General features: G+C 41.2%; 53 protein-coding genes and 2 pseudogenes (1 of these 55 running past the window's edge). 18 read left to right on the forward strand and 37 right to left on the reverse strand.

Annotation, left to right across the window (positions count from 1 at the left end):
• Window positions 1-236: pseudogene (locus L2764_RS04615) on the forward strand (IS256 family transposase); the annotation flags it as partial.
• A gap of 228 nt (window positions 237-464) precedes the next feature.
• Window positions 465-1,211 (forward strand): SDR family oxidoreductase, encoded by a 747-nt coding sequence (locus tag L2764_RS04620; RefSeq protein ID WP_248939071.1) that lies wholly within the window; start codon window positions 465-467, stop codon window positions 1,209-1,211.
• Between the two features lie 83 nt (window positions 1,212-1,294).
• Here L2764_RS04620 and L2764_RS04625 read toward each other — a convergent pair whose 3' ends face one another.
• Together L2764_RS04625 and L2764_RS04630 are read right to left on the reverse strand one after the other, a co-directional pair.
• Entirely contained in the window at window positions 1,295-1,714 is a 420-nt protein-coding gene (locus tag L2764_RS04625; protein WP_248939072.1) for a VOC family protein, read from the reverse strand.
• Window positions 1,715-1,772: 58 nt separating this feature from the next.
• A complete protein-coding gene (locus tag L2764_RS04630) occupies window positions 1,773-2,381 on the reverse strand; it encodes an NADPH-dependent FMN reductase (protein ID WP_248939073.1) in 609 nt (202 codons plus the stop codon).
• A gap of 186 nt (window positions 2,382-2,567) precedes the next feature.
• Here L2764_RS04630 and L2764_RS04635 point away from each other — a divergent pair, with 186 nt between their 5' ends.
• Both L2764_RS04635 and L2764_RS04640 read left to right on the forward strand, forming a co-directional pair.
• Window positions 2,568-3,185 carry a helix-turn-helix transcriptional regulator gene (locus tag L2764_RS04635; protein WP_248939074.1) on the forward strand — a complete coding sequence of 206 codons (618 nt, stop codon included), beginning with the start codon at window positions 2,568-2,570 and terminating at the stop codon, window positions 3,183-3,185.
• Between the two features lie 108 nt (window positions 3,186-3,293).
• The gene (locus tag L2764_RS04640) at window positions 3,294-4,055 is read left to right on the forward strand and encodes a pseudouridine synthase (RefSeq protein ID WP_248939075.1); all 762 of its coding nucleotides are present in this window, start codon (window positions 3,294-3,296) and stop codon (window positions 4,053-4,055) included.
• Between the two features lie 126 nt (window positions 4,056-4,181).
• Here L2764_RS04640 and L2764_RS04645 read toward each other — a convergent pair whose 3' ends face one another.
• The 6 genes and pseudogenes from L2764_RS04645 to pepA form a co-directional block, all read right to left on the reverse strand.
• The gene (locus tag L2764_RS04645; RefSeq protein ID WP_248939076.1) at window positions 4,182-5,717 is read right to left on the reverse strand and encodes an MFS transporter; all 1,536 of its coding nucleotides are present in this window, start codon (window positions 5,715-5,717) and stop codon (window positions 4,182-4,184) included.
• Between the two features lie 543 nt (window positions 5,718-6,260).
• Window positions 6,261-7,511, reverse strand: a complete 1,251-nt coding sequence (locus tag L2764_RS04650; RefSeq protein ID WP_248939077.1) for an aminoglycoside phosphotransferase family protein — start codon at window positions 7,509-7,511, stop codon at window positions 6,261-6,263.
• Between the two features lie 212 nt (window positions 7,512-7,723).
• A pseudogene (locus L2764_RS04655) lies at window positions 7,724-8,061 on the reverse strand (valine--tRNA ligase); the annotation flags it as partial.
• Window positions 8,062-8,279: 218 nt separating this feature from the next.
• Window positions 8,280-11,156, reverse strand: coding sequence for a valine--tRNA ligase (locus L2764_RS04660; RefSeq protein ID WP_248939079.1), 2,877 nt, complete (start codon window positions 11,154-11,156; stop codon window positions 8,280-8,282).
• Window positions 11,157-11,171: 15 nt separating this feature from the next.
• Window positions 11,172-11,642, reverse strand: coding sequence for a DNA polymerase III subunit chi (locus L2764_RS04665; RefSeq protein WP_248939080.1), 471 nt, complete (start codon window positions 11,640-11,642; stop codon window positions 11,172-11,174).
• A 231-nt stretch (window positions 11,643-11,873) separates the two neighbouring features.
• Complete coding sequence (gene pepA / locus L2764_RS04670; RefSeq protein ID WP_248939081.1) at window positions 11,874-13,391, reverse strand: leucyl aminopeptidase; 1,518 nt, start codon at window positions 13,389-13,391, stop codon at window positions 11,874-11,876.
• A gap of 223 nt (window positions 13,392-13,614) precedes the next feature.
• On the opposite strand from pepA, the gene lptF reads away from it, so the two are divergent.
• Window positions 13,615-14,727 (forward strand): LPS export ABC transporter permease LptF, encoded by a 1,113-nt coding sequence (gene lptF, locus L2764_RS04675; protein WP_248939082.1) that lies wholly within the window; start codon window positions 13,615-13,617, stop codon window positions 14,725-14,727.
• On the forward strand, window positions 14,724-15,782 hold the full coding sequence (gene lptG / locus L2764_RS04680; RefSeq protein ID WP_248939083.1) for an LPS export ABC transporter permease LptG: 1,059 nt from the start codon (window positions 14,724-14,726) through the stop codon (window positions 15,780-15,782). Before lptF ends, lptG begins: the two co-directional genes overlap by 4 nt.
• A gap of 64 nt (window positions 15,783-15,846) precedes the next feature.
• On the opposite strand, the gene L2764_RS04685 is transcribed toward lptG, so the two are convergent.
• The 10 genes from L2764_RS04685 to L2764_RS04730 all read right to left on the reverse strand — a co-directional run bounded on the left by L2764_RS04685 (window position 15,847) and on the right by L2764_RS04730 (window position 24,816).
• On the reverse strand, window positions 15,847-16,395 hold the full coding sequence (locus L2764_RS04685) for an RDD family protein (protein WP_248939084.1): 549 nt from the start codon (window positions 16,393-16,395) through the stop codon (window positions 15,847-15,849).
• Window positions 16,396-16,406: 11 nt separating this feature from the next.
• Window positions 16,407-16,664, reverse strand: coding sequence for a DUF2960 domain-containing protein (locus L2764_RS04690; RefSeq protein WP_248939085.1), 258 nt, complete (start codon window positions 16,662-16,664; stop codon window positions 16,407-16,409).
• A 139-nt stretch (window positions 16,665-16,803) separates the two neighbouring features.
• Complete coding sequence (locus L2764_RS04695) at window positions 16,804-17,439, reverse strand: DUF2913 family protein (RefSeq protein WP_248939086.1); 636 nt, start codon at window positions 17,437-17,439, stop codon at window positions 16,804-16,806.
• 112 nt (window positions 17,440-17,551) lie between these two features.
• Entirely contained in the window at window positions 17,552-18,796 is a 1,245-nt protein-coding gene (locus tag L2764_RS04700; RefSeq protein WP_248939087.1) for a dicarboxylate/amino acid:cation symporter, read from the reverse strand.
• 336 nt (window positions 18,797-19,132) lie between these two features.
• Window positions 19,133-20,431, reverse strand: a complete 1,299-nt coding sequence (locus L2764_RS04705) for a DEAD/DEAH box helicase (protein ID WP_248939088.1) — start codon at window positions 20,429-20,431, stop codon at window positions 19,133-19,135.
• 292 nt (window positions 20,432-20,723) lie between these two features.
• Window positions 20,724-21,134, reverse strand: coding sequence for a GFA family protein (locus tag L2764_RS04710; RefSeq protein ID WP_248939089.1), 411 nt, complete (start codon window positions 21,132-21,134; stop codon window positions 20,724-20,726).
• A gap of 92 nt (window positions 21,135-21,226) precedes the next feature.
• A complete protein-coding gene (locus L2764_RS04715; protein WP_248939090.1) occupies window positions 21,227-23,014 on the reverse strand; it encodes an aminopeptidase P family protein in 1,788 nt (595 codons plus the stop codon).
• A gap of 213 nt (window positions 23,015-23,227) precedes the next feature.
• Window positions 23,228-23,698 carry a BamJ family beta-barrel-assembly machinery protein gene (bamJ, locus tag L2764_RS04720; RefSeq protein ID WP_248939091.1) on the reverse strand — a complete coding sequence of 157 codons (471 nt, stop codon included), beginning with the start codon at window positions 23,696-23,698 and terminating at the stop codon, window positions 23,228-23,230.
• A gap of 99 nt (window positions 23,699-23,797) precedes the next feature.
• Window positions 23,798-24,040, reverse strand: a complete 243-nt coding sequence (locus L2764_RS04725; protein ID WP_248939092.1) for a DUF1294 domain-containing protein — start codon at window positions 24,038-24,040, stop codon at window positions 23,798-23,800.
• 299 nt (window positions 24,041-24,339) lie between these two features.
• Window positions 24,340-24,816: a hotdog fold domain-containing protein gene (locus L2764_RS04730; protein WP_248939093.1), complete on the reverse strand. Its 477-nt coding sequence runs from the start codon at window positions 24,814-24,816 to the stop codon at window positions 24,340-24,342.
• A 278-nt stretch (window positions 24,817-25,094) separates the two neighbouring features.
• Here L2764_RS04730 and L2764_RS04735 point away from each other — a divergent pair, with 278 nt between their 5' ends.
• The gene (locus L2764_RS04735; RefSeq protein ID WP_248939094.1) at window positions 25,095-26,024 is read left to right on the forward strand and encodes a polyprenyl-phosphate transporter; all 930 of its coding nucleotides are present in this window, start codon (window positions 25,095-25,097) and stop codon (window positions 26,022-26,024) included.
• Between the two features lie 309 nt (window positions 26,025-26,333).
• Here L2764_RS04735 and L2764_RS04740 read toward each other — a convergent pair whose 3' ends face one another.
• Complete coding sequence (locus tag L2764_RS04740) at window positions 26,334-26,678, reverse strand: DUF3634 family protein (protein WP_248939095.1); 345 nt, start codon at window positions 26,676-26,678, stop codon at window positions 26,334-26,336.
• Window positions 26,679-26,921: 243 nt separating this feature from the next.
• On the opposite strand from L2764_RS04740, the gene L2764_RS04745 reads away from it, so the two are divergent.
• Complete coding sequence (locus tag L2764_RS04745) at window positions 26,922-28,370, forward strand: NAD-dependent succinate-semialdehyde dehydrogenase (RefSeq protein ID WP_248939096.1); 1,449 nt, start codon at window positions 26,922-26,924, stop codon at window positions 28,368-28,370.
• 33 nt (window positions 28,371-28,403) lie between these two features.
• Entirely contained in the window at window positions 28,404-29,678 is a 1,275-nt protein-coding gene (gabT, locus tag L2764_RS04750; RefSeq protein WP_248939097.1) for a 4-aminobutyrate--2-oxoglutarate transaminase, read from the forward strand.
• Window positions 29,679-29,704: 26 nt separating this feature from the next.
• Here gabT and L2764_RS04755 read toward each other — a convergent pair whose 3' ends face one another.
• The 7 genes from L2764_RS04755 to leuS all read right to left on the reverse strand — a co-directional run bounded on the left by L2764_RS04755 (window position 29,705) and on the right by leuS (window position 37,246).
• A complete protein-coding gene (locus L2764_RS04755; protein WP_248939098.1) occupies window positions 29,705-30,241 on the reverse strand; it encodes an MATE family efflux transporter in 537 nt (178 codons plus the stop codon).
• Between the two features lie 16 nt (window positions 30,242-30,257).
• On the reverse strand, window positions 30,258-30,785 hold the full coding sequence (locus L2764_RS04760) for a hypothetical protein (RefSeq protein WP_248939099.1): 528 nt from the start codon (window positions 30,783-30,785) through the stop codon (window positions 30,258-30,260).
• Between the two features lie 268 nt (window positions 30,786-31,053).
• The gene (locus tag L2764_RS04765; protein WP_248939100.1) at window positions 31,054-31,761 is read right to left on the reverse strand and encodes a hypothetical protein; all 708 of its coding nucleotides are present in this window, start codon (window positions 31,759-31,761) and stop codon (window positions 31,054-31,056) included.
• A gap of 409 nt (window positions 31,762-32,170) precedes the next feature.
• On the reverse strand, window positions 32,171-32,794 hold the full coding sequence (gene nadD / locus L2764_RS04770) for a nicotinate-nucleotide adenylyltransferase (RefSeq protein WP_248939101.1): 624 nt from the start codon (window positions 32,792-32,794) through the stop codon (window positions 32,171-32,173).
• Window positions 32,795-32,846: 52 nt separating this feature from the next.
• Window positions 32,847-33,875, reverse strand: a complete 1,029-nt coding sequence (holA, locus tag L2764_RS04775) for a DNA polymerase III subunit delta (protein WP_248939102.1) — start codon at window positions 33,873-33,875, stop codon at window positions 32,847-32,849.
• A 113-nt stretch (window positions 33,876-33,988) separates the two neighbouring features.
• A complete protein-coding gene (locus L2764_RS04780) occupies window positions 33,989-34,483 on the reverse strand; it encodes an LPS-assembly lipoprotein LptE (RefSeq protein WP_248939103.1) in 495 nt (164 codons plus the stop codon).
• A gap of 186 nt (window positions 34,484-34,669) precedes the next feature.
• Window positions 34,670-37,246 carry a leucine--tRNA ligase gene (gene leuS, locus L2764_RS04785; RefSeq protein ID WP_248939104.1) on the reverse strand — a complete coding sequence of 859 codons (2,577 nt, stop codon included), beginning with the start codon at window positions 37,244-37,246 and terminating at the stop codon, window positions 34,670-34,672.
• 122 nt (window positions 37,247-37,368) lie between these two features.
• Between leuS and L2764_RS04790 the strand changes: the two genes are divergently transcribed.
• Both L2764_RS04790 and L2764_RS04795 read left to right on the forward strand, forming a co-directional pair.
• Window positions 37,369-37,869 (forward strand): zinc ribbon-containing protein, encoded by a 501-nt coding sequence (locus L2764_RS04790; RefSeq protein ID WP_248939105.1) that lies wholly within the window; start codon window positions 37,369-37,371, stop codon window positions 37,867-37,869.
• A 147-nt stretch (window positions 37,870-38,016) separates the two neighbouring features.
• On the forward strand, window positions 38,017-39,285 hold the full coding sequence (locus L2764_RS04795; protein WP_248939106.1) for a BamA/TamA family outer membrane protein: 1,269 nt from the start codon (window positions 38,017-38,019) through the stop codon (window positions 39,283-39,285).
• Between the two features lie 83 nt (window positions 39,286-39,368).
• On the opposite strand, the gene lnt is transcribed toward L2764_RS04795, so the two are convergent.
• The 6 genes from lnt to L2764_RS04825 form a co-directional block, all read right to left on the reverse strand.
• Window positions 39,369-41,006: an apolipoprotein N-acyltransferase gene (lnt, locus tag L2764_RS04800; protein ID WP_248939107.1), complete on the reverse strand. Its 1,638-nt coding sequence runs from the start codon at window positions 41,004-41,006 to the stop codon at window positions 39,369-39,371.
• A 37-nt stretch (window positions 41,007-41,043) separates the two neighbouring features.
• Window positions 41,044-41,919 (reverse strand): CNNM family magnesium/cobalt transport protein CorC, encoded by an 876-nt coding sequence (gene corC, locus L2764_RS04805; protein ID WP_248939108.1) that lies wholly within the window; start codon window positions 41,917-41,919, stop codon window positions 41,044-41,046.
• A 27-nt stretch (window positions 41,920-41,946) separates the two neighbouring features.
• Entirely contained in the window at window positions 41,947-42,411 is a 465-nt protein-coding gene (ybeY, locus tag L2764_RS04810) for an rRNA maturation RNase YbeY (RefSeq protein WP_248939109.1), read from the reverse strand.
• On the reverse strand, window positions 42,401-43,444 hold the full coding sequence (locus L2764_RS04815) for a PhoH family protein (RefSeq protein ID WP_248939110.1): 1,044 nt from the start codon (window positions 43,442-43,444) through the stop codon (window positions 42,401-42,403). The genes ybeY and L2764_RS04815 overlap by 11 nt, the downstream gene beginning before the upstream one ends.
• A 184-nt stretch (window positions 43,445-43,628) precedes the next feature.
• Window positions 43,629-45,056: a tRNA (N6-isopentenyl adenosine(37)-C2)-methylthiotransferase MiaB gene (gene miaB / locus L2764_RS04820; protein WP_248939111.1), complete on the reverse strand. Its 1,428-nt coding sequence runs from the start codon at window positions 45,054-45,056 to the stop codon at window positions 43,629-43,631.
• Window positions 45,057-45,360: 304 nt separating this feature from the next.
• Window positions 45,361-46,191, reverse strand: a complete 831-nt coding sequence (locus L2764_RS04825) for a hypothetical protein (RefSeq protein WP_248939112.1) — start codon at window positions 46,189-46,191, stop codon at window positions 45,361-45,363.
• Between the two features lie 550 nt (window positions 46,192-46,741).
• Between L2764_RS04825 and L2764_RS04830 the strand changes: the two genes are divergently transcribed.
• Window positions 46,742-47,512, forward strand: coding sequence for a class II aldolase/adducin family protein (locus L2764_RS04830; RefSeq protein ID WP_248939113.1), 771 nt, complete (start codon window positions 46,742-46,744; stop codon window positions 47,510-47,512).
• 127 nt (window positions 47,513-47,639) lie between these two features.
• Window positions 47,640-48,815, forward strand: coding sequence for a mandelate racemase/muconate lactonizing enzyme family protein (locus L2764_RS04835; RefSeq protein ID WP_248939114.1), 1,176 nt, complete (start codon window positions 47,640-47,642; stop codon window positions 48,813-48,815).
• 31 nt (window positions 48,816-48,846) lie between these two features.
• Here the strand turns inward: L2764_RS04835 and L2764_RS04840 are convergent, their stop codons facing one another.
• The 5 genes from L2764_RS04840 to L2764_RS04855 all read right to left on the reverse strand — a co-directional run bounded on the left by L2764_RS04840 (window position 48,847) and on the right by L2764_RS04855 (window position 52,448).
• Window positions 48,847-49,743 (reverse strand): amidohydrolase family protein, encoded by an 897-nt coding sequence (locus tag L2764_RS04840; RefSeq protein ID WP_248939115.1) that lies wholly within the window; start codon window positions 49,741-49,743, stop codon window positions 48,847-48,849.
• A gap of 139 nt (window positions 49,744-49,882) precedes the next feature.
• The gene (locus L2764_RS04845; RefSeq protein ID WP_248939116.1) at window positions 49,883-50,608 is read right to left on the reverse strand and encodes an SDR family NAD(P)-dependent oxidoreductase; all 726 of its coding nucleotides are present in this window, start codon (window positions 50,606-50,608) and stop codon (window positions 49,883-49,885) included.
• A 123-nt stretch (window positions 50,609-50,731) separates the two neighbouring features.
• Window positions 50,732-51,190, reverse strand: coding sequence for a GtrA family protein (locus tag L2764_RS28155; RefSeq protein WP_376708375.1), 459 nt, complete (start codon window positions 51,188-51,190; stop codon window positions 50,732-50,734).
• Window positions 51,187-52,116 (reverse strand): NAD-dependent epimerase/dehydratase family protein, encoded by a 930-nt coding sequence (locus L2764_RS04850; protein WP_248939117.1) that lies wholly within the window; start codon window positions 52,114-52,116, stop codon window positions 51,187-51,189. Before L2764_RS04850 ends, L2764_RS28155 begins: the two co-directional genes overlap by 4 nt.
• Window positions 52,117-52,220: 104 nt before the next feature.
• Window positions 52,221-52,448 (reverse strand): hypothetical protein, encoded by a 228-nt coding sequence (locus L2764_RS04855; protein WP_248939118.1) that lies wholly within the window; start codon window positions 52,446-52,448, stop codon window positions 52,221-52,223.
• 221 nt (window positions 52,449-52,669) lie between these two features.
• On the opposite strand from L2764_RS04855, the gene L2764_RS04860 reads away from it, so the two are divergent.
• From L2764_RS04860 to L2764_RS04880, 5 genes are all read left to right on the forward strand, one after another.
• On the forward strand, window positions 52,670-52,876 hold the full coding sequence (locus L2764_RS04860) for a hypothetical protein (RefSeq protein ID WP_248939119.1): 207 nt from the start codon (window positions 52,670-52,672) through the stop codon (window positions 52,874-52,876).
• Between the two features lie 278 nt (window positions 52,877-53,154).
• Entirely contained in the window at window positions 53,155-54,321 is a 1,167-nt protein-coding gene (locus L2764_RS04865) for an NAD-dependent epimerase/dehydratase family protein (protein ID WP_248939120.1), read from the forward strand.
• Between the two features lie 99 nt (window positions 54,322-54,420).
• A complete protein-coding gene (locus L2764_RS04870) occupies window positions 54,421-55,734 on the forward strand; it encodes a condensation domain-containing protein (protein ID WP_248939121.1) in 1,314 nt (437 codons plus the stop codon).
• 191 nt (window positions 55,735-55,925) lie between these two features.
• Window positions 55,926-56,729, forward strand: a complete 804-nt coding sequence (locus L2764_RS04875) for a glycosyltransferase (RefSeq protein ID WP_248939122.1) — start codon at window positions 55,926-55,928, stop codon at window positions 56,727-56,729.
• A gap of 229 nt (window positions 56,730-56,958) precedes the next feature.
• Window positions 56,959-57,671: the 5' portion of an FAD-dependent oxidoreductase gene (locus L2764_RS04880; RefSeq protein WP_248939128.1), read on the forward strand. 523 nt of this gene lie beyond the right edge of the window; only the first 713 of its 1,236 coding nucleotides appear in the window; its start codon is at window positions 56,959-56,961; the stop codon falls past the right edge of the window.

A 57,671-nucleotide genomic window follows, 5' to 3' on the forward strand; every position in this document is an offset into this window, starting at 1 on the left:
TAGAATCGACCTTTGCGACGGTGCGATTACGGACACATAAGGTAAAAAGCTGTGGTAGTCGTAAGACAACATTAATGATGGTGTTTAAACTGGCGCAATCAGCAGAAAAAAAGTGGTATCGCCTGCGAGGTTTTAAGCTGCTTGCTGATGTCATATCAGGTATTCAATTTAAAGATGGTGAGCGGATCACTCAAGATCAAACAGAACATCACGATTCATTGATACACCACATTTGACAATAACTCATGTCATTAATGCAGGAGCAATTAACGCCCTTGCCTAAAAGACTTTAAATTCCAGCTGGATCCTGCACTTTCAATGAGCTTGTGTACACACCAAGCTTATTGAAGATGCGGTTGAGTGTAACGAAGGAGGGAGAATGAACCAAATGTCAGGGTATATTTACATTCCGATTAATTATCAGTAGCCTACTTACTCATCATTTTAAGAGTAAAGATAAATTAATGAGAAAGAATATATTGATCACTGGGGCGAGTTCTGGGCTAGGTAAAGGGATGGCTGTTGAGTTTGCCAAAAAAGGACGAAATTTAGCCTTATGTGCCAGACGTATTGACCTATTAGAAAGTTTGAAACAGGAGTTACTCGCTTTAGATCCCAATATTCATATTATTGTGAAACAACTTGATGTGAATGAGCATCAACAAGTCTTTGAAGTCTTTAACGCGTGTCACGAAGAACTGGGTGGGCTCGATCGTATTATTATCAATGCAGGCATTGGTAAGGGGGTCACTATTGGCACGGGCTATTTTAGAATTAATAAACAGACCGCTCAGACCAATTTCATTGCTGCATTAGCGCAGGCAGAAGCCGCAATGGAGATTTTTAGAAAACAAAACTCAGGGCATCTAGTGACGATTTCTTCATTTAGTGCCCTAAGAGGTTTTAGGCGAGCGCTCACCGTTTATGCTGCAACAAAAGCGGCCTTATCATCTTTAACGGAAGGGATCAGAATTGATGTGATGGGTACACTGATTAAAGTGACGTGTGTTCATCCTGGTTTTATTCGCAGTGAAATGAACGAAAAAGTAAAAAAAGTGCCTTTTATGGTCGATACAGAGACGGGTTGCCGTGCTATAGTAAAGGGCATTGAAGCTGAAAAATCGACTTGCTACGCGCCGCGTTGGCCCTGGGCTTGGATGCAGTTACTGGTGCGTATTGTGCCCGCCAAATATTTAAAAGCGATGAGTTGATACATCATTGTCAGATGATCTCAATGAAAGACTAGATTAACTTCCATTGAGATTATGCTGCTTGATTTAAATCTATATCTTGGTTAATCATATTGATTTCGTTGACTGGGGACATCGCTTTTATATTGCACGAATTCGACTTCGTAACCATCAGGATCGATGTAATAGACGTTTTCTCTATAAGGATTGTCAGCACCTTCTTTATCGACGCCATAGCCAATGATTTTCAACCGATCGATGACGCCTTGAAGATCATGAGTGACAAAAGCAAAGTGGGCGAGGCCGATTTGATGTCCACTTAAGTTACGATTTTCACCTTCACCATTATCATTGAGACTCAAGTATTGATAGTCATCACCAAAATGGACCCAATTTCTGGGTTTACCATGCCAACTGGCTTCTCCACCGCCTCTGACTTGCCAATGCGGGAAAATGGCTTGATAAAAAGCCAGTGATTTGGGGATATCGTTGACAACGAGGTTGATATGTTCGAGTTGGATCATGATTTTCTCCTTAAAATTTAAATGAGCTTTCCTGTTTAATTATTTCTTTTACAATAGATTACATGCCGTAACTGTATTCTTGCTGTTTAGGGTAAGGTATCGCTGAGTGTTGGGTTCGTATTTGCCCAAGTGCTGTTGAATACTGATGTAGCATATGCAAACTGTAATCGATCCTTTCCCTTAACTGTTGATCTCGCTCATCATGGAATACCTGCTCATTTAAGACTTCGGTGACATTACGGATAATGAGATGATCCGGTGTCGCGACCAGTTTATTATTTTTTAATGCATTCATACGCAGCTCTGCAATCGGGTATGCCCCACTAATACCACTGCACACGGCGACTAACAACACCGGTTTATGGGCAGTATCTTGACTATCACACATGAGTAAGAAATTTTTTATTAATGGGGATGCCATTCCTCCCCATTCTGGTGTAATTAAGATGAGGGCATTGGCTTGTTTGACTTGATGACGAATGAAAGGCCAAGTGCTGTCGGTGGCAACTTTACTTGTGCTTTCACCGTCCCAAAAAGGCAGTTGATAACGACAGAGTTCTAAGTGATTTATCTCGTCGAATCGATGATTTGTGTCTGATAAGTAGCGTGCTACTTTTGCGCTTTGAGAGGCTTCTCTTTGACTGCCGCTAATAATTAATAATTTCATCTTTAGTAATGTTTTTTTGTTTACTTGTGTTATATAAGGTAAATACTTTACCAAGTAAAGTAAAGAAAAAAGTTTACATAATTGTTATTTGGGTAATAATAAGCGTGAAATGACTAATCAGGAGTCGATGGCTTGAAGTCGAAGGTCTGAAGCCTCAGAGAATGAATTGAATGATGAGGATATAGGATGAAAACCAGTGAGAAAATTTTACAAACGCTGAAAATAAAAGGGCCACAAACTGCTAAAGTGTTAGCTGATGAGCTTGCACTCACCACTATGGGGGTTAGGCAACATCTTCAAGGATTAGAAGAGAGCGGCGATGTGGTTTTTGAAGACAAAAAAGCCTTACGAGGGCGTCCGACTCGTTATTGGTCACTGACGACACAAAGTAACAGTCACTTTAGCGATCGTCATCCTGAATTGACGGTGCAGCTGATTGATTCTGTTAAAACCATTTTTGGGGATGAGGGGCTAGAACAATTAATCGAGCATCGGGAGTTAGCTTCACTTGAGTTGTATTTAGCAGCCATGAAAAAGAAAGACAGTTTATTGGATAAGTTATCTGTGCTTGAGAAATTACGAACAGATGAAGGTTATATGGCCAGTATTGAGCAAGAAGGGGATATTTTTTGGCTGCTCGAAAATCATTGTCCTATTTGTGCTGCGGCGAGTCAGTGTTTGAATTTTTGTCGTTCAGAATTACAACTGTTTCAACGTTTATTTGAGGGGATTGCGGCAGTGAGCCGCGAAGAGCATATTATTGAAGGTGCGAGGCGTTGTGCCTATAAAGTTGTGCCCGTTTAAGCTGGGTAGGTTATTGATAAAGTATGAACTGCTGTGAAATGCAAGTATGGTTGTTTTGATCTACTGACTTAATGGAGTCTTTTTAAAGTGTATTTTGTGTGAGGTACTATGAAGTCGAAACGAGGCCGTTTGGATCGATTTGTGAGTCGCAGGCTTAATGTCAGTTGTAATCAAGTGAGAGTGATGCTGGCAAAAAGTCAAGTGAGGGTGGATGGCAAGGTGGCAAAAGACAGAGATTTACTGATTGATGAGTTTGCTCATATCTGTGTGGATGAGCACATATTACAAGATAATCAGCCTCGATATGTGATGTTGCACAAACCGATTGGTGTCGTGAGTGCGACGCGAGATGATCAGCACAAAACGGTCATTGATTGTTTAGGCATTAATTATGTAGAAAAGGGCTTAGCAAGCAGCTTAGAAGAGGGCTTAGAAAAAGGGATGAGTGCAGATGAAAACGATTTGCATATTGTGGGAAGACTGGATCTAAACACCTCTGGACTTGTATTGTTAACCAATGATGGTCGCTGGTCTAAGGCGTTGATGTCTCCAGAGAATAAAGTCGAAAAGGTGTACCGAGTCACACTGCAAAATCCGCTTACTCAAGATTATATCGACGCCTTTGCCAATGGGATGTATTTTGCCTACGAAGATATCACTACGTTACCGGTAAAATTGGAAATACAAAGTGAATATGTGGCGATGGTAACCTTAATGGAGGGACGATATCATCAAATTAAGCGTATGTTTGGTCGTTTTAGGAACCCAGTACTTGCACTGCATCGTTTATCCGTCGGTCATATTGTGCTAGAGCCCAGTTTGCTGGTAGGGCAAAGTCGCAGATTATCTCAGGCTGAAGTTCAGTTATAAGACTGTGGATCATATGGTGTGTGCCCCATTCTGCCGCTAGGGAAACATCTTGGATTTATTTGGGGCTAAGATCGTAAAGCTAGCAGATAACAGCTGCTAGCTTTAGGCGATTATTTGAAGTCAGACTTACGCTTGTTGTTGCTGTAAGCGGTATAACCATTGACCATACAAAAAGATCCCGACAGCAGACGTGGCACCAATGCCGCCGATAATATACCAAGCCATGCCGATGTCATGGGTGTTATAAAGTAATTGGGTTAATTGCTTGGCAGGTTCGCCAGTAAAAGCGACGAGTCTGTCGAAAGCTTCACCTTGAGGGATGGCATGAATGGCATTCTCACTCATACCGCGCTCAGCAAGAAGCTCGCGAGAAAAGCGCTCTTTGGAAGCAAAGTGTTCATACAGTTTGGGTCCAAAATAGCCTTCTAATCCCCAACCCAATCCTTGAGGTAACATCACAAAACCCAAGTACATGGCTTTTTTACCCTCAGGCGCGATATTGCCCATAAATTCATTTTTCTTTGGGCTTATCATCATTTCACCGATGGAAAATAAGGCGATGGCCAGCACTATCATCCAAGCGGCATTGGTAGCACCGATAAACACAAAGGCTAAAATACTGAATAAACAGCCGACTAACATGGCGCTGGTGATACGATATTTAGCCGTTAAAGCGGCAATTAAAAAACAGCTGGTCATGATCATACCAGCATTTAAGTTAAGCATACCTTCGGGCATGACTTTTGTGCCGGCGTTATCCAATCCAAGCCAAAATTGTAAAAAGCCACTGCTGGTGCCTTCGCCATTAAACAGAGTGGTGATAATCACACTGGTGTCGACCCACTCAGCAATGTGAATCGGGAGGACGTCAAATAAAGAATTAAATAAAAACCAGAAGCCGGAAAAAACCAGCATGTAGTAAATAACCACAGGCTTTTTAAGTTCATGGAGTGCATCCTTCCATAAGACTTCTTGTTTGAGCTCTCCAGATTTTATTTTGGCATTTCGCACTAAACGTGCTTCTTTATCAGGTTCTTTATAGGCGAGTAATAAAAGTAAGTTACAAGAGATGATAGTAGCACAAGCAAAAAAGACATTATCCCAAGACAGCTGGCGCATATGGACGGCAACCAGAGGACCTAAAAAGCCCCCAATGTTGACGACTTGATAAAAAACTCCCCATGCCATGGAAGAGTTATTGCGATTGGTTGCTAATACTAAGGTCCCTTGGATCCCTGGTTTAAAAATACCGGTGCCTCCACCGAGTAACATAGCACCAATAAGAAAGCCCCAAAAGCTCGGGAAAAAAGCCATCACCAGATAGCCTGCAATTTTTATTAAGGTTGACACGAAAATGGTTTCTTTATAGCCAACGCGGTCGGATATTCCGCCAGTGAATACAGGAATAAACGTTTGCATTAAGGCCCAGGTGGAAATAATCACCCCGTAATCACTTAAGCTTATTCCTAGACCGCCAGCGGAGCTCGGGGCTTTGGCATAGAGACCTGCACTGGCTTTAACGCCGTAATAAGCGATACGTTCGATGAGTTCCATGCCACCGACCATCCAAAAGATATAGCTTAAACTGGCAATAGAAGCCCACATGCCCAGTTGCTTGACTTCACGCAGATCATTACCTGTGTGGGAAATACTCTGACTCATCCTGTCTTACCCCAAATAGTGTCATAAAACGGCTTTACCTTGTTTTGCTAACCTTTATTCGTTTGATAGTGGGTTATGCGGTAAATGTTAACGTTTATGAAATGATGTATTGTTTTTGTTTTAAGTTGGCTACTTTACCTAATTTGAGTCAAAACGCCAAATTTGTGGCTTCAGTTGTTCGATGTTAACTCGGCTTCACCCCATAGAGGCTGTAGAACTAGATTGGATGCGAATGAGTGTACTCGCTTCACTGTTTCTTATTTTGGTGTTGATACTGTGGTGATCATTGATGAAAGACTGAGGTAATAGACTGTGTAGTGTTTAGGAGTCGGGGGACTCAATTGGCTTTTAAACAGTGGAGGGGGATTAGCGGTGACTGTACAGTTAAAATGGATATGGGAGCGAGTCATTTCAATGACGATTAAAGCTATGGTTTTTTTGAAATAGCGAACTGACATTAAAATAGGAATATTGAGGCTGGAATTCGGAAATAGTCTGGGGGTATGCTGGTGGTTTTAGCATCCCTGCCAGTTTATGGGTTAATTATTGAATACTAACAAAGTCAGGAGCCGCTCTGTCTAGAAAGCCTGCTAAACAAGAAGCATAATCATTACAGATAAACTCATTTTGTTCTTCGGTGTTCCATTCTAATGTTGTTTCATTTTCGATGACATGATTGGCAATGATGTACCACATGCTGAGATCTGGGGTGAGTTTTGCCACTCGGTTACCAAAGAAATAGTATTTAAAGCTGCTGGATTTAGCACGTAAAGTAAGTGCCTTTGTTATTTTTCTATCTAAGAATTTTGCATCAGTGGCTGAAATGATACCAATGCCAGATGTCCCTAAATCAATAATTTTTACTTTAGGTGTCTCACTGATATCAATTTGTATGTTAGCTTTTGATATCGGATGAATACTATTTAAGTAAGTACCTTTTGGCCAGTTTTCATTAGAGATAATAATATTACCGGGATGTAAATCGTAATGTTGAAAACCATACTTTTCATTAGCTGTTTTCAACGATGTTAACAGTTGCAGAAAGACAGAATAAGCGGCTTTATCTCTTTTTTGTTCTGGGTATACCGGATGACTGTAAAATGAGGTTAACCATTGTAGAAAATCAGCATAGGTTTCGTGATGAGGTGTGGAAGTAAATGATTCTTGATCAAAATAAAATTCTGAAAGCGGTTTACCACTGACATAATCGGTTACGATAAACGGAACGGCTTGACTATGCGTGCTGACATAGGTCATCCCCATGTGTTCATAGATTGGAAAAGTCGAAGGGAATGCTTCATCCGGTGCTGAAGCTTGATGCATTTGAGCATCAAGCTTAGTCATAACACATAAGTTTAAGCGTTCGCGATTAGCCTCTTCTAAAGAGGCGCCGGTAAAGTTTCTGGAAGGGATCAGGCTACTTTTGGAGTAGGGGAATATTTTTAATAACCGCACTTCTTCTTTATCGCTTTTACCCCAAACGTTAGGGTTTTTAATGACTTTAAAGACCAGCCCACCACCCGCTCCACTGCTGTGGCGTTTTTTTATTAAATAAAGCGCATTTGAGTTTTCATCTTCGGAATAAAGTACTTTGGCCTCCGTGATTGTTGATTTTTCAGTTTGGTCAATGCAGTTAATGAAAATCTGATCGCGCTGTAATTGCTCATCGATTGAGAGAAACGTGTTGTCATACGGATGATTAACCGATCTTTCAGTCACTTCGATGGGGTTGCTTGCTATGCTACTGTTTGCATAGACAGCAGTGATAAAAAACAGAATATGTCTAAATGTCATTGTCTCTCTCTATATATCGTTTTTTCGATGTTGAAATCGATTTAATGTTAAGTTCAAATAAGGAATGGATGAAAGCAATTGCGGGTTACTTTATCAACAATTCTATTTTATCGTTTTTAATATCAACGATGTACTAGACTAATCTATAAGAGACTAATGGATGTGAACGTTTTTTATTGAGTATGATTAGGCTATAACATCATACGATCAATTTAGCTTTCTAGTTTCGCTAATTCGACTTTTTGCTCGGTGAGCTTGTCGATATCACGTTGATATTCAACTTGTTTGACACGCTCTGTTTCAATGACAGCTTCAGGGGCTTTAGCGACAAAATCTTGATTTGATAGTGTCTTTTCGATGCGCTTAAACTCACTGTCAGCTTTGTCTAATTGTTTATCGATATGGGCCACTTCAGTGGCAACATCGATAAGGCCTGCCATGGGTAAAGCTGTTCCATATGACCGATCAACTGAGTGCTTGAAAATGATAGGGGCGCTACAGCACCCTCTAGCACTGGCATTGATTTATACTTATTGAACATGCTGAAAAATATAATTTTATAGTCATTTCGTTAATAGGATTCTGGAACGTTAAGCGGGATCATTGATGGTGTAGGTGAGTCAATAGGGTGGCTCTTATTGCTGAGATCTAGGAATTACTCGAATTAAGGGGCGTTGATATTAAAAAGCCAGTGAATGTACTCACTGGCTTTTTATATTTAACGATTTGTTAATGCTCGTCAAATGATGCTTCTAGTCAAGTTAAGCTTTAGCTTTCGAGTTTCGCTAATTCGGCTTTTTGCTCGGTGAGCTTGTCGATATCACGTTGATATTCAGCTTGTTTGGCACGCTCTTTTTCAATAACGGCTTCAGGGGCTTTAGCGACAAAACCTTGATTTGAGAGTTTCTTTTCGATGCGCTTAAACTCACTGTCAGCTTTGTCTAATTGTTTATCGATACGGGCCACTTCAGCGGCAACATCGATAAGGCCTGCCATGGGGATAAGCAGTTCCATATTACCGATCAACTGAGTGCTGGACATCGGGGCGCTGTCACCGTCCTCTAGCACTGTCATTGATTCCAGTTTGGCTAAGGTGGTAAAGAATGTTTGGTTAGTTTCAATACGTTGCTTATCTTGTGCGTTGACACCTTTTAATAAAGCATTGAGGGGTTTCGATGGGGCGATGTTGAGTTCTGCGCGGATATTACGCACGGCCACAATCACTTGTTTCACCCACTCTAAATCTTGCATTGCAGCTTCATCAACTTGATTTTGTTGATATTCAGGGAAAGCGGCTAACATGATACTTTCACCTTGAACGCCAGTCAGTGGCTTAACACGTTGCCAAATGGTTTCGGTGATATAAGGCATGATGGGGTGCATTAGACGCTGCATGGCCTCAAGCACTGTGACAAGGGTGTGCCTGGTGCCACGAAGCTCATCTTCACTGCCACTTTGCATGACGGGTTTGGTGAGCTCAAGGTACCAATCACAGAACTGGTTCCAAGTGAATTCATAAAGCGTATTGGCCGCTAAATCAAAGCGGTAATTTTCCATATGTTCATCAAAGGTTTTTACTGTTTGGTTAAATAGGCTGATGATCCAGCGATCGGCCAGTGATAAGGTTAAGCTGCCACTTTGCTTGCCATTGGCATTGATACCACAATCTTCGCCTTCAGTATTCATTAATACGTAACGTGAGGCATTCCAGATTTTATTACAGAAACTGCGATAACCATCGAGACGTTTCATGTCCCAGTTGATGTCGCGGCCAGTGGATGCCATTGAAGCCAGAGTGAAACGCAGGGCGTCAGTACCATGCGCTTCGATACCTTCGCTGAATTCTTTACGAGTACTTTTCTCAATTTTTGCCGCCAATTTAGGCTGCATCATGTTACCAGTGCGTTTTGTCACCAGAGATTCGAGATCAATACCATCAATCATATCTAAAGGATCAAGCACGTTCCCTTTTGATTTTGACATTTTATTACCCGCTTCATCTCGGATAAGACCGGTAATATACACGGTCTTAAAGGGGACTTGCGGTTTACCATTTTCATCTTTAATGAAATGCATGGTCATCATGATCATGCGTGCCACCCAGAAGAAAATAATATCAAAACCAGTGACTAAAACATCGGTTGGGTGGAAGGTTTTAAGATCGTCGGTATTATCAGGCCAGCCTAACGTGGCAAAGGTCCATAACGCTGAGCTAAACCAAGTATCGAGTACGTCAGCATCTTGACGTAAGACGACACTGTCATCGAGCTTATATTTGGTACGCACTTCACCTTCATCACGGCCAACATAGACTTTTCCTGTTTCATCATACCAAGCAGGAATGCGATGTCCCCACCAAAGTTGACGAGAGATACACCAGTCTTGAATGTCACGCATCCAAGAGTTGTACATGTTTTCATATTGCTGAGGGACAAACTTGATATCACCATTGTCTACCGCTTCCATGGCTGTTTTGGCCATCGGGGCGACAGAGACGTACCATTGATCGGTTAACAGTGGCTCAATGACCACGCCTGAGCGATCGCCATAAGGCACTTTAAGTGCATGGGGTTTAATTTCACCGAGTAAGCCTAGTGTTTCAAGCTCTTCAATAATCGCGCTACGGGCTTTGAATCTATCAAGACCTGCATAGCGTTCAGGTAGGTTGCCATCAAGTTGTGTGTTGTTGCTGCCATCGGTGTTAATGACTTCAGCCATTGGGCGGATGGCCGCATCGAAGGTTAAAATATTGAACATGGGTAGCAGGTGACGCTTACCCACTTCGTAATCGTTAAAATCATGTGCAGGGGTGATTTTCACACAACCGGTACCAAATGCCATGTCCACATAATCGTCACAGATAATAGGAATGCGGCGATTAACAATCGGTAGCAGGATAAACTTACCAATAAGCGATTGGTAACGCTCATCTTCAGGGTGAACGGCTACGGCGCTATCACCTAGCATGGTTTCTGGACGCGTAGTGGCAATTTCAAGGTAATCTTTGCCATCGGCCGTTAAGGCACCGTCAGCGAGTGGGTAACGAAAATGCCACATGCTGCCTTGTTTTTCTTTGTTTTCGACTTCTAAATCTGAAATCGCGGTGTGCAGTGCTGGATCCCAGTTGACAAGACGTTTACCTCGATAGATAAGTTCATCGTCATATAGGCGCACAAAAACTTCTTGAACGGCAGCAGACATGCCTTCATCCATGGTGAAGCGTTCGCGATCCCAATCAACAGATGCCCCTAAGCGACGCAGTTGTTTAGTAATCGTGCCACCGGACTGTGCTTTCCAATCCCAAATGCGATCGATAAAGTTTTCACGACCTAAATCGTGGCGAGTTTTGCCTTCTTCAGCAGCAACTTTACGCTCAACCAGCATCTGAGTGGCGATACCGGCATGATCGGTTCCCACTTGCCATAAGGTATTTTTACCTTTCATACGCTGATAACGCGTCAAGGTGTCCATAATGGTATCTTGAAAAGCATGGCCCATGTGTAAACTGCCAGTCACATTTGGCGGTGGGATCATGATGCAATAGTTGCCTTGGGACTGTTCGCCCTGTGGTTTAAAGTAACCTTGCTCTTCCCAGTTTTGGTAAAGAGATTGTTCAATGGACTGCGGATGATATGTTTTTTCCATGGGATCGTATACTTCTCAAACTAAATTAAGGGGTTGCGTTGCTATATCTTGGGTCGCTAGTGCGATACCTAAGGTGCGATATTGGCGATAGCGATCGCGTGCGTGTGCTTTATGCGTATCGTTATTAGCAACAAAATCGAAAATCTGGCCAAAGTTTACCGCAAATGAGGGGACTTGGTCTGCAAGATTGATCAATTGATGACGATTTTTATTTGGCCCGAGTGGATCGAATCCAATTTCGACAGGCGCGCCAGTAATGGGCCCTTCACCTTTTAGGTTGTGAGGGACAAAGGCACTGGGTTTGAATTGCCAAAGTAATTCATCAATAGCATAAGCTTGTTGTTTGTTCTCACAATGAATATAAACGTGTTGTTGCTTTACGAATGCGTGCTGGGCCAATTCACAGGCGAGTTGATAGACAGCGTTTAGGTCTACACTTTGTTGTGCTAATGGAGGAGGCAGCAGATAAAACAGCGTTTGGGTCATTGGACTGAATTCTATTTGGGCTTAACGATTAACTGGGTATTGTACACGGAACTCGGAATGTTCCCTAAAGCGTTTTTATTTTCACCGTACTTTTTATTGATGCTCACGATTTTTATTTAGATTGGGAAATAAAAATGAGATCGATGCTTTTTAGGCGTTTAATATTGTGAAATTAAGACCAAAGTCACTCATTGACTTCGGTCCAAATTCACGCTTGCTTTGGCGTTGAGATTAAGCTGATTTTTCGCCTTGCTCGACACCAGCTCGGTTGATCAAGAATTGTGTTAGCAAAGGCACTGGACGCCCCGTTGAACCTTTATTGACACCACTATTCCAAGCCGTACCCGCCACATCTAAATGTGCCCAGTGGTACTTTTTAGCAAAGCGAGACAAGAAACAGGCTGCGGTAATGGAGCCGCCAGCACGACCGCCTAGGTTGGTCATATCGGCAAAAGGACTTTCGAGCAGTTCTTGGTATTCATCCCATAACGGCATGCGCCATGCTCTGTCACCGCTTTGTTCACCTGCATTGAGTAATTCATGAGCGAGTGGATTATGGGCCGAAAACAGGCCAGAGGCGTATTTACCTAACGCAACAACACAGGCACCTGTTAACGTCGCTGTGTCGACAACCAGTTCGGGATCGAAGCGCTCAACATAGGTTAATACATCACATAAAACCAATCGACCTTCGGCGTCAGTATTGAGGACTTCAACGGTTTGCCCTGACATGGTTGTCAGTATATCACCAGGGCGATAAGCATTACTTGATGGCATGTTCTCACAACCGGCAAGAATACCGATGACATTAATAGGTAACTTCATTTCACATAAGGCTTTCATGGTGCCGATAACACCAGCAGCGCCGCCCATATCGTATTTCATCTCATCCATGGCTTCGCCTGGTTTTAATGAGATCCCACCCGAGTCGAAGGTTAATCCTTTGCCGATGAGAACAATGGGTTTGTCATTGCCTTTTGCTGATCCGTTATATTCCATAATGGTCATAACGGATTCATTATGGCTACCGCGTCCCACAGCAAGATAAGAGTTCATCTCTAATTTGGCCATTTGCTCTTCGCCAATAGTCGATACTGTCAGACTTTCATGTATTTCGGCGAGTTGACGTGCTTGAGAAGCTAAATAAGCAGGATTACAGATATTGGGTGGCATATTGGCCACATCACGGCATAAGCGCATACCGCTTGAAATGGCTAAGCCGTGTTCAATAGCACGCTCGCCGACAGTGAGCTCGCGACGCGTCGGTACATTAAAGACAAGCTTACGCAATGGACGACGGGTTTCCCCTTTACGGGTTTTTAATACATCGAAACTATAGAGGCTATTTTGTGTGGTTTCTAAGGCTTCACGCACTTTCCAATAAGTATCGCGTCCTTTTACATGTAACTCGGTAAGAAAGCAGACTGCTTCCATCGAGCCTGTCTCATTTAGCGTATTAATTGTTTTGGTGATAATCTGTTTATATTGACGTTCGTCGAGTTCTCTTTCTTTACCGCAACCCACTAATAATACCCGCTCACTGAGTACATTTGGTACATGATGTAGCAGGAGCATTTGTCCAGGTTTTCCCTCTAAGTCCCCACGGCGTAAAAGATTACTGATATAACCTTCACTAATTTTATCCAGCTGTTCGGCAATACCCGATAAGCGTCGAGGTTCATACACGCCGACAACGATACAAGCTGAGCGTTGCTTCTCTGGGCTACCGCTCTTTACACTAAACTCCATGAGCTCTCCTAGATTCTTAAAGACAAATTTTATTATTTATTGGATAATGTCTGCTTGTGCCCCAATATGGGGACTAAATATGGCACACCAAAAGCTATTTCCTCTGGTGTATTATTGTCCATGTTCAGCCATTGTTGGTTGCAAAACGACTAAAAGTAGACAGTTTACATGAAAGTTGTGTTGATACCAGCATAAATGAAAGTTTAGAGAGTGTAGCCTACTTGTGATTGTATTTAGATACTTGATTAGCGAAGTTTTAAAAGCACAGATAGCCGTACTGTTAGTTTTATTGGCTATTTTTATCAGTCAACAGTTCGTGCGTGTGCTTGCCGATGCCTCTGATGGCGAATTTCCGGCCTCACTGGTGGTGACGCTATTAGGACTTAATCTGCCTTTTTTGGCGGTGCTGGTGATCCCGTTAAGTTTGTTTTTAGGAATTTTACTGGCTCATGGGCGTATGTATTCCGAAAATGAAATGGTGATCCTTCATGGGGTCGGGGTGAGTGAATGGTATATTACTAGAGTTACCTTACTGATAGCTTTAGTTAATGTGGTTATAACGGGCTTTTTATCTCTTTATGTTGCGCCTTGGGCGGAGGAAAGGCAAAACCAAGTTTTAGAGCATGCTCAATCTGAAGCCGGGCTCGCCGCATTAACCGCTGGACGTTTTCAAACGAGTCCCGATGGTCGAGCGGTATTGTTTGTTGAAAAAATTGGACGAGATAATACACTCGACAATGTGTTTGTTGCTCAACTGCCCGAAAAAGATGATGAAAAGGGAATGAGTAATGTCGTTGTGGCCAAGAGTGGCAGCGTGGTTGAAGATGACAGCGGCGCGCAACGATTGCAGTTATCTGATGGTGTGCGTTATCAAGGCCGTCCGAAAGATTTAGATTATCAGATAACCGATTTTGGGGGTTATCAAATGCAGATTAAAGAGCAAGAGGTGGATCAACGTCGACGCAAGCTCTCTTCTTTGCCACTGGCTAAACTTATGGATATTGATACACCAGAAGCCACGGCCGAATTTCATTGGCGTTTGGCGATCCCATTAGCGATCCCTTTAATGACCTTAATTGCTGTGCCTATGTCGAGAGTGAATAATCGCCAAGGTAAATTTGCGAAAATGCTACCTGCTATTTTACTGTATTTGGGCTATTTTGGTTTGATGGTCGCTGGTAGAAAAGCGCTAGAAGATGGTGTGATCCCTGCATTTTTAGGAATGTGGTGGATCCATGCATCGGCCTTACTGATTGGACTCATTTTGTTAAGCAAAGAAAGGCCATGGGGTAGTAAGCTGTTAGCCCAATTTAAGCGTAAAAAGGCGGCGGCATGAGAATTTTAGATTTCTACATTGCCAGAACGATTATTGGTAGCTCGGCTTTATGTTTGCTTATTTTGACAGGATTATCAGGCATTATTAAATGGGTGGATCAGCTTAGGTTGGTGGGACGCGGCACTTATAATATGATCGATGCGGGTATTTATGTGCTGTATCTTATTCCCCGTGATATTGAAATGTTTTTCCCGATGGCGGTGTTATTGGGTGCTTTAATCGGCATGGGAATGATGGCGTCAAACTCAGAGTTAGTGGTGATGCAATCTTCGGGATTATCTCGATTACAAATTGCGATGTCGGCGATGAAAACGGCGATCCCGTTAATGATCTTAGTCATGATGTTAGGTGAGTGGGGTGCGCCCGCAGCCGAACTCAAAGCAAAAGAGCGACAAGCTATTAAGATTTCTGGTGGCAGTTTCATTAAATCTAATCAAGGTATTTGGGCTAGGGATAGTGGTTTATTTGTGAATATTGGCCAAGTGGTTGATGTCGATACACTCAGTAATGTTACCTTGTATAAATTTGATGATACTTTGCACTTAGTGAGTACCGTTAATGCCGATACCGCGAATTATGTCAATGAGCAGTGGCTATTACATGATGTGGAAACCACGCACTTTACAACAGATAAAGTGACGGTGAGCTATAAAGAGCAGGATATTTGGCAGTCAACATTAACACCCGATAAGTTGACGGTGGTATCGGTCAAACCTGAGTCATTGTCTATTCAGGGTTTACTCGGCTATTTAGAGTATCTAAAGGCAAATAATCAAGCGACTGAACGTTATGAGCTAGCTTTATGGCGTAAGCTTATGCAGCCGGTCACGATTGCTGTGATGATGTTAGTTGCATTGTCATTTGTTTTTGGCCCCTTAAGAACGGCAACCATGGGTGCCCGGGTATTATTAGGGGTGGTGGCCGGATTTAGTTTTTATATTTGCAGTGAGATTTTTGGCCCGTTGAGTATTGTTTATGGGCTGCCTGCTTATATGAGTGCAGGCATGCCGGCATTAATTTTCAGTGTTGGTGCGCTGTATTTTATTCGTAAATAACTGAACTTGGGTTAATAAAAATGGCGTCCATTCGGATGCAATTTTGAGTATGGTAAGGGATGGTCTAGACACCACGCCAATTGCGCAGTTGATTGGCTTCTTCTGATAATACAACCACTTCTGAGCGAGTCATACTATCTTGTAAGGCTAATTTGTCTGCCTTGAGTAAAATCCATAGATTGCCTACCCCTAATAAAGAGTAAACTAAGCGGGCACTCGCGGTGATCATACTCAGACTTTGCCCGTTAGGATGTTGTACTTTGACTCGCCATGCGCGCATTCCGAGGGTTTGGCCGCCATAGCTCCAAAAACTGATATAAAAAAGACCCACACAGAGTACCAACCAGAATTGGTAGAGGCTTTGATATAGTGCTGTGCCATTAAGCAAATCAGAGATATGTTCAAAGCCATTCATATCCAGCATGTTGAGCGAGACAAGTCCGGTGAATACGCCAAAGCCGATAGCGCCAGCAATCATATAAACGGCAACGGCAAGTAAGGCATCGTAAATCATTGCACCGAGCCGGCGAAAAAAACTGGCTCGGGGATAATTGGCATGCTCACTGTTTCCCCTGACTGTTTGTGTAGTTTGACTTATCTTGGTGTGCTTCATGGTATTCACTTTTATTGTTCGGTGTCAGGATCGTCTTTAACGAAATAAATGTCACTAAAGCCAAAACGAGTAAATTCTTTGGCTCTAAAGTCTCTCACCGCTGCACTGCCTTTAGAGGTCATAGCTATTTGTTGTTCCATAGCCAAATACTGCTTGAGATCAATGCCTTCTTCAGCAGCAACAGCTTCGTACATATCATGATAGACGTCATAAGCAAAATTGATTTCTTTTGCTTGATTGTTATATTTATAGGTGATCCTACGCGCCATGATGCTTATCCTAACGGTGACTAAAAAGAAAAATGGTTTTATTTACTTTGCTTAAAGTAAATTGTTGAATCAGGCATTATACTCCATTTTTTGTGATGCCTGATATTCCGAGTAGATATTTTATTCATCGCGTGATTGATTAGGCCAGTAAGCTTAATGTGGGCGCGAGATTACTAGGCCAAACGTGGTAGGCTTTATGATGTTTGATGAATGACGCTTTTTTATTACCTAATGTCAGCAAAAGATGATGTTTTAATGCTTTGGCGACCAATATGGTTTCATCGGCGCGTATGTATAAGGTTACAGGTTTAATGAGTTCGTCATTTTGAATATTATGAAAATAATCATTTTCTGAAATGATCAAGCTGCTTCGTCCGTGACTATTCAATTTTAACTTCAGTTGGGGTGATAAACTTTGATCTTTGATAATGATCCAATCTTCTTGTTCAAGCTGGGTGATAAAGGTTGTTAAGCCTAATCCCAGTCCTTGTTGTTTATCTTTAATCAAGGTGTATTGATTTTTGATCTTGAATAAGATAGATGGAAGATCGGTACTGGTGCCTTGGCTACGAGCCTGACGGATCCATAGGGTTAAATCATTGGCGACGAGTTTAGGAAAGTGTTTATTTTTTAGTGCATTGACCATCCAGTGACAAATAAAATGGCTCCGAGTGGTTGGGGTTTTAACACTGGCTGTTACATTAAATTCTTCAAGTGCCTGTAAGCCTGCTGTAGCAAGTTCGAGGATGGCTTCATTATAAGTTTGCGTATTCATGTTTGTCCGTTATTGATTTCTATGACGTATATACCCAAGCATATTTTCACTGTGCTTGGGTATAAAGTCTCATTATGGGCCTTTAGTGACTCATATCGATTATATTCCCATTTTAACTGAGAGCTGCGGGATCTTTATCATTATCGGTATGAAAAGTTAGCCGTTTGCCGACTATTTTTTCGATTAATTGAGTCGCACTAAGATCATGGGTAACATTAATGACGGTGGCCATGGCATCGGTTGTTGCACCGATCACCACAAGCATGGGGATGACTTCCATGGGTAGGCCGAGTGAGGTGACAATAAATATTTCACCTAAAAAGGCCCCGCCAGGAACGCCACTGACAATAACAGCATATAAGGTGGCGAGTAATAACGTTATGAAGAAAACTTCTGGGGTAAAATCCAAGCCCAGCACCGCATAGATAAAGACAATTTTTAATGATGCTGTCATTGCTGCGCCGCCCTTATTGATGTTGACCAACAAGGGCAGACAAATATCGGCTATTTCTTCTTTGAGCCCCATTTTTTGTGCGCTGCGAAGGTTCACGGGCAGACTGGCTAAGGATGAGCTGGTACCGAGTGCTGTGGCAGCAGAAGGAAACACATTGCGCCAAAAGCTGGCGATAGCTGGGCGTCCACCCGCAATAGCAGCATAAAAAGTAGAGCCAAAAATGAAGTAAATCAGAGCTGTCACTAGAAAAAGCAAGATGGCCCGCGCAAAAGAGGTTAACAACTCAGGATCTTGGTTAGCCATGGTGGAAGCAAAATAACAGCCTAAACCAATCGGGGCGACTATCATGATCATTGATACTATTTTCATGATCACCACATTTAAGCTATGTAACATCGCAGCGACTTTTCTGCCATGCTCACCGGATTGGCCGATCGCAACTCCTGCAATGATAGACATAATCACCAGCGCAAGAATATTGGATTTAGAGAGTAAACCGACAAAGTCATTGGTGGTGAGCATTTTGACAAAATCCATATGTCCACCGCCTGTATTCATCGGCTCACTGAGTGTGAGGGTGACGCCTTGAGCGGGATTAAATAAAGTGGCTAGGCTTATCATTGTAAGCGATGGAATAATGGCCATAATTGCTGAAACGAGTATAACAGCGAGTAAAATAATCCCTAACTTTTTCAAATCTGTCATGCTGGCGATAGAAGAAGTGACACTTAAGCTCACTAAAGGCACGACTATCATGAAGAGTAAGTTAATGAAAATATTGCCTATAGGGGCAACTGAGTGGGCTAATTCAGGAAAATAAATACCGACCATTGCGCCAATAGCTAGCGCTAATATCAAGATTATGGAAGAGCGATAATTTGTAAAGACATCGAGCAAGCGCATAATATTAGCCTTATTATTTTAATGCTATGGAGTTTGGGGGGTAATTAATCATAATGATTGAAGTGTTGAAAGATCATATGAGAAATTAGAGCGTCATTATACCCAATTCAGATTTGTTAATAATATCAAATTGATTCTACATATATCCAAACCACTTGGATATGTGAGTTTATGAGTGCGTCAAATGGTTTAATTCAAGACGGATGATTAAAGGGAGCTGATGTTATTGCTAAGATGGGGGCTTTACTGACAGTTTGGGAATTAAAAAGAGAGCACTGACTTGATTGCTGTTTATTATTGATGGGGGAGGCTTAATACCTCCCCCCCATTAAGCGTTTATTTTAATTTTTTGATTTTAGCTGGCGATGCATTTTTCACTTTGACCCTGCGACCGTTCATATTGCGTTCAGCGATCATTTGCGCCCCCGCATTATCATCTCGTTGTTGTTTTTTAGCAAAACTGCGGCGTTTTTGTAACTGCTTAATGAGTCCATCTCTGCTGCCGACTTCATAACCTGGGATGGTGATCCTACGTAATTTCTGACCGATTAATTTTTCAATATCGGCAAGGGTCCGTTCTTCTTCACGGCTAACAAAAGAAAGGGCGACGCCACTTTTTCCAGCTCGGCCTGTTCGTCCTATACGGTGTACATAATCTTCAGCTAAAAAAGGCAGATCATAGTTAACCACATAGGCTAAATCAGGGATGTCTAATCCTCGGGCAGCGACTTCGGTAGCGACTAATACGCGTACTTTTCCTTCCTTAAATTCCCGCAGGGCACGGCGGCGGCTGCCTTGTGCTTTCTCGCCATGAACGACACTAGAAGGTATACCGTCTAAGTTAAGTTCTTTCACTAACACATCTGCTGCATTGCGAGTGGCGGTGAATACAAGCACTTGTTGCCAATTTTTTTTGCCGATGAGCTCAGATAGTAGCTCACGTTTACGGCGTTGTTCTACCGGATAAATGGCTTGGCTTACCGTATCTGCGGTGGTATTTTGCTTATCAGCGCTGATCACATTTGGCTTAACGAGCATGTCGTTGGCTAACTTTTTGACAGCGCTGGAAAAAGTGGCTGAAAAGAGTAAGTTTTGACGTTTACTATTAGCCACTTGAAGAATTTTTTGGATATCTTGGCTAAAGCCCATGTCTAACATGCGGTCGGCTTCATCTAACACGAGAAAGTCAATATTCGATAAGCTTAAGTTACAAGAGGTTAAATGTTCAAGCAGTCTACCCGGCGTCGCAACAATGATATCGACGCCACGCTTTAATTTGAGTGCCTGAGAGTCCATCTTGACTCCGCCATAAAGGGTAATGGTGCTAATATCGAGGTACTTACTATAATCGGTAATATTTTGAGCAACTTGTGCAGCAAGCTCTCTGGTAGGGGTCAATATGAGGGCTTTAGTATTAGAACGCAGCGTTTCACTCGGTTTATCGACCATCTTTTGCAGGATAGGTAAGGCAAATGCCGCGGTTTTACCTGTTCCAGTTTGTGCACTGGCCAGTACGTCTTGACCACGTCTGATCGCGGGAATGGCTTGCTGCTGAATAGGCGTCATTTTTTGATAACCGCATTCTGAGATAGCACGTAAAATCTCGGGAGCAAAACTAAAAGATTCAAATCTCATTATGAGGTCCTGTTATTCGTCATTCACATCAAGTTATTTTGTAATATTAGCTTACACACGCTAAACGGTTGAGTAGACTAAGCGTGGCGGCGGAGTATAGCAAAGATTGAGATGAGGTTTTAGGGTTATTTGTAAATGTGTTGTTTTTAGCAGTATAGACATTCCCTTTCGATGTGGCATGAGCTCAAAAGGGAATCAATATTCTGTTATCTATACTCAAGCCGCTTGAAGGTGCGGAATTCAGCTGGAATTAAAACATGGGTCGCTTTGAATTGAAGTAAGCGAATGGGTATTACTGTTTTGCTAATGCCTCAATACCTGTTGGGATTTGATACCATGACTGTTTTTCACTTACCCATACGTGAAGAGTAGGAGCAAAGTCAGTATCTATCGAGGCGCCGACAGGTTTTAATTTTAGCTTAATAAGATCTGGCATATCGGGGTTGTAGTGATAAATGCGGGTTCCGCAAGTGGGACAAAATTTAGCGTGGTTTTGGTTACCGCTATCAGCAATGCGGCTCCATTGCTTCATGTCGCCGTCAAAGGTAATATCACTACTTGGGACCACTGCGGTCACACTAAATGGGCTGCTTGAGAGGGTTTGGCATTCTTTACAGTGACAGGCTAATACTTTATTGGGCGCTTTATTCAGAGTATAACTGACTTGGCCACATTGGCATGAAGCGGTGATGGGGTAGTTCATTTATTGTCCTTGATTTTATAATGATGTTAGATAATACCATCGATTGGGGGGCAACTAGGCTTATGTAAGTGTGAGCCTAGTTGAATTATAAACTATACGGCTTGAGTGGCATTCGTTAACCAATTTAACTCATTTTCTTGCATGAAGGGTGATAAGGCTTGAAAGACTTTTTGATGATAATCATTAAGCCAATGTATTTCGGGCACGGTTAATAGGGATTTATCGATGAGTCGCGTATCCATAGGTATAAGGGTGAGGGCTTCAAATTCTAGCATTTGACTTTTACTGTGCTTGAGTGTTTCACATCGCTTAACGGCGACGAGATTTTCTAGCCTTATTCCAAAAGCATTTTCGCGATAATAGCCAGGTTCATTGGATACTATCATTCCGGGCAGTAAGGGCACAGGATGGCCCGCTTTTGCTATTCGCTGAGGGCCTTCATGGACATTTAAGAAATGGCCGACACCATGACCAGTGCCATGATCGTAATCGTAACCGTGTTGCCATAAAAATTGCCTGGCAAAGGCATCGAGTTGTTGCCCTGTAGTGCCGAGCGGGAATTTAGCTTGATCGAGTGCAATATGGCCCTTTAATACTAAGGTCACCATTTTTTTATGCTCTGCACTGACATCACCAATGGCTATAGTGCGAGTGACATCGGTGGTGCCATCGAAATACTGCGCGCCAGAGTCGACAAGGTAAAGGCTATTGAGCGCCATTATTGTGGGAGTGCCATTGTTATGATTGTAATGGCACATGGCGGCGTTACTACCGACAGCAGAAATTGTATCGAAACTGGGTTCTTGATAGAGGGGATCTTGCAGGCGATAACTTTCGAGTTTGTCGGCAAGCTGAGCTTCATCATATAAATGCTGCTCGCTGACTTCATTATCAAGCCAAGCTAAGAAACGACTGACTGCGACGCCATCTCGAACATGACAGGCCTTAAAGCCAGCTAATTCTACCATGTTTTTTTGTGCTTTTGCTAATGCAATAGGATCGCTTGCGGCTAGTAATGTGATTCCTGAGGATTGGGCTAACAACTGTGACCAAGCATTACTGGTTAAAGGGTCGGCGAGTAAGGTTTTATTGGAGAGTGCTGCTAATGTGCTTTGCAATTGAGCTTCAGGACTGAAATTTACGCCGATTCCGACATGTTCTTGAATATTTTTAGGCAGCTTTGTGACATCGGTAAACAGTTCAAGGCAGCCATCATTATGTAACAGTGCGGTACCCAAAATAACCGGTAAACGTGGGACATCTTGACCGCGAAGATTCAGCAACCAACAAAAAGAATCTAATGCGGTGATTAATGCCACATCGGCGCCAGCTTGTTTGACTTTCTCGGCAATTCTGGCACGTTTTTTAACACTGGTTTCACCGGCATATTGTTCACTGAATAAGATAGCGGGCGCAGTGGATGCTTGTGGGCGATTTTCCCAGTGACAATCGATGGGGTTTTCTGTTAATGGCACTAGCGTTATATCGGCATTATTGAGTAATGATTGCGCGGCTTGGTACCAAGTAAAACTGTGTAAACGGGTATCGATTCCAACACGAGACGAGGCGGGGAGGGTATCGATTAACCATTGAATTTGCGGGGTGTCAGTAAGGCTTAAATAATCAAATAAATTGCCATCAACTTGTTGACGAACTTGAACCGTATAGCGACCATCGATAAAAATAGCCGCGTGCGCTTTTAATATGATAGCCATACCTGCAGAGCCGCTGAAGTGGGTCGCCCAGCATAAACGTTCGTTATGCTCTGGCACATATTCACCGAGGTATTCATCAGCGCGGGGGATGATAAAGGCATCGAGATCATTTTTGGCCATTTCAGTTCGAATAGCGCTAAGACGAGTGGCAATAAGTGATGACATAAGGCTCCAAATAATAAAGTGTTACTGTGAACGTTATTTGCACCGTGGGTACACGGTGTAGAGTAAAGATATTTTAACATGAAATCCCTTCTTTAGTCTTACTGGCAACCGCGTTAGCCAAAGAAGGGGGGGGGAGGGATATTGTGAGACTGAGTGTCGCGCTACAGTGAATTTTTGGCTTGAATATAATGCGTTTTCAAATCATTAAACGGGCTAATCGATGCTGATGAGTTCGACATCAAAAATGAGTGTTGAACCAGCGGGGATCTGACCTGCGCTGCTATTGCCATAAGCCAAGTTACTGGGAATAAAAAAACGGACTTTCTCTCCGGCAACCATGAGTTGTAAACCTTCAGTCCAACCTTTAATGACGCGCGTTAACGGGAAAGAAATAGGTTCACCACGCACAAAAGAGCTATCAAAGACAGTGCCATCAATGAGGCGGCCTTCGTAATTTACGGTAACAGTATCAGAAGCTTTGGGGTGCACAGTGCCAGTTCCGGGGGTGAGTACTTGGTACTGTAAACCCGAATCTGTGGTGTGTATATCGGGTGAGGTTTTATTGTTTTCTAAAAAGGCTTGGCCTTGAGCGAGTTGCACTTTAGCCAAGGTTTGATTATTTTTCGATGTATAAAAGTAAAAAATAGCGCCTGCGATCAGGATAATGGCGAGCAAGACTTTCATGTTTAGATCCTTTTATGAGTGGTTTGACTTTTGCTGCTGGTCAGTGTTTATTTTCGATTTACTTATTATTGACTCAATGTCTTTTCATTCTCAAGAGGGTTAAAAGGGAACGAACATGGGAGTGAATAATACCGTATACATTATTAATATATTGATAATGATGACAAGATATAACCACTTTTTAAAGGGTTGTTTCTGGGTTTTATGGCGCAGTAATTTTTGAGCTATTAAAGCACCGGGCCAGCCGCATAGTAACGATAATAAATGCAATGTGCGTTCTTTTGTGCGCCATTGGGATTTTTTTGCCGCAGATTTATCAATGGCAAAGGCACAGAAAGTCATCAAGCTCATTATAAGGTAGAACAGTATTATTTTGACTGATATGAATGATAATAAATGGACGGTGATGAGTAAGCTGAGAAAAATAATAGCGAAAGTCATGATGAATGTGTGTGAATTATGTCAGTTTATGAGATTAACATTTTCCTTCTTTCACAGCATAGTATTTCATTATTTTTGCTTTAAAAGAATATTTTTTATCGATACTCAATGATTTTTTATGGCGGATTGGTATTAATATCGTTTCTCATGCTAATAGTTCAGGGCCAAAGCGATAGCTCTGGCATTGATACATCGCTGCTTTATTTAGTCGGTTTTTCTGTGATCCACAGTTTGATGGTCCCTTTGACGACGACAATGTCATTTTTATCATAAGCGGTGACATTAACGAATAAATCTCCTAGTACCCATTGTTCAGGTTTTACTTCGGCGACGCAGCGAATATCACTGTTTGCCTTAGCTGTATAATCTAAGCTCATGCCTTTAGGCAGCCAGCGTAAATGAGCGGGAATGGAAGATTCGGCCATGACGCCCATGGCCATTTCTAAGCCGTTGCAAATCGCAATCACATGAACCGTTTTGATATGGTTATGCACAGCACGTCTTTTTTTGACTAAACAGACGCAGCGGTGGGGTCGTAAGTCGGTAATTAACGGTTTAATTGTTGAAAAGTAAGGCGCCATGCGGCTTATAATGAGTGAAAAAATTTTATTGCCATAAGAGAAACGGCTGACTCTATTATAAAGTGCCATGACCTTGGTCGGTTTTGCGGTATGCATTATCGATTTCCTCTGACTGTGTTTGTTTAGGTTCTAGTTATTTGTGTGATGCATCTGGTCTGACGTCTATTTTGAGAATGTAGATTAACATTATTTTTAGCTAGAAGGCCAGTTTTGAGATGTGAGAAGTCTTTTAGGCTTTTGAGTATAACGACATGCTGTAAACTGGGTGTCTAAAAAGTCGGGTAAACTTGTCACTTTCACTTTCATTTTCTTTATTCGGTGAGTTTGGGTATATAATCCAACTCAGCCAATCACGTTTACTGTAAGGATGATGAGTGAAATACCTGTTTATTTATTTAAAAGGCCTAGCCATGGGAGCTGCTGATGTGGTTCCGGGCGTTTCGGGTGGCACAATCGCGTTTATTACTGGCATACTCGATACGTTGCTCAATAGTATCCGCAGTATCAATTTTTCTTTGTTTGGTGTGATTAAACAAAAAGGCCTAAAGGGGGCTTTCCTCCATATTAATGGTCCGTTTTTGGTGTGTTTATTTACCGGTATTATGACTAGTATTTTGACACTAGCTAAGCTAATTTCTTTTTTATTAGTGGCTTACCCAATTCCCGTGTGGTCTTTTTTCTTTGGGCTAATTTTAATATCAGTAGTGCATATGTTAAAGCAAGTGACAGGGTTCTCAGTGGCTCGGTTGGCTTTATTTGTGCTGGGTGTGGCTGTTGCTTGGGGGATCACCATGATTAACCCTATGGCACTTGAGTTTACGCGGATGAATATTTTTCTGGGGGGGTGTATTGCCATTACTGCTATGTTGCTTCCGGGTATTTCTGGGAGTTTTATTCTGGTTTTATTAGGCTTATACAGTGCGGTGTTAGGGGCGGTTAAAAGTTTTGATATTGCTGTGATGCTAACATTTATGGCGGGCGCGGTGGTTGGCTTGTTGAGCTTTAGTCATTTATTGTCGTTATTATTGCGTAAGTATCATGATGCCACTTTAGTCTTTCTCACCGGATTAATGTTAGGGACGTTAGGTAAAATTTGGCCTTGGAAGGAAACCCTAACGTGGCGAGAAAATTCGAAAGGTGAAATGGTGGCATTGCTAGAGCGTAATTTATCACCGATGCAATTTGAACACTTAACAGGACAAAATGCGTTAATGATTTGGGCGGTGATTGCGATGTTTGCAGGTATATTATTGGTTTGGGGGTTGGAGCGCTTTGCCATTAGGCATCCTAAAATTATTGAATAGGATCGGTGTTGTTTTTACTTTTATAATGTGAAGGCCAGTTTATTCTGGCCTTTGTTATTTTTGAGCAGTGGCTTGTAGACAATGGAGTAAACAGTAAATTCATTTTTTCATGCAAGAGACTGGTATTTATTCATGGCTCATTGTTCACCCTTATATCGTTTATTGGGTCTGTTATTAGCTGACTTATCTGATCATTATTTAAGGGAGTATCCTAGCAATTACATTGAAACTCAAATTGACCTAAACCCACATCCAGAGAGTTTAAAATTACGCTATGCTTTTTAGTCATTATGCTGAGATGGTATGAGGTTAGCTTGACTTTTTACTGTTATCAATTTGTTTTTTATCGTAATACTCAAAAGGAAATAAATTTCTTATTCTCTGTGTGGTGGCATTACAGACATTAGCGGAGATATTCAGTCTGACACTGTTTAATCGTTCACATTTAATGCTGCAGGTCAGCTTTTCTGTTTTTGCAATCGCTCTACATTCTTTTTCAAATTTGTCGGGGATCTTACCTTTATGTGAGGCCAATCGACCTTGTTTAAAATGCATTTCAAACAACACTAAGCCTTTTTTTCCGCTAAAAATGAGCAAGTATATAAGGGCTACGCCGAGTAAGACAAAAGCAATTTTTAATATGGTAAGAGTCATTGTCGTTTCCTTTTGACTGCATAAATTTATCCGCTTTACTACTATCAAGCATAGAGGAGATGCAAGATATCTTATCTGAATGAGATAAAGTGTCTACTAAAAATTTTGCATAATAATGTTGATTATTTACTAAGCCAACATCAGAATATTTAAGGTAAATAGTCAATATCAGGCATCGTTTTATGTGTGCCTGAACTAAGCTATATTCAGATAAATGACGTATCGTTAATTAAGGAGATTATTTTGCAATTACTCGATCCTACATTATTTCGTGAGCAATGTTATATCAATGGATTTTGGCAAGATGCTGATAGTGGGGAGCGTTTAGCGGTTGTTAACCCAGCAAATAATGAGGTGGTTGCCCATGTACCTATAATGGGAGAAAGTGAAACAAAAAGGGCAATAGAGGCTGCTAAAGTGGCTCAATTGTCTTGGCGTGCTCTGACTGCACAAGAGCGAAGCAGTAAATTGAAAGCTTGGTTTATGTTACTTATAGCGCATCAAGAAGACTTAGCTTTATTAATGACAACAGAACAAGGAAAACCCTTGAGTGAGGCAAGAGGTGAGGTGAAATATGCCGCCTCTTTTATCGAGTGGTTTGCAGAAGAAGCCAAACGGGTTTATGGCGAAACCATACCGGGACACCAAGCAGATAAACGCTTGATGGTGATAAAGCAAGCGGTTGGCGTGGCAGCGGCTATCACGCCTTGGAATTTTCCTGCCGCGATGATCACAAGAAAAGCAGCCCCAGCCTTAGCGGCGGGTTGTACTATGGTGGTAAAGCCAGCACCCGATACGCCATTAACGGCGCTTGCTTTAGCAGAGCTTGCACATCGGGCGGGGATCCCCGCAGGAGTGTTTAATGTCGTCACTGGAGATGCGGTGAGTATTGGCAAGCAACTCTGTATGAGTCCTGATGTGAGAAAGTTATCTTTTACTGGTTCGACGCCTGTCGGCGTGACCTTAATGCAGCAATGCGCTCCAACACTGAAGAAAATGTCATTAGAATTGGGCGGTAATGCGCCCTTTATTGTTTTTAATGATGCTGACATTGATGCCGCTGTTGAAGGGGCTATGGTCGCTAAATATCGTAATGCGGGTCAGACATGTGTTTGCGCTAATCGACTCTATATTCAAGAAGGCATATATGATGTTTTCGTTGAGAAATTTGTTGCGGCAGTTTCAAAACTGAAAGTGGGTATAGGCACGGAAGAGGGCGTGACGATAGGCCCGCTTATTAATGGCGCCGCAGTCGATAAAGTTAAGCATCATTTGGAGGATGCACTTGCTAAGGGAGCGCAACTGATCCCAACTCATAATGAGTCAGATTTAGGTGGGAATTTTATTATGCCTTTGATACTGACCCATGTTGATAGTCGTATGCTATTTGCAACTGAAGAGACTTTTGGTCCTTTAGCCCCTTTGTTTAAATTTAGTGATGTTGATGATGTGATACATCAAGCCAATGATACCGAATTTGGCTTAGCGGCTTATTTTTATGGTCGAGACTTATCGTTAATTTGGAAAGTAGCTGAAGCCTTAGAATACGGTATGGTGGGTGTGAATACGGGAGTGATATCGACTGAAGTGGCTCCGTTTGGCGGCATAAAGTCATCGGGTTTGGGCAGAGAAGGTTCTCGGCATGGCATTGATGAGTATCTTGAAATGAAATACATCTGTATGTCTGTTTGAATTTACCGTTAGCCATCAACTAAGGACAGTCTAATGAGCACGACAAATGATGCATTAATTCAGCGTAGACAAAAAGCGGTGGCGAATGGGGTGTCTCAAATTCATCCTATTTATGTGGATAAAGCTGAAAATGCCACTATATGGGATGTCGAAGGACGAGAGTTAATCGATTTTACGGGGGGGATTGCTGTACTCAATACAGGTCATTTACACCCCAATATCAAACAGGCTGTCATCGAGCAACTCGATCGATTTTCACATACCTGCTTTATGGTATTAGGTTATGAGTCTTATATAGAGGTGTGTGAAAAAGTGAATAGCTTGGTTCCTGGTGATTTTGATAAAAAATCAGCTTTGTTTACCAGTGGCTCTGAAGCGGTCGAAAATGCGGTGAAAGTGGCGCGTGCCTATACCCAGCGAGTGGGAGTGATCGCTTTTACCTCTGCTTATCATGGCAGGACGTTAGCTGCTTTAGCATTAACGGGTAAAGTAAACCCATACAGTACTGGTATGGGGTTAATGTCAGGAGCTGTTTTTAGGGCTGAGTTTCCTTGTTCCTTATATGGGATATCAGATGATGATGCTATTGCATCGATAGAGCGTATTTTTAAAAATGATGCTGCGCCAAGTGATATTGCTGCGATTATTATAGAACCAGTACAAGGTGAAGGGGGATTTTATGTGGCAAGCCCCGCGTTTATGAGGAAATTAAGGGCCCTTTGCGATAGAGAAGGCATTTTATTAATTGCTGATGAAGTACAAACTGGCGCGGGTCGTACAGGCACCTTTTTTGCAATGGAGCAAATGGGGGTTTGTGCCGATATTAGTACTTTTGCAAAATCGATAGCTGGGGGGGTTCCACTGTCTGGGATAACAGGCCGAGCAGATATTATGGATAGTATTGAGGCGGGTGGCTTAGGTGGGACCTATGGTGGTAACCCCATTGCTTGTGTCGCCGCTTTGGCGGTGATTGATACTTTTTCGCGTGAAAAATTACTGCAACGCGCTAATGATGTTGGGAAGCGGCTTAAGCAGTCCCTGACTAAAATGCAAAAAAATCATCAGCAAATAATTGATATTAGGGGGTTAGGGGCGATGGTCGCGGTTGAGTTGATGGAAAATGGCAAGCCGAGCCCAGAATATTGTGCTCAAATTCTCATCGAAGCGAGAGAGCGTGGATTGATTTTACTCTCTTGTGGGGCGTACGGTAATGTTTTACGCTTAATGGTTCCTTTAACGGCACCTGATGAACAAATAGATAAGGGGCTTGCCATATTAAAGGCAAGCTTTGATAGTATTTTACCTTAGGGCCAGTAAGTATTCGATTTTAGGCATTAGCACCAGATCAAGGGTAAATACCTAAATGTTTTTTGACCATGATGCTTAAGGCGATAAAGGTGCAAATAAACATGGCTGAATGCAGTACCTTGTATGCCGTAATGGGGTATGAGCAATCCATCGAGAATAATGCTTAGGGATACACTGATGAAGATCACAATAGTGACATTATGCTCTTGTCCTGTGTACTGTAACCAAGAATAAGGCATGGCAAACATCACGCTAAAAAGGTAACCGGGAACTAAAATTTGTAATGCCGTTGCGGCTTCAGGTTCGTTATGCCCAAATACAGATAGAATGGCGTGTGGAAACATGAATAAGAGTATGCTGATTGGGATGGTAAACGCGAGTATGTGACGAAACCCTTTTGCATTGAGCTCCCTAACTTCATGCATGCCCGCTTTCATTGCTGGGGTCATAAGGGGATAAAAAATAATCATAAAAGAAGATTGAATCGCAAATAATACTGAGACAGTCAGTTGAGCTGTGGCAAAGTGACCTACGGTAGCCTCTTTCCCAAAAATTTCAATCATGTAAATATCAACTTGATTAAAGGTACGTTGTAAAAAATAACAACATCATAGGAATGGATATTTTTAACCAAATAATGGGAGATGTTGGATTATTGATTTTTTGAAAACGCAGTAATCCTAACTGTTTTACTTTAACAAGTAGGTAGAACAAAACGATGAGAATAGCGGTAAAGGCTATCATAATAGCCCACGAGTCGGTGAGTTTTCCAACGACGGCATACAAGATTAAAATTAACCCTAATTTAAGGATGGGGTAAAATATCCGCCTTGGTAAAATAGTCATGTATATTAGGTTGTTATATTGAAATGTACTGCCAGCAAGCACCGTGACAGCCATCACTGGAACAATGGCTGTGGCGTACACTAGAGGATGTTGATGGCCAAAGCTGACAAAGGTTTCGGGGACCTTATAATCACCGTAATCAGCAGGAGAGAGTAAACGCGCTAACCCAACATTAAAGGCATAAACTGTCATGTACTTACTGAGTACGGTAATGATCATGATACTGGTGGTGCGTTGCAAATACTCCGTTGCCTTACCCATGTTTAATCCGTTAACTCTATGATAAAACTGGTTTGTTTGATATTTTTATTGGGAGGCTATTAACTTGATGGGATTGTTTGTTAAGCTTAGACTAAAGTTCCACCCCTATCTATTTGAAGTAATTAAAATTTTTATTATATTGGAGGATAATTGCTGACTTTAAACAGATAAGGTTCAAGTTTAAATAAACTCTAGCCTTACCTTAAATCTTGTAGATGGAGATATTGTTTGTTTTGTGATTAAGTTTATCCTGTGAATGTTAAACGTTCTAACCTAACATCATTATACCAGCTTGTTGTATAAACATTTCAGACTCAGCGACTTCAGCTTCATAATTTCTTAATACTGAGCCTGCATTTTGAATTTTACAGTCAACGTCTTGGACTTTAGTCGCAGTGTTTTCGACATCAACTTCAATGTCTTGAATATTACTAATGATATTTAAAATGCGACTATTTGTATTTTCTATCGAGCTATTAATGGTATTGAGTTCACTATCAATGACAGACATAGAGCTAGAACATGCTTTGATATTATTTTCATTGGCTTCCATTTTCAATGCATTTGCTTCAGTTCGAGATGCAATAACTTCAACTTTTTCGCCTATGACTTCTTCCACACTTTCTGCAAATTCAGCTTTTTCTGAGACAAATTTCCCTTCAGTTAATGTAAATTCAGTACTTTTAATTGCAGCTTTAATCGTTAATTCGCCGACATCGAGTTCGTAAGCCAAGCCGGTTCTCATTCGCATATCAAATCCGAAGGTATACCATTCTTCAGCGCCAAATACAGCTTTGGTTTCATTACCAAAAATCGTGGTATTACTATTTTCGACTTCAATATTGAGACCTAATACTGTCAGGGCTTTAGCATTTTTATTGGTTTGCCAAGTGCTTTCTTCTTCACTACCCTCTTCAGAGCTGCCACTTTCTTCATCAGTGGTTTCTTCGTCAGTGGTTTGTTCACTTTCGCTCATGTAATTCCCCAGCACTTACTACTTGAATTTATTTTCCAAGTTGATGTTTATGATGTATGGCGTGATGAATAAAATCGATACCCGTCAAAAAATAATAGTATTATACGCGTTATTACAGGTGAATTTTTGGGCTAATGACTTTTTAGCGTAGAACTAGGATAATTTTATTTTTCTTTATATACAATGCCTATTTCATTAAATAATCATCATAAAGGTTTCACTTATATAAAATAAAAACTAATAAAGTCATGGTTTATGTTTAATCATTTTTAGTCATGTCATTACGGTGTTTATTTTGTCATTGTTAACGTCATGTCGAGTCAGTTATTATTTTAAATGTTGTTCAATATCACTTGAATAACTTTATTGTTAATAAATTGATTTAAATGGTTTGCTTTGTTGATGTGATTTATTGGTATAAATGATGCTCTTTGATGTATTGATAAACGGGAGCCGGTAAAGCGGATTTATCCATTATTCCTTGGCTAAGTTGTTGTCTTATTTCACTCGATGAATAAGGTTGCTTTTCTATATCGACATGGTAAATAAGTCCACTCTTTTGTTGCGATATTTTATTTTTTGTCAAGCGTTTTGTATATTCGGTAAATATACTTTCATTGGGAGATAAAATGTTATTTTGGCGTTGACAAATAACTAAGTGACAAAGGTTGAAGAGTGTTTCCCAGTGATACCATTTAGGAATAGATAAAAAGGAGTCCATTCCCATTAAAAAGTAAAAATTATGTTCAGGATGGTTCAGTTGTAATTGCTCAAGACTGATGACAGTATAAGAAGGGGTACTACGTTTAGCCTCTAGATCACAGAGTGTAAATTGATTAAGCGTGTCACAAGTTTGCTTAACCATATTGAGTCTATCTTGCGCCGTGACAATAGGGCTATTCTTATGCGGGGGGATATGATTTGGCATTAACCAAATTTCATCGAGAGCTAATGTTTTTAAAACTGTTTGCGCGGGGCGAATATGACCGAAATGAAGGGGATCGAACGTTCCGCCTAAAATGCCTATATGCATGAGATGTTCCTAAAGGAGATCTTGAGTGGTATCAAGGGCAATGAAGTCAGCATTACATCTTGATATGGGCTAAATGGTTATGGGCTTCGGGATCGAATAATAAGCAGAGATGACTTACTCCTACCCAATCATCATTGCCTTGTTGTTTTAATTTCATTTCTAATGCTGATGTTTTTATCAGTAAGTTATCAATATGGGATAGCTTAAGGCGAGATAAAGCGGCTTGATAAGCGGGCTTTTTTTTATCCCAGATCCGCAGTTGACTCCAATGAGGTTGTAGTGATTCTTTATCTTCCTGAGCCGTTTTTAATTGCAGTAAAATGGTTAATTCTTTAAATAAACTCCATAATATTATGGGTAAAGCGACACCTTCCGCTTTGAGTTGAACAAGTATATGTAGGGCTTTTTTTTTCTGATTATACAGCAGTGTATCAATGAGCTGAAATACACTAAAACGAGATTGATCTTCAAAATACTGTTCTAGTTGATGGCTGTTAATCGGCTGAGTTGGGTTGAGTAACTGTAATAATTGCAAGGCTTGATCGGCTGCAAGTAAATTACCTTCATAAAGGCCAGTTAGCATTTTTTGGGCATCGCTTTCTATTTGCAATTTAAAATGGCTAATACGGTCATTTATCCAACGTTGAAATTGTGTTCCTTCAGGTGTTGGACAGGGGATAAATACGCCAGCTTCATCAATGACTTTAAACCACTTGCTTTTTGTTTGCTCTAAAGCCAATTTAGGGCCCATTATGAGTAATAAAATATCTGGATTAGGGCTCTTAAGTAAAGATTGCAGCATCGCACTGCCTTGAGTGCCTGGTTTTGCCTGAGGTAAAGTCAGTTCAATAATACGACGAGAAGAAAATAAACTTAATGTTTGCCATTGTTCGAGCAGTTCATTCCAATTAAAGTTGTTTTCTTGGGTTAATTGGATGGTTTCATCAAAGCCTTGTTTTTTTGCTTTTTGTAAGATTAGACTGCGCGTGGTTTCACATAACCAAGGATCATCACCAAATACCATATAACATTGTTTTAATGATGTGAGGTGTTTGCTTATTTGATCTGGATAAACTCTCATTGATAGGGTCTCATGCTGTACTAAGCTTAGTGTTTGGCTTAGCTATAAACTTTTTAGGTTAAGTCTTATTCATCTCTATATGCTCGGCCATCATTTCGACATATAGACTCGGATTAGTTTATTTCGATACTGGAGAGTTGTTGTATTATCTGGTCGGCGGCTTGAATACGCATTTCTTTTAATAATAGGCTTCTTTCACGACTTTTGGCGAGCGCAGCACTGGGATCGTCTAAGTATTCACGATGAATTTCAACATTAAAAGGTTGGGCTTCTTCATTCGGTAGCTGTACGGCATAAAAAACCGTGTAAGTGAGATCATATTCAGCCACGCTACCTGTCGGATAAACAGATAAAGTCATACGTTCGAGTAAGTCATTGATAATACGCAATGTGGCGACATCTTTTGACGGCGGAACGAGAGTGACTTGATTTAAACGTAATCTCTCTTTCACGAGCCGTGTCAGCTCACTATATTGATCGGGGCTGCTTAGATTCAAAGTATCGAGTTGTGTTGGGAGTTGATAGTTTCCTTGCAAGCGAAATCCACAACCTGCACTGAGTAGGATTATCAGTGTAAAAGTAGCTAAAATTATGCGTTTGATGAGCATAGGGATTATTGTTATTCCTTGGTGATCTATGCTTGATTGTATCAAGAATAGCGGTAAGTCGCATCGATACTGAAACGATCATCTGTGCTAAAGTTAAATGAACAATAGTCATGCCTGTATAGGGCTATTGTTATAGTATACTCAAGTGCTTTGAAGATACATCTTCAAAGCACTTTATTTGCTAATTTAATTAGCGACAATATTGAGTAGTTTGCCTGGGACAAAAATAACTTTCCGGACCGTTTTCCCTTCCGTGTGCTTAATGACACCTTCTTCATTCATTGCTAGTGCTTCAACCGTGTCTTTATCGGCATCCGCTGCAACGGTTATTTTAGCGCGTAGTTTACCGTTGACTTGTACAATGATGAGTTTACTGTTTTCCACTAGCGCAGCTTCATCGACTTCAGGCCAAAGCACATTTTCAATGGGATCAGTATGACCCAATTCATTCCATAAGTTAAATGTAACATGAGGAATGATGGGATAAAGTAACCGTACAACAGCCGATAAGGCTTCGGCCATCAAGGCTCTATCCTGCTGAGTGACTTGTGGTGCTTTTTGCAGGTGATTCATCAATTCCATTACCGCTGCAATGGCAGTATTGAACATTTGACGGCGACCTAAGTCATCACCGACTTTACTGATTGTTTTATGTAATTCACGACGTAGTGCTTGTTGATCTGCACTTAGGCTTGCAACATCAAGCTCACTCGTTGGACCTTGACTGATATGGTCGTGTGCCAATTTCCATAAACGCTTAATAAAGCGATGTGCGCCTTCAACGCCAGATTCTTGCCATTCAAGCGTGAGCTCTGGAGGCGAAGCAAACATCATGAATAAGCGTACAGTATCGGCGCCATATTTTTCAACCATGGCTTGAGGATCGATACCATTGTTTTTAGACTTCGACATCTTGCTCATGCCGGTATAAACCAGTTCATGACCTTCATTATCGATAGCTTTTATGACGCGACCTTTGTCATCAGTTTCGGTGACAACGTCTGTAGGGGATACCCAAACACGTGCCCCTTTTTTATTGTTATAGTAAAAAGCGTCGGCTAATACCATACCTTGTGTGAGTAAGCGTTTGGCTGGTTCATCTGAGTCGACTAAGCCTATATCACGCAGTAACTTATGGAAGAAGCGGAAATAAAGTAAATGCATGCAGGCATGCTCAATACCGCCAACATACTGATCAACTGGTAACCAGTAGTTTGCTTTGGCAGGATCCAACATGGCATCGGCATGAGGGCTACAATAGCGGGCGTAGTACCAAGAAGACTCCATGAATGTATCGAAGGTATCAGTTTCACGCAGTGCATCTTGGCCATTAATTTGGGTTTTGGCCCATTCTTTATCGGCTTTGATGGGGCTCTGAATGCCGTCCATAACCACATTTTCAGGCAAGATTACAGGAAGCTGATCTTCTGGGGTGGGGACTATGCTGCCATCGGCTAAGGTCACCATAGGGATAGGGGCTCCCCAGTAACGTTGGCGTGATACGCCCCAGTCACGTAAACGGAAGTTGACTTGACGCTTACCTTTACCTTCAGCACTTAACTTGGTATCAATGGCCTCAAAGGCGGCTTGGAAATCAAGTCCATTAAATTCACCTGAATCAAATAAAATACCTTTGTCGATGAAGGCCGCTTTACTGAGATCCAATTCGCCTTCAAGAGGCTTAATTACTCCTTTGATATTGATGCCATATTTATGGGCAAATTCATAATCACGTTGATCATGCGCAGGAACTGACATGACAGCACCAGTGCCGTAATTCATTAATACAAAATTACCGACCCAAATTGGCACCGCTTCACCTGTTAATGGATGTATAGCATTAAGGCTCGTTGCGACCCCTTTTTTCTCCATAACAGCCATTTCAGCTTCGGTTGTGCCGGCATTTTTACATTCTTCAATAAAGGCTGTGAGCTCAGCATTACCTTCAGCGGCTCGTTGTGCCAGTGGGTGGGCAGCAGCGATGGCAACATAAGTCACACCCATAACAGTATCGGGACGAGTGGTATAGATATCGAAACCATCATCACTGTCTTCTAGGCGGAAGGTCATTTCTATGCCTTCACTGCGGCCTATCCAGTTACGTTGCATGGCCTTGACTTGCTCGGGCCACTCATCAAGTGTATCTAGGTCTGTTAGCAATTCATCTGCATATTCAGTGATTTTAATAAACCACTGAGGAATTTCTTTTTGCTCAACTTCAGTATCACAACGCCAGCAGCAGCCATTAAGCACTTGCTCATTGGCTAATACTGTCTCATCATGAGGGCACCAATTGACAGAAGCGGTTTTCTTGTAGACTAAGCCTTTATCGTATAATTTGGTGAAAAACCATTGTTCCCAGCGATAATATTCAGGCGTACAAGTGGCAATTTCACGGCTCCAATCATAGCCAAAACCAAGCATTTTAAGCTGGTTTTTCATGTAGTCTATATTTTCATATGTCCACGGCGCAGGAGCAGAACTATTTTTAATGGCCGCATTTTCTGCAGGAAGACCGAATGAGTCCCAACCGATGGGTTGTAACACATTTTTACCTTGCAGTTTTTGGTAACGAGCAACAACATCGCCTATTGTGTAGTTACGGACATGGCCCATGTGCAGGCGACCTGAAGGATAGGGAAACATTGAAAGACAATAAAACTTTTCTTTGCTTTCGTCTTCAGTCACTTCAAATGTTTTGGTATTTTTCCAGTGCTCTTGCACTTTTTCTTCAATTGTTGAAGGATTATATTGCTCTTGCATCAATCATTTTCCGGCCATGCCGCCTATTATTGGAACTAACGCCATTTCTGCGCGCGTAAAATATGGGCATAGAATAAACCAGAAGCGCATTATTACAAAGGTTCATGTGAGGAGTATTTATTATGAGTGAGCGAAGTCAGGAGTTGTTAAAGCTGTATGCTCGATTATTTGAGCATGTAAAAATAGAATATGAATTCGGTAACGATATGACTATAAAGAAGTTATATCAAGAAGTGTCACAGGGGAAAGAGTATTTAGCCCTTAAAGCACAAGTGAAAGAAGATGAACTCGCTTTAGTCGAACAATTTTTGAAAAGAGATATTGCCAGTTTTTTACAGGAGAAGAATGATGCTGATTTGAGTTATAGTCCTTTTTTTATTGCTGCCAAAAATACTTTTTGGCATTGGTTAAGTGAAATTACCGATAGAAGTCAGCTTGAATGGACTGAGCTTGCTCAAGATTTTAAACATCAAGGTGTGTATGTCAGTGGTGAAATCATTGCCCAAGGATGTTTGGCGTGTACGGCTTGTGGTCACAAGATGTATATTGAATTTCCAGATCTTATTCCCGATTGTCCAGAGTGTGACAATGATAAGTTTTATCGTGAGGCTTTAGCGCCATAAGCTGAAGGTGTTTACGATGGCGAGTATGTGTTAAGTGCGTATAACGACTCTGATTTAGCCAGCTTAAGTTGCGGTTTTAGTGGATTTGTAACGCGAACGGTCCCTCGCTTTTAGGATTGTAGGGGGAGGTGAATAAAAGGAATTAGTATGAATAAGTACTGGGGTATGCTAGCCATTTCTTACAGTTTTTTGTGTCAGGCAGAGGAAATAATACAAGTACAGCAAAGTGATGAGGTCATTGGTGCTAAAGGGACGATGGCGAATAGTTCAGGCAAAAAAAACTTTATCATCCCTTATCCCTATTACAGTCAAACGACCTCAGCAACTGCAGGTGTGGTGTTGGCTAGCCAAGGTATTTTCCAACCTCAAATTACCGCATTTGCTAATTTTATTTATTCAAGCAATGATTCAAAAATTGCTTATTTTCAAATAGAAGATGTGCAAATTTATCAACGGTTGTTTGTAGAAGCCAAAGTACTTGCGGGCCACTGGGGCAGCGTTAATTACTACCCCGATCGTAGTAATGATTCTAGTGAAAATGATTACATTGATATTAGTGCAGATGATCAGTGGTATAGGCTTAATTTTGATTATTTATTGCCAATAGGGAACGGTAAAAAACACATTGTTGATCGTTATAAAATAGATGGAGCATTATTGGTACCAAGCAGTGCTAGTGGTGGGGAGTCATGGAACCCGCTTGTTTCGGGTCGGACCTATTTACAACTCAGGCCATTTTATCGAAAAGAAGATCTAAATGGGATAGGTCAATTCGCCACATCAGGTGTGGGAGTCGGGTTTAATATTGATAATCGAGATTGGCCGATTAACCCCACTAGAGGCTATACCTTACAAGCAGAGTTAAAACATGATTGGGGCAATTTAAGTGACTCGGTTGAGTGGACTTCTGTTGAAGCGTCTTTTGCCAAATATGTGAATTTAGGGGCGAGTGATTTTTTCCAGCAACAAGTACTCGCCTTTGATGTGTGGACACTGAATATTCCCACTTGGAATGAAACAACTATTATTGATGGACAAACGGTATTTAAACGCCCACCGCCATTTTCAGGGTTAAGTTTAGGTGGCTGGGATCGATTTAGAGGGTATACCGCCAATCGTTTTGAAGATAAAGCCGCGATTGATTATCAAGTGGAATATCGCATGATCCCACAGTGGAATCCTTTCCCTCATATTCCATTAATTAAACGATTGAAAATTCCTTTCTGGCAATGGGCTGTGTTTGCCGAGCTGGGTCGAGTAGCACCTGAATGGCAAATTGATACACTGCATTCACATATGCGTTGGAATGCGGGCGTGGGGATGCGAGCGTTCGTCAATGGCATGCTGGTGAGAATGGATTTGGCGGCGTCAAAAGAAGGAGGTCAAGTTCAAATGATAGTGGATCAGCCTTTTTAATGATTAACCTGAGCTCTGGTTAAATCAGTGTCAGCAGCGATAGGAGTCTATCGCTGCATTATTTCGAGGTTAGGTGCTCAAGATTACTTTTGTTTGATGCGAAATATGAGTGCAATGACAAAAAATAATCCGCTCAAAAATAAAACAGGCCATTCACCCCATTTAGCAAAGGGGGTGAGTCCTGTAAATAAAGGTACTTTGGCTGTTAATACTCCCGTTTCAAATTGAGGGAGTTCTTTTGTTATGTTGCCTTTTTCATCCACGATCGCTGTAACGCCTGTATTCGTTGCTCTTAACAAGGGACGGCCTAATTCGACTGCGCGCATTTGAGCTATTTCCATGTGTTGCAGCGGACCGTTAGAGCGGCCAAACCATGCATCATTAGAGATGGTGAGTAATAAATTGGTATCATTGTTGAAATTGGCTCTGACTTGCTCTGGGAAAGCGATTTCATAACAGATAGCAGGCAGAATATTATAACCGAGGGCGTTTAAGTTGGGTTGACGATAGTCTCCACGAGCAAACGAAGACATGGGTAAATTAAAGAAGGGTGCGATGGGCCTTAAGAGTGATTCAAACGGGACAAACTCTCCTATGGGCAGTAAATGATGTTTTTTATATTCATTGATACCATTGCCTTGATAATCAGCTTCTTTTTGTTGTTTGTTATCATGATTGCCGAGCACGATAAGCGAGTTATAAAAATCGCCGCCTTGTTGGCTAATGATCCCTGTGAGTATGGCACTGTTGTTTAAATTGGCGACGCGATTTGCATTGCTGAGAAAGTCTTCCACTAAATATTCAGGTGCGGGGATAGCCGCTTCTGGCCAAATAATTAAATCTGCTCCCACTCCCATAGGGGCCTTTTTGTTGTCATCCACTTGAGTGCTTGGATCTTCGGTGGTGGACGCTTTATTCTCAGGATTAAATTCTTTATTAACAGGATTAAATTGGGGCCGAGTTAAATCCATGTATTTTAGCATGGTGGGCCACAGTGCTTCAGGTTCCCATTTCATACTCTGAGGAATATTGCCTTGTACCAATACCACATTGACGTCTTTATTGGTCGGGGTAATATGGCTGGTATTAATGACAAGTATTGTGCAAAGGGCGGTGATAGGTAAAAGAATAACGATACTTTTCCAGCGCTTTTGAATGCATAAAGCGAGAGCCCCACAAAGCAGTGCAATAACAAAGCTGAGCCCTAAGGTCCCAATGACACTGGCGAGCATTTTGAGTGGGCCTTGAGTTTGACTGTAGCCTGCCCATAACCAAGGAAAACCCGTTAACACCCAACCTCTTGCCCATTCCGTTAAGGTCCACAGTGCGGGGAACAATAATAGATTACGTAAAATACCCGAGTGAGGGGCTATTTTTTGCAGTAAATAGCCCGTTAATCCGGCATAAAGGCCCAAATACAGCGCCAATAAGGCCATTAGCCCTAAAGAGGCTATGAGTGGCAGACCGCCAAAATGGTCCATGCTGACATGAACCCAGCTAATACCCACTGAAAAACAGCCAAAACCGAAGCTAAGCCAATAACCAAAAGCCGATTTAGCCGATAAATTTTGGCTTTGATGTAACACAAAGGTGAGTGCAATAAAATAAACAGGCCATAAGTCATAGGGCGCAAAAGCAAGGGCAGTAAAGCCGCCGGCAAGATAGGCCAATACGAGCTGCCCGATAGGATGATGGGCTAACGCCCGAAATTTATTCAGCATGTTAGCCTCATAGTGATTAATTTTTAAAGAAATGCCCTTAGGTCACTTTCTCTTCAATATTGGATGTGGGAAGTTTTACGCTCAATTGGATCAGTCTTCGAGTATCGGCGCTGACGACTTTAAATTCAATATTATCGATGGTGATTTTCTCATCTCTGGCAGGTAAATGGCCAAAGGCATGAGAGACTAAACCACCCACGGTATCAAATTCTTCATCGCTAAAGCGAGTATTAAACTTGCTGTTAAAATCATCGATAGGCGTCAAGGCTTTAATCATATAGACATGTTTAGCCACTTGGCGAATTTCAGTTTCTTCAGCGGACTCGTGTACGAATTCATCTTCTATTTCACCGACAATTTCTTCTAGAATATCTTCGATGGTGATGAGTCCTGATACGCCACCATATTCATCGACGACAATGGCCATATGATAACGTTGAGAACGAAATTCTTTTAGTAATACATCAACCCGTTTACTTTCAGGCACCACAACGGCTGGACGGATCACTTGGGCCAGCGTAAAGGGCGTTTCGTTATTTTTAAAACCGTATTGAAGTAAGTCTTTCGCCAGTAAAATACCTTCAATATGATCTTTATCATCGTTCACCACGGGAAAACGTGAATGAGCAGAACTTATGACTGTAGACAGTAATTCTTCTACGGTATTATCAATATTAAGACTAACGATTTGTGCTCGAGGGATCATGATATCTCTAACACGCAGAGCGGATACTTCTAATACGCCTTCAATCATTTCTCGAGTGTCTTCAGTGATGACTTCACGTTGCTCAGCATCGTTAATCACATCGACTAGTTCTTCGCGGTTTTGTGGTTCGCCCTGGAATAATTGACTGACTTTATCAAGCCAACCTTTCTTAGGGGCGTTTGTACTCGGGGGGATGTCATCACTCATAGTATTTCTCTGACTCATGTGAGCCGATTACAGCTCCTGATATGGGTTTGCAAAGCCAAGTTGGGTAATAATTTGAGTCTCCAATGACTCCATTTCTTCAGCTTCGGCATCATCGATATGATCATACCCTAGCAGATGAAGACAACCATGTACAACCATGTGAGCCCAATGTGCCTGCAAAGTCTTATTTTGGGCGTTGGCTTCTTGTGCGACTACAGGTGCACAAATAATGAGATCGCCTAATAAAGGCAGCTCTATTTCAGGTGGGGCCTCAAAAGGAAAAGAAAGCACATTAGTCGGTTTATCCTTGCCACGATAGTCAAAATTGAGTTGCTGGCTTTCTTCATTACCGACAATGCGTATGGTGAGCTCAGCTTCTTCCATGCGACCATCAAGTACTGTGTTTACCCATAGAGCTAAGGATGTTTGGTTGGGTAAATCAGGCGTTTCATCAATCGCCACTTGTCTATCGAGAATAAGTTCAAGACTCATTGTGTATCACTTCCTGCAATTGGTGTTGATTATCTTTTGAGTTATGGGAACCATGGAGTTTGAATTCGTGTTCTTCGTAGGCCTCAACAATGCGGGCCACAACAGGGTGTCTGACGATATCTTTTGCTTGGAAAAAGTTGAAACTGATTTCTTCGACTTGGCTTAATACTTCAATTGCGTGACGTAAACCGGATTTTTGATGCTTAGGTAAATCAACTTGAGTGATATCACCAGTGATCACGGCTTTGGAATTAAACCCAATACGGGTTAAGAACATTTTCATTTGCTCAACCGATGTATTTTGGCTTTCATCTAAAATAATAAAGGCGTCATTGAGGGTTCGACCACGCATATAGGCTAAGGGAGCGACTTCAATGACATTGCGTTCGATTAAACGTTCGACTTTTTCAAAACCCAGCATTTCAAACAAGGCATCATAAAGAGGGCGAAGATAAGGATCGACTTTCTGGCTGAGATCGCCGGGTAAAAACCCTAACTTCTCACCGGCTTCGACTGCTGGGCGAGTCAGTAGAATACGCCTAACCTCTTGACGTTCTAATGCATCAACGGCAGTGGCGACAGCAAGGTAGGTTTTACCTGTACCGGCAGGGCCAATACCAAAGGTAATATCATATTGACTAATATGAGACACATAATCACTTTGACTTGAATTTCTCGGTTTTATCACACCGCGTTTGGTTTTTATATACAATGACTTATCATCACCAGGCGGATTAAATTCTAGCGCGACCGCTTCTTGGATCGCAATATGGACTCTATCGGGCTCAAGATCTGGGGTACTGCCTTTGACTGTTTGGGTTTCAATATACAACTCTTTGAGTAGGTTATTGGCCGTTAAACAGTTTTTAGGTGAGCCTACGATTTGAAAATGATTATCTCGGTAGTTTATTTCAACGCCGATACGACGTTCTAATTGCTTGATATTGTCATCAAAAGGACCGCAAAGTGAGGCAAGTCGACGTGTTTCAGCAGGTTCAAGGTATAGGTTGAGGGTGGTTAACTTATTTGACAAAAATAACTCCAAATGATGATTGCCATTCTTTTAGTTTACGAGTCAACGAGCATAAATGCTAACCTTATTTTTCGGCGCATAACACGAAAAAGAAAAGGCAGCATGGAGAGGCTGCCTTTATTATCTGTAAACTAACTGAAGATGCAGAATTCAGCTAGTTTGGGGATACCAATAATGACCTGATTTATGATGGAATAAACTGAGTGACACCTAAATCGTCATCTTGCTTATGTTTAGTGACAATATCGGATGGGTGTAAATCGCGGCGCAAGTTCATTTCATCTTCGCCGCGAATAAAGCGGCCGCGCAATGAATTGGTGTATACATCCACTATTTCCACATCCACAAAGCTACCGATATGTTTAGGTTGACCTTCAAAGTTAACTACGCGGCTATTTTCCGTTCGGCCACGCAGCTCCATTGGGTTTTTAACAGAAGGGCCTTCGACCAAAATACGTTGTACTGTGCCCATCATGTTACGACTATAGCGCATGGCTTGTTGCGTGATGCGATCTTGTAAAATGGCCAAGCGCTCTTTTTTCTCTTCTAGACTGACATCATCGGGTAAATCTGATGCAGGAGTGCCTGGGCGGGCACTATAAATAAAACTAAAGCTGTGATCAAAACCGACATCTTCAATGAGCTTCATGGTATCGGCAAAATCTTGTTTGGACTCACCAGGGAAGCCAATGATGAAATCTGAACTGATTTGAATGCAGGGGCGGGCTTTGCGTAAGCGGCGAATAATCGATTTATATTCAATCGCCATATGCCCGCGTTTCATTTGCGTCAAAATATGATCGGAACCTGACTGTACCGGTAAATGTAAGAAGCTCACCAGTTCAGGGGTATCCTCATATACATCAATAATATCTTGAGTAAATTCGATGGGGTGGCTGGTGGTAAAGCGCAATCTATCGATGCCATCGATGGCCGCAACGAAACGTAATAGCTCCGCAAAACTGCAAATGTCATCATCATGAGTAGCGCCGCGATAGGCGTTGACGTTTTGACCCAATAAATTGACTTCGCGCACGCCTTGCTCAGCAAGCTGGGCGATTTCAAGAATGATGTCATCTAACGGACGACTAACTTCTTCACCACGAGTGTAGGGGACGACGCAGAAAGAGCAATATTTGCTACACCCTTCCATGATAGAAACAAAGGCACTCGGTCCATCGGCTCTTGGCTCGGGTAAACGGTCAAATTTTTCAATTTCGGGAAAGCTGATATCGATGACGGCTTTGGCGCCAGATTTTATTTGGTCAATCATTTCTGGCAGACGATGCAATGTTTGAGGGCCAAAAATGAGATCAACGCACTGGGCGCGGTCTTTAATGGCTTTGCCTTCTTGAGAGGCAACACAGCCCCCAACACCAATGATGAGATCAGGTTTTTTATCTTTTAATTTTTTCCAGCGACCTAGTTGGTGAAACACCTTCTCTTGGGCTTTTTCACGGATCGAGCAGGTATTTAACAGTAGCACGTCTGCTTCTTCGGCTTCATCCGTTAAAGTATAACCTTGGTACTCGTCAAGTAAGTCAGCCATCTTTGATGAGTCGTACTCATTCATTTGACAGCCCCAAGTTTTAATATGGAGTTTTTTACTCATCAGTCTGCACCACTCTTAAGAATACGGAAAAAATAGCGAGATATTCTACCTCGCTAAGCATCTTATAGCTAGCCTTACGGGATGGGATGGAAGAAAAATAGCAGCCTGATTACTTTGCTACCTCGCAGCTCATTTCATTCTTAGCCTTGCGGCATAAGAACGAAGACAAATAGCGGTTATGGTTTCTTGCTCGCTCGCCCAGCGCCTTATTACTTGGGCTAGATTGGTGAGTGGCATAAGTCGTCAAACGTCCCTGTTTTATGCTCGGTATTCATTGAAGCTTTTTGTTGATGGTTTTATAAGGCTATCGATCCTTATCGACATAAGCTTCAGAAAATGCATATTGATGTTGGCTATTTTTTTGTAATTGCAGTACTTCTTTGGTTCGTAAACTATTGCTGCGTTCTAGCCCTACTGTACCTATGTATTTTGCATCTATGGGCACGTAATCATAACCGCCATTATCATTTTTAATTTTAACAAAGTTATCCGGCTTGACGTCCCAAGGATTAAACCCTGCATTGCGTAACTCTTGCAAGGTTGACTCTGGAATGGCTTCAAAATCACGATATCGATAAATGCCGCCATTTTCTTTAACACATTTTAATTGTTCAGCATCTGGGATTGTTTTAAAAGTAGATACAGTGATGACTTTTCCTTCAATGCCTATCATGCGCTCTACTGCATGACGGGCTAAATGTGCATATTTACCCTGATAAAAATGAGGACTTGTGTAGATCTCATTTAATCTTAAGCAGGTTTTTGATTGTTTGAGTGGCTCTGCTGCTATTGCTGATTTAATCACTTTAACGCCGTCACCAGAGGGAGTGATATACACATCTCTATTAGCGCCTTGGTAGTGTTTTACACCGGGCTTAAACATGATGTCGAGGATTTTTTTACGGCATTGAGTGTCAACCAGTTGAGTGAGTTGCTGGCCTCTGGTTTGCGTGGCACTTTCTCCTTTTGTCATGCTGCGGTTAAAAAAGTCTTGAATGGCAGTAATAGGGCGCTTTAGATGATCAGATACACTATTGTTGGCCCGATGAATATTAATTTCGTCGTCATCACTTAGGGTCACTTTGTAGATCTTGTTATTTAACGTCAGTGTGGGTGACGCTTTTATTTGTTCCAAAGAATAGCGCTGGATATCTTGAACTGATCCCAATGTGATGGGTATAAATTGTGCTCCTATTAACTTTTATAGCCATAAAATAGCCTTATCAAGTGAAGTTTTCTTCTGAAAAAGTATTCTTTATTATGTTTTTTATATCTAATGGGTTTTAATTGGTTGTTTTTTGTTAATAGTGCTTTTAAAATAATCAGATATATAAATATTTTTATATTTAATACCTTTGTTGAGCATGGTAGGGGTTTTCACTATGCATCATTACGATTGATTTTGGATGTGTGAATATCTTTAGGTTAGGGCTAGTCTTTTTTTAGGTGCTATTTTTCTCGGGCTCTCAAATTTGACGAAGGTTATATGAGTCGGGGCGGGATAAGAAGCTTAAGGGGAGCAGGGATCAGTTCTATGTATAAAAAAGTGGTAAGAAGATTAATTTTGCTTAGAAGTGATTCACTTTACTTGGCGCTTGATGACATTCACCCCATAATAACCTTATACTCAAAAATTCAGCAATAATGGATATACGCTGACTCATTATCATTTTTAGGGGCTTAAAATGTTTCAATTGCCGCAGGTTAACCTTAAAGGCAAAGTATCGATTGATGAATGGCAAACCCGTGTTGAGTTGGCTGCTTGTTATCGGTTGTTTGTCATGCAGAGTTGGGATGATTTAATCCATACCCATGTTTCAGCTCGTATTCCTCATTCAGAGCATTTATTAATTAATGCTTTTGGATTAAGTTTTGATGAAATCACCGCATCGAATCTAGTGAAAATTGATATCAATGGCAATATTGTTGACCCCGATTGTCCTTTTGAGATTAATCCTGCGGGTTTTACTATTCATAGTGCTGTCCATGAAGCGCGTCATGACGATCAATGTGCGCTGCATATTCATACTAATGAAACTATTGCGGTTGCCAGTCTAGATAAAGGCTTGCTGCCTTTAAGTCAATACTCGATGTTTGCGCTTGCCTCATTGAGTTATCATGATTATGAAGGCCTAGCGGTTAATCATGACGAAAAGCTAAGGCTACAAAAAGATCTGGGTAGGGCCAATTTCATGCTATTAAGAAATCACGGTGCGTTGACTATGGGTAAAACCATCGGGGATGCTTTTATGCATATGTATGATCTGGTGCGTGCTTGCCAAGTGCAATTGCACGTGATGTCGACTGGAATGAAGCCGATTTATGTCGATCAAAGCATCGTTGATGGCATAAAAGCTCAAGCTAATATTGTGCATTCCGGGCAAACGGGTGGACAGAAAGCATGGCCGGCGATGATGCGAAAAGTGTATCGCCAATATCCTGATTTTGCTGATTAAGTGAATAATTCATTTATCCGTTCGTTTTTCTGTAATGGTTCTGGAAAGACCCAAGCTAGTTGTTAGCTGCATTTTTTACTGGTTTGAGTATTTTGTTTAAAAGTAAAAATACCTTTGAGAGAATATTATGAAAGTCACTCATGTAGAAATTTTTGATATTGAATGTCCAAAACGCCCCGGTTGGAATCCCGTTTTTGTTCGCGTGCATACCGATGACGGGATCTGTGGGGTGGGGGAGGCTGGTTTGGCTTATGACTGGGGCCATAGCGCCGCAGCGGCAATGATTAAGGAAATCACGGAAGCGATATTAATTGGCTTTAATCCGTTTAATACCGAGCTTTTATGGACCAAAATGCTTCGAGAAAGCTTTTGGGGCTTAGGAGGTGGTCCGGTTTTGTATTCAGCGATGAGCGCGATCGATACGGCGCTTTGGGACATAAAAGGGAAAGCCTTAGGGGTACCCGTTTATCAATTACTAGGCGGCAAGGTGAATGATGAATTACGGACCTACGCGAGTCAGTTGCAATTTGATTGGGATACGACAATCAATAAATTAATTGAGCCTGAAGAATATGCGCAAGCGGCATTAAAAGCGGTTGCACAAGGCTATGATGCTGTAAAAGTGGATCCTATTGTTTATAACCATGATGGCAGTTCTTCTTTTGATCGCACTAAATTGTTTACTAAACCGCAAATGCGTTTATTTGGCAACAGATTACGGGCGATCCGTGACGCCGTGGGTGAAGATGTGGATATTATTTTTGAATCACATTCGTTAATGGGCGCGGCATCCGCGATCCAAATGGGCAAAGTGGTTGAAGAAGTCGGATGTATGATGTACGAAGAGCCAGTCAATTATTTAAATCCTGCGGTGCATAAAAAAGTATCCGATAATGTTAACGTGCCGATTGCGGGTGGTGAGCGTTTATATCACCGCTGGGACGTGCGTCCTTATTTTGAAGATCAAAGTATTGATGTGTTGCAGCCTGATGTGGGCTTATGTGGTGGCTTTACTGAAGCCAAAAAAGTATGTGACTATGCTGATGTTTACGATATACGTATTCAGGCTCATGTGTGTGGTGGACCTGTTGCTACGGCGGCTTCTTTGCATTTAGAAACGGCTATTCCCAACTTTTTAATTCATGAGCATCATACTTATGCCATCAAAGATTGGAATCGTGAACTTTGTTTGCAAGATCCACAACCTAAAAATGGGATCTTTAAAGTGACTGAAGTGCCGGGCATTGGTATTGAACTTAATGATGAAGTGGTGAAGCGTTCACCGAATATTATTGTGAAGTAAGCGTTGAAGAACCGCTCAGACTGACGTGTTTTTAAAGTGTGAACTTATACCAATAAGCGGTGTTAGCGTAGGTTAATGCCGCGAATTGTTTATCAGATAGGCCGAGGGTGTAATAGCTTTGCCAAAGCTCATTATAACGTTGCTGAAATAAGACTAAGGGAAAGTTACTGCCTAGCATAACGCGCTGTTCGCCAAAGGTTGCCATGCATTGGCTAATGATCGCTTGTAACCCTTCTATTTTATAATCTTCATTGATCAGTTCCCAGCCCGAACATTTAATTGCACAGTGTGGGTATTGGCTTAATGTTTCAAGGCCCGCTTGCCAATGCTGCCAAATCTCTTGTTGATTAGCGGCTCCTATTGTAGAAGACATAGCCTGTTTCGGTGGCCAGCCAGCATGGTTAATAATCAGTCTTAATGCTGGCAGCCTATTTAATAAATACATTAATAAACCCATGGATTTCTCATCGGCTAACGGCATCTGTAAATCGAAACTGAGTTGATTTTTAGCAAGGTAAGCTAAGTTATTTTGTACCTTGGTTTGAGACAATAAGTGATAGGCTTGTTCGTCCAATATATGGCGACAGCCCACAACAGAATGATAGCTGAGTAATTGCTGAATACGCTGAATAAACACATTTTCATCAAGGGTTAAATCGATACCCGCGACGGCTTTGAAAGGAAGACGGCAGCTTGACTCTAACCAAGCAATTTCGCGCCAAGGCTGGTTATTATCAAATCCAGCCTCAATATGAACAAATCCTGCCAGTTCAAGTGGATTATCCAGTGTGAGTGCTTGCTCGCTAAAATTGTGATGGATTCTTTTTTTATTAGGCCAAAAAGGAGGGGACTCTTGACTTAGCCAATGATAATCCCCTTGGGTTAAATTAAAAAGGTGTAGATGAGGATCGATGATTTTGTTTTTCATGATGGTCACTCACTCATTGCATCACAGGTTTTTAGGTTATCACTACTTCTACTCACTCGTTATTATTAACTTATTTATTATGTCTTCGCTATGACAAATTATAAGTACTGCAGAAATCATCAGCAAAGATCAACCGATCCTAGCGTGTTGTATAACCCCCGTCGATAACTTGCAAACTACCGGTAATAAATTTGGCTTTATCTGAGGCCAAAAATAACACTAATTCAGCGACCTCTTCGGGTTGACCTAAGCGGCCCAAAGGCTGAAGGTTGGCTTCTTCACGGTGAATATCTTCTTTATTGGCGCCCGATTTTTGACAATAATTGTCGATAGCATCATGGTACAAAGGGGTTTCAATGGTGCCGGGACACACGGCATTGGCGCGAATATTAAAAGAGGCATAATCAAGGGCGGTCGTTTTAGCGATTGAGGCAAGGGCTGCTTTCGTTAAACTGTAAGCAAAGGAATTGGGTTTACCGACTAGCGCTTGTTCTGAGGAGATCAGTACGATCGCCCCTTGCTTATTGGCTTTCATATTGGGCAATACGGCTTTAATAGCAGCAAATGCCCCTTTTACATTGATGCCAAATACCTTATCTAGCTCGGATTCACTGGTGTTTTCAATGGTGGCTGAAAAGTGTATTCCTGCGTTCGAGACCAGTACATCGATATTGTTAGTTTGGGAAATGGCCTCAATGATACGTGCAACTTGATCAAGGTTAGTGATGTCACATTGACGATATTCGCCCACATGACTGCTTTTTAAATCAAGATTAAAGACTTGGTAATCATTTTCTAAAAATAGCTGTACTACGCTCAAACCAATGCCTGAACTCCCGCCTGTGACAATACATGTCTTCTTCATTTTCTTGACTCGTTATGATCCTTTGATATGATTCATTATCACTATTTTTTAGCTAATAGCACTAATTGATCCATTAAAAATAATGAGTGTATTGCTTTCATTGCGGTGTCTCGTTGCCTTAAATTAAAACCTCTTTTCCTTGAATGTCCAATAGTAATGTAGAAAGTAATTACATAATAGAGCCAATAACCCCAAAGAGAGCATGCCGAGATAATCCATCCAAATTCCTTTTATCGGCAAAGCTAAATGTTTAAGAAATAGCAATACGATAGGGAAAAGCATCACTTGAATAATAAACCCCCCGCCTGTCACTAGATAAAACCTATGTAACCTACTATTATTCATGTAGTTTTTTTTAAAGGTGAATTGCCTTTGTAAATAATAGGCTATGTAAGTTGTGAGTAAAAAAGCCAGTAAGCGTGCAAGAAATTGTGCTAAAGAAATATAACTCAAGCCTAACAAGGGTCCCTGTAAACTTTGTCGTTGGTGAAATTCATACAATAATACACTATATAGTAACAAATCGATGAGATAACAGAAGGCAGCAGTTAAAATAAAACGAAAAAATTGACTCTGCATCATTGTTTGCGACTTTGTTCTAAACAGATGGCATCGACTAAATCTTCGATGCTTTGTCGTAAGCAGGTTACGCCTCCAAAAGAAAACCCCTTACTTTGTAAATAATCACAACGCATCACTGCGGCGGGTTTTTTTAAAGAATAATATTTTGGTAAAGATCGACTACTCCCAATATAGGTTTGTACAATTTCAGCAACCTGACGATTGGACACCATCATATCGCTACAATTAACAACTTTCCCCTTACTATCATTCTCATTAAGTAATAGTAATATTGCTCTGGCAACATCATCACCATGCACTTCCGTTGCAGCTTTGGTCATATCGTAGTTTTGCCCATGCATAATCGCTTTTGCTAAATCATACCATTTGCTGTTTGATAGAGGCTTGATGACACCATATACACCCGTAATGCGTAACGAGCAAACATGCCAGTTATATTGAGCTGTCCAGGCCGAAATAAATGCATCAAGTGCGGCTTTATATGCACCATAAAAAGTATTAGGCTTTGTCATATGAGACTCACATTGTGTACCGTTAATGCCTTGTTCTGGGTATACTGCGCGGCTAGATAGGAAAATAAAACGTTTGACATCAGCCGTATAAGCTAACTGCATTAAACGCAAACTACCATTGAGGTTTGTTTGTAAAAATTGATTAAGGTTGTCACCTTCTCCATAGCGATAGTGCCCCGCTTGATGCTGATAAGCACAGTGAATGATAACATCCAGGCCATCAACAAAGTCGTGTAATGATGATTCATCATCTAAATTTGCAAGCTTCCATGATAATTGCCCTGATTGGGCAGTATAGTGTTCAAGTAACCGCTGCGTTCTTGATAAGGCCCTGATCTTATAACCTTTTTTCAGTAACGCTTTAATGATAAATTGTCCTATATAACCACTTGCCCCTGTTACGCCGACAATCATAATACTTCCTCACAATCTTCATCAACAAATTCACCGATCAGTGATTCTAATTTACCCCTCTCGCCACTTTATACTCGTGTTATGGCACAATACTCTGGACACTTCTATGCGGCGATAGCTCCGTAATCACTGAATTGCTCATATATAGTGGCGACTTTTTCATTACTCAGGTCTAATCCTAACTCGTCAAAAAGTCTGTCCATGAGGTGTTGGTTGAATTGCCTTCGCTTCCAGATCGCAATGGAAATCACCGTTTCACCTTGGGTATTTTTAGTCTGCCTGTCTCCTATTTTTAGCAAATTAAGGGCAGTGAGTGAAGCATTGATCTGCATATTAATGGCTTATTTTCTTAGGAATTGGCAATGGGTTAGCCCTGTATGTTGCTTAGCATCATGAAATAAAAACTGTCCGAACTATTGATGGCAGATAACACTAAAAATAGCACATGAACTCAATTATGAATGAGTGTAACGACATTTACACAGTACGATTATAGCTTGAATGGTAGCTTACTAAGGATGGACTGACACATCAGTTTATAATGAGTTGTTAAGTGTCTGAGTTAAAGTTATCCGTAATTTTTTTTGATTTACAACCTTCTTCGGTATGTCGATTAGCTGATAGCGCATGGGTTAGCGCTATCTATAAGGGTAAAACCCAAGCTTTGAAAATTTTTATGCAGGCACTTACTTACACTTTGACACACTTGGATTTATGGGGAGCGGTTAATTCTTTATATTTTGTAAATACAAGTGGTTAACTGGTGTTTGTTTGCTGTGCATTATATGTATTAAAAATATACTATACTTATATAGTTTGTTGCATCATGAGGGCTTGTAGGTGTCGTGCTGGTTGAGCGAGAATATTGACTCTATATTATTGTAATCGGTAACTTAAAGGTATTTTTGAACTGAATATGTAATGGGGTTTCGGCAAAGTACTTGCAAGAATATTTCATAAAGTTCTGTTATTAGTTAAATTACAGATAAATGAAAGAGACTAATTAACTGTTAAATATCGTAATGTTGGATATATATTATGAGAAGACCTCGGGTTTTAGTGTTAGGAGGGGATGGCTTTTGTGGTTGGCCTACAGCCCTACATTTATTAAAGCAAGGCTACGATATCACCATTATTGATAATCTTTCAAGACGAGCTATCGATAAAGAATTGGGTGTAAGTTCATTGACGCCTATTCAGTCAATTGAGACTCGATTGCAATGTGTGTTGCAGCTTACAGGCAGTAAAATCAATTTCCATTTATTAGATATAGCGAATGATTATGATGCATTTTTAGATGTATTAAAGACTTATCAGCCTACAGCAATCGTACATTTTGCAGAGCAGCGTGCAGCTCCTTATTCAATGAAGTCTTCATTAACTAAGCGTTATACCGTCTCCAATAATATCAATACCACACATAATCTTCTTGCGGCGGTAGTCGAGTCACAATTGAATTGTCATATTGTCCATTTAGGAACAATGGGAGTGTATGGTTACGGTACGGCAGCAATGAAAATACCTGAGGGTTATTTAGATATAGAGGTACGACTTGATAATGGTGAATGCCAGACTCAACAAATATTGTACCCCGCCATGCCAGGAAGTATTTATCATATGACAAAAGCTCAAGATCAATTGATGTTTGCTTATTATAATAAGAACTATGGGCTGCGTATTACTGATCTACATCAAGGGATAGTATGGGGGACGCAGACAGTAGAAACATCATTAGATGAACGGTTAATCAATCGTTTTGACTATGATGGTGATTATGGCACTGTGCTAAATCGTTTTCTGATGCAATCGGCTATGGGGTATGATTTAACAGTTCATGGAAGTGGTAGGCAAACTCGTGCATTTATTCATATCTCTGATACTGTACGTTGTATTCAATTGGCGATTGGATCGGCTCCTGAAATCTTTTCTCGTGTGCGTATTATGAATCAGATGACTGAAACGCATCGTTTATGTGATTTAGCTTTAATGATAAAGGATATGACTGGAGCTAACATCAATTATGTATCAAATCCTCGTAATGAAGCGTCTGAAAATGAACTATTTGTTGAAAATGCTAATTTGCGTAAATTGGGCCTTGAACCCAGATTATTACAACAGGGTTTGTTAAAAGAAATTACTGATATTGCAAAGAGATATTCACATCGCTTTGATCCTGACTGCATTCCTTGTCGCTCCTATTGGTAATAATTCATCATGTGACTGAAACCGTTAGGCAGTTAAAATATCGGCATACTATTTCAACTGGATCTGATGGGTTCCAGAATCGATTATTGATGAGGAGAGATGATGACTGAACAAAAAAAAGATTTCTCGAGTAGCTTTTCTGTCATTGAGCAGAGGATGCTGGAATTAAACTATCTTAATCCATCAGCTGATATATTATCTCGTGCATTGACCTTTAAAGGGAACTTTAATATTAGTCTGTTTAAAGAAGCTGTTAGAAAGGTCGTTAACAACTATCGGATTTTGACGTGTCGGTATAGTACTTTTGAAGAGAAACGGGTTTTTCATGAGGTTGACCTTGATTATATGGATATGAGTGAGGCCAATAACGATCGAATATTAAACTTTATACAGCAATATATTAGCTCACCAATGCAGTTGAGTGATGATCACTTACTGTGTCTTAATTTATTCAAGTGTAAAAATAGTGAATATATTTTTCTCACGAAACTTCAGCATATTGTTGCGGATGGAGTGAGTCTCTCTTTAGTCTTTGAAGAGATACTACGTGGTTACTTTCATTTACTCAAAGGGGACAAACTGAAAGTCGCGTTACCGAATGTTGAATTTTCTGATTACCGTAGTTTTGAAAGTGCGTATTTGACTACTGAAGATGGTTTCAAAGATAAATTGTTTTGGGAGCAGAAATTAGCAAGCCAAAACGTCCCTGTAGTACCGGATATGACCGCAACAGTATCTTTAAGCTGTGATATGTTCAGCCAAGAGTTAAGTGAAGATGAACTTTTGGTTGTATACAAGATAATTGAAGATATGGATGTGACTTTAGTGAGTTATTTGACTGCAGCTTATCAACAGACGTTGTCTGAGTGGCTGGATCATCGTTATTGTCTCAGTTTTAGTATGTCATTAAGGCGTAGAGAGGAACATCGTTATATTGTTGGCCCTATGTTTAGGTATGCGAATTTAGCCGTGCGAGAGAATGAGTGTTGGGGAGATAAAATAATCCGATTATCGACCGAAATTAAAGAGGCGTTAGATACCATTTATGCTTCTGATACGATTGGTCCGCATGGCAGCATAGGGAATTACTTACCGCCACAATATTGCTATTTAATTAATTATCTTAATTTAAAGAGAAACAGGGGAGCCTTTGATACTGGTCTGATTGGTAATGCATCATCTTGGATTAGATTAGCCGATGATTTAAAGATTAAGACAATCAGATTGCAAACGCGTTTAACGCCTTATGGCATGTATTTATCAATAGGAAATTTTGGAGATAGGTTGTCTGTTGATTTTATTTATAATCGATCTTGTTTTTCAAGAGAACAAGTTAAGAATTTTAGCTTACGTTGGAAAAACCGGCTTCTTTACGGGGATAGCTGTGATGATATCCCTGTTTCTGTCAAATGAACTCAATAATATCAACATTCACTTAAATCTTAAGGTGATGAATAACGCCTCGTAGACTAGATTTTAACAAATAGCTCGGAGTCAGCGTTGTTATGTTACCGATGAAAATGCACAGGAAAAAATATTTCAAGTAGTTATATTGTAAAAATGGAGCGTGAGAGACAAGGCGCATAGAGTTTGGAGTAAATTTTATGTTTAAAAATGCTTATGTGACATTGGTTAATAGTCCTGATTATGTGATTGGTGCAGTTGCGTTAAAACGCTCATTAGTCCGTGTTCAGGCTCAGGCGCCTTTAATTTGCATTGTTGTACCCCATTCTTGTGACTGTAAGGTGTTAGTTGATGAAGGGTGTTTAGTTAAAGAAGTCGATGCGCCAGTATTTTCAGAAAGTTTTTGCTTACGTCACAGCCGAGAGTTTTTACATAACAGAGAGCCTTTTGACAAGGGTGATAAACCTGATTTTCATAATCCATTGAATAATTTTTGTAAATTACTACTATGGACATTTGATGAGTATGATAAGTTGATATTTCTTGATGCTGATACCTTAGTATTGAAAAATATCGATCATCTTTTTTGCTATCCAGGTTTTTTAGCTGCACCTAATGTTTATAATGAATTGGATGGTTTTCACCGAATGAACTCAGGTGTTTTTGTCGCCGAACCGAGCCAGCTGATCTATAAAGAGATGTTAGACAAGCTTGATGTACCAGGTGCTTTTTGGCGTCGTACCGATCAGACTTTTCTGCAAGAATTTTGGCCCAACTGGCACGGATTACCCTATATTTATAATGTGTTACAACATTTGTTTATTCACCTTCCTGAGTTGTGGCGTTGGGATGAAATCTATGTGATTCATTACCAATATGAAAAGCCTTGGCAGAAAAATACCTTTAAGAAGCAACTGAAACCATTAATTGATCTTTGGTGGGCGGTTTATCAATTGCAGGATGTTGATACAATGTTAGAGCGTTTGATTGCTGATGACAGCTAATATTGTCGAGCATTAGCTTGAATACGGCGTCCAATATTTAAGCTGGGCAAGTATTATTTAGAATGATCTAAAAACCATACACAAAGTGATACCTTACCACGGTTACTTTATACCTCAAGCACGAGTGGATCCTCTATGATAAGATGCCCGTTATTAAAGTGGTCTTGTGAATGTTGCTCAACAATGAGACTTAGGTGGGGCAAATGTGAGGGCATTTTTAGTGAGCCAGATGCAGGGAATTGATATCCAACACGATGTGGTGATCATTGGTGGTGGCATGGTGGGTGCAGCAAGTGCTGTAGGGCTAGCACAATTAGGCATAAATGTGGCCGTGCTTGAAATGAGTGAGCCCAAAGCCTATCAGCCGGAACAACCATTGGACTTACGTGTTTCAGCCATTAGCGCTCATTCTGAAAAGCTGCTTAACAGTTTAGGGGCGATGGACTTTCTGAATCAGGCCCGTAAGGTGGCTTATAAAGGGTTGGAGACGTGGGAGATTGATGGTTTTATTACGCGTTTTCATAGCGACCAAATAGGCGAGAGTCATTTAGGTCACATTATTGAAAATAGATTGATTCAACTGGCTTTGTGGCAGCAATTGCACGCTTTAGATAATATTCATCTTTACTGCCCTGTCAAAGTGGTCGCGTTATCGCGCCAGACGACTGCTCATCAAGCTTCACTGTTATCCAGCGATCAGACGGCGCCTTCGACATCCAGTGTTCGAGTACAACTGGAGGATGGACGCACCTTAACCGCGCCTTTATTAGTGGGTGCTGATGGTGCCAACTCTTTTGTGCGCCAGTGGGCGAATATTGGTGTGAGTGGCTGGGATTATGCTCAATCTGCGATGTTGATTAATATTAAAACGGCGCAGGCAGAGCCGCCTGTGACTTGGCAACAATTTACACCCCATGGTCCACGCTCTTTATTGCCTTTGCC

It is taken from the genome of Shewanella surugensis, from assembly GCF_023284005.1.
Taxonomy (GTDB): domain Bacteria; phylum Pseudomonadota; class Gammaproteobacteria; order Enterobacterales; family Shewanellaceae; genus Shewanella; species Shewanella surugensis.

What these genes read in the sequence shown, in the direction of transcription:
- L2764_RS04620 (WP_248939071.1), top strand. Translation starts at nt 465, where the DNA reads ATGAGAAAGAATATATTGATCACTGGGGCGAGTTCTGGGCTAGGTAAA.
- L2764_RS04625 (WP_248939072.1), bottom strand. Translation starts at nt 1,714, where the DNA reads ATGATCCAACTCGAACATATCAACCTCGTTGTCAACGATATCCCCAAA.
- L2764_RS04630 (WP_248939073.1), bottom strand. Translation starts at nt 2,381, where the DNA reads ATGAAATTATTAATTATTAGCGGCAGTCAAAGAGAAGCCTCTCAAAGC.
- L2764_RS04635 (WP_248939074.1), top strand. Translation starts at nt 2,568, where the DNA reads ATGAAAACCAGTGAGAAAATTTTACAAACGCTGAAAATAAAAGGGCCA.
- L2764_RS04640 (WP_248939075.1), top strand. Translation starts at nt 3,294, where the DNA reads ATGAAGTCGAAACGAGGCCGTTTGGATCGATTTGTGAGTCGCAGGCTT.
- L2764_RS04645 (WP_248939076.1), bottom strand. Translation starts at nt 5,717, where the DNA reads ATGAGTCAGAGTATTTCCCACACAGGTAATGATCTGCGTGAAGTCAAG.
- L2764_RS04650 (WP_248939077.1), bottom strand. Translation starts at nt 7,511, where the DNA reads ATGACATTTAGACATATTCTGTTTTTTATCACTGCTGTCTATGCAAAC.
- L2764_RS04660 (WP_248939079.1), bottom strand. Translation starts at nt 11,156, where the DNA reads ATGGAAAAAACATATCATCCGCAGTCCATTGAACAATCTCTTTACCAA.
- L2764_RS04665 (WP_248939080.1), bottom strand. Translation starts at nt 11,642, where the DNA reads ATGACCCAAACGCTGTTTTATCTGCTGCCTCCTCCATTAGCACAACAA.
- pepA (WP_248939081.1), bottom strand. Translation starts at nt 13,391, where the DNA reads ATGGAGTTTAGTGTAAAGAGCGGTAGCCCAGAGAAGCAACGCTCAGCT.
- lptG (WP_248939083.1), top strand. Translation starts at nt 14,724, where the DNA reads ATGAGAATTTTAGATTTCTACATTGCCAGAACGATTATTGGTAGCTCG.
- L2764_RS04685 (WP_248939084.1), bottom strand. Translation starts at nt 16,395, where the DNA reads ATGAAGCACACCAAGATAAGTCAAACTACACAAACAGTCAGGGGAAAC.
- L2764_RS04690 (WP_248939085.1), bottom strand. Translation starts at nt 16,664, where the DNA reads ATGGCGCGTAGGATCACCTATAAATATAACAATCAAGCAAAAGAAATC.
- L2764_RS04695 (WP_248939086.1), bottom strand. Translation starts at nt 17,439, where the DNA reads ATGAATACGCAAACTTATAATGAAGCCATCCTCGAACTTGCTACAGCA.
- L2764_RS04700 (WP_248939087.1), bottom strand. Translation starts at nt 18,796, where the DNA reads ATGCGCTTGCTCGATGTCTTTACAAATTATCGCTCTTCCATAATCTTG.
- L2764_RS04705 (WP_248939088.1), bottom strand. Translation starts at nt 20,431, where the DNA reads ATGAGATTTGAATCTTTTAGTTTTGCTCCCGAGATTTTACGTGCTATC.
- L2764_RS04710 (WP_248939089.1), bottom strand. Translation starts at nt 21,134, where the DNA reads ATGAACTACCCCATCACCGCTTCATGCCAATGTGGCCAAGTCAGTTAT.
- L2764_RS04715 (WP_248939090.1), bottom strand. Translation starts at nt 23,014, where the DNA reads ATGTCATCACTTATTGCCACTCGTCTTAGCGCTATTCGAACTGAAATG.
- bamJ (WP_248939091.1), bottom strand. Translation starts at nt 23,698, where the DNA reads ATGAAAGTCTTGCTCGCCATTATCCTGATCGCAGGCGCTATTTTTTAC.
- L2764_RS04725 (WP_248939092.1), bottom strand. Translation starts at nt 24,040, where the DNA reads ATGACTTTCTGTGCCTTTGCCATTGATAAATCTGCGGCAAAAAAATCC.
- L2764_RS04730 (WP_248939093.1), bottom strand. Translation starts at nt 24,816, where the DNA reads ATGCATACCGCAAAACCGACCAAGGTCATGGCACTTTATAATAGAGTC.
- L2764_RS04740 (WP_248939095.1), bottom strand. Translation starts at nt 26,678, where the DNA reads ATGACTCTTACCATATTAAAAATTGCTTTTGTCTTACTCGGCGTAGCC.
- gabT (WP_248939097.1), top strand. Translation starts at nt 28,404, where the DNA reads ATGAGCACGACAAATGATGCATTAATTCAGCGTAGACAAAAAGCGGTG.
- L2764_RS04755 (WP_248939098.1), bottom strand. Translation starts at nt 30,241, where the DNA reads ATGATTGAAATTTTTGGGAAAGAGGCTACCGTAGGTCACTTTGCCACA.
- L2764_RS04760 (WP_248939099.1), bottom strand. Translation starts at nt 30,785, where the DNA reads ATGGGTAAGGCAACGGAGTATTTGCAACGCACCACCAGTATCATGATC.
- L2764_RS04765 (WP_248939100.1), bottom strand. Translation starts at nt 31,761, where the DNA reads ATGAGCGAAAGTGAACAAACCACTGACGAAGAAACCACTGATGAAGAA.
- nadD (WP_248939101.1), bottom strand. Translation starts at nt 32,794, where the DNA reads ATGCATATAGGCATTTTAGGCGGAACGTTCGATCCCCTTCATTTCGGT.
- holA (WP_248939102.1), bottom strand. Translation starts at nt 33,875, where the DNA reads ATGAGAGTTTATCCAGATCAAATAAGCAAACACCTCACATCATTAAAA.
- L2764_RS04780 (WP_248939103.1), bottom strand. Translation starts at nt 34,483, where the DNA reads ATGCTCATCAAACGCATAATTTTAGCTACTTTTACACTGATAATCCTA.
- leuS (WP_248939104.1), bottom strand. Translation starts at nt 37,246, where the DNA reads ATGCAAGAGCAATATAATCCTTCAACAATTGAAGAAAAAGTGCAAGAG.
- L2764_RS04790 (WP_248939105.1), top strand. Translation starts at nt 37,369, where the DNA reads ATGAGTGAGCGAAGTCAGGAGTTGTTAAAGCTGTATGCTCGATTATTT.
- L2764_RS04795 (WP_248939106.1), top strand. Translation starts at nt 38,017, where the DNA reads ATGAATAAGTACTGGGGTATGCTAGCCATTTCTTACAGTTTTTTGTGT.
- lnt (WP_248939107.1), bottom strand. Translation starts at nt 41,006, where the DNA reads ATGCTGAATAAATTTCGGGCGTTAGCCCATCATCCTATCGGGCAGCTC.
- corC (WP_248939108.1), bottom strand. Translation starts at nt 41,919, where the DNA reads ATGAGTGATGACATCCCCCCGAGTACAAACGCCCCTAAGAAAGGTTGG.
- ybeY (WP_248939109.1), bottom strand. Translation starts at nt 42,411, where the DNA reads ATGAGTCTTGAACTTATTCTCGATAGACAAGTGGCGATTGATGAAACG.
- miaB (WP_248939111.1), bottom strand. Translation starts at nt 45,056, where the DNA reads ATGAGTAAAAAACTCCATATTAAAACTTGGGGCTGTCAAATGAATGAG.
- L2764_RS04830 (WP_248939113.1), top strand. Translation starts at nt 46,742, where the DNA reads ATGTTTCAATTGCCGCAGGTTAACCTTAAAGGCAAAGTATCGATTGAT.
- L2764_RS04835 (WP_248939114.1), top strand. Translation starts at nt 47,640, where the DNA reads ATGAAAGTCACTCATGTAGAAATTTTTGATATTGAATGTCCAAAACGC.
- L2764_RS04840 (WP_248939115.1), bottom strand. Translation starts at nt 49,743, where the DNA reads ATGAAAAACAAAATCATCGATCCTCATCTACACCTTTTTAATTTAACC.
- L2764_RS04845 (WP_248939116.1), bottom strand. Translation starts at nt 50,608, where the DNA reads ATGAAGAAGACATGTATTGTCACAGGCGGGAGTTCAGGCATTGGTTTG.
- L2764_RS28155 (WP_376708375.1), bottom strand. Translation starts at nt 51,190, where the DNA reads ATGATGCAGAGTCAATTTTTTCGTTTTATTTTAACTGCTGCCTTCTGT.
- L2764_RS04850 (WP_248939117.1), bottom strand. Translation starts at nt 52,116, where the DNA reads ATGATTGTCGGCGTAACAGGGGCAAGTGGTTATATAGGACAATTTATC.
- L2764_RS04855 (WP_248939118.1), bottom strand. Translation starts at nt 52,448, where the DNA reads ATGCAGATCAATGCTTCACTCACTGCCCTTAATTTGCTAAAAATAGGA.
- L2764_RS04865 (WP_248939120.1), top strand. Translation starts at nt 53,155, where the DNA reads ATGAGAAGACCTCGGGTTTTAGTGTTAGGAGGGGATGGCTTTTGTGGT.
- L2764_RS04870 (WP_248939121.1), top strand. Translation starts at nt 54,421, where the DNA reads ATGATGACTGAACAAAAAAAAGATTTCTCGAGTAGCTTTTCTGTCATT.
- L2764_RS04875 (WP_248939122.1), top strand. Translation starts at nt 55,926, where the DNA reads ATGTTTAAAAATGCTTATGTGACATTGGTTAATAGTCCTGATTATGTG.